Below are 57023 nucleotides of genomic sequence, written 5' to 3' on the forward strand. Positions count from 1 at the left end.
CGCCAGATGCGCCAGCCTGCGCCCCAGCCTACCCCCGCCACCAAGTAATTCCACCAAGTAATTACAGCGTGCGAATGCGCGGCTCGCCCGCGCCTTCCAGCAAAAGCGCGGTCAAGGCCCAGACCAGCGCATCGAGCCGGTCGGGAGACCGGCCATTCGACAGACCATCCGGGCCGAAATCACACATTTGATCTTCCAGATCGGCAAAACGGGCTGCGTGAAAAACGCGGCCCTGTTCATAGAGAGCCGCCACTGGCTCGGCCCGCAGAAACTTGCCACGCGTCGCCCGCACCATGCGCACCGGCAGATTGGCATCGACGCTTTTCAACAGCGCCCCAACCATTTCGCCGCCCTGATTGACCTCCGCCACCACCCGGTCCGCTTCAAACCGGCGAAAGGCCCGCACCACAGCGGTCGCCCAACTGGCCGGGCTTTCCCCCGTCACCGAACAATCAGCCAGCACCACCGCCCGGCCCAGCCGGTCGAGACCGGCAACAACGATGCCGCAGACCGATTGCGCACCCGCCCCGGAGGGCGGATCGACGCCGACGACAATGCGGTGCAGCGGCTCACTGAGCCTGACCGTCAACTGCTCCAGCCGGTCGCGCCGCCACAGCGCATCCTCCCGGTCCTCAATCAGCTCGCCATCCAGTTCCTGACGGCCAAGCCGCGTGCCACCGTAACGGGCCTGCAAGGCCTCGATAAAGCCGGGCGCGAGATTGCCAGCATTCCCGAAGGTGGAAAGCCGGGTCAGCCGCGTGCCGGGGTCCGCCAGCAATCGTTTCAGGATCGGCACCGGGCGCGGCGTGGTGGTAATCACCTGGCGTGGATCATCGCCCAGCCGCAGGGAAAATTGCAGCATATCGAAGGTTTCCTCGCCATGCTTCCACTTGGCAATCTCATCGCACCAGGCATAGTGAAACTGCGGGCCGCGCAGGCTCTCCGGGTCTTCAGCGGAAAACATCTGCGCCATCGCGCCATTCGGCCAGACCAGCCGGCGCCGGGAAATTTCCACCTCCGGCCGCTTGTGGCGGGCAATACGGGCAATGCCGGACAGACCATCCACCATCACCTCGCGAGCATCGCCCAGGGTTTCGCCCACCAGCGCAATCCGCACAGCGGATTTATCGCCAGCCGAAGCAATCTCATGCACCCATTCTGCCCCGGCCCGGGTTTTGCCGGAACCGCGACCGCCCATCAACAACCAATTGCGCCATACCCCCTCGGGCGCTGCTTGAAGGGGATGCCGCAGCAAGGCCCAACTGCGCGCCAACCGCTGCAAGGCTGCAAGCTCCAGCCCCTGCATCATATCAACGCCGTTATTTCCATCCGCCTGACCAGCCAGAACCGGAGAATTATGGCCCTGCCGCGCGATGATCGTCTGCGCCAGCAGCGATCCCTCATCGCCCAGCGCCGAAACCGTGTCGCGCAGGTGTTGCATCTCCCGGCGCAGGGCGGATAAACCATTGTTTTCGGTCTGCGATGCCGCCAGAAGAGCCGCAACTGATATGCCCGCCGACAGCCGATCCAAACGTCTTGTCACCCGCGGCCCTCACGCTGTTGTCTGAATTGGCTGCTCACTTGTCGCGCCCGGGGGGCCAGTTGCAGCAAGACTTTCTGCTTTCCACCGCTCAAACAGCAGCGCCGCCTTGGCCTCCGCCTGGGTTTCCACCAGCGCCAACAGCCGCGCCTGTGCCACATCCAGCGTTTCGGTCTCGCCCGCCCGCTCCTCCTCGGCTTCGCGGTCACGGACCAATTGCCGTTGCAGCGCATCGATTTTTTCCAGCGTGCGGACAATCACCGACATCGCTTCGGTCGCCGCCTTCAGATCGGCACGGGCGAGCTTTGCCGCCGCCTCATCGCCCCCCTCCATCAGCGCCGCCGCCCCTTCGCGCAACAACCGGAACTGCTCGAATTGCGCCGACATTTCCCGCGTCAGCTCATTGAGCAGCCCAGCATAATGATCGCTCAGGGCAGTAAGATCCGCAGCCTTGATTTCCAGCCCGTCATTGAGGGTTAACCCATGCCGGTCGCAGGCAAAGGACAGCGCCGGTAAAGGCCAGCAGCCGTAAAGCGATATATCGAAATCATCCATGATGAATATCCTCCCGGCAGGCGAGGCTCCCATCACAAGGAAGGGAAACCGCAACAACCAGAGTTAAAACGCTGTAAATGTATGAAAGAGAACGTAAAAATCGAACCGGAAGGACCGACGCCGCAGATTTCCGCCCGTAAACAAAACCTAACAGAACACCGTCACGGTGTCAATGCTTATTTTCCTATTTAGGTTTTTTTTCTCATTTCTGATTGTGACGAAGACAGCCGTCTTCCACAATTGGAGGCTCACTTAACGCCCAATCAGCCTATGAGAGAAGAGTGGTGAGACCCCGTCCGGTTCAATTTCACAATTACCGGTTCTAGCGCGGTGCATTTTGTAAAATGCCAAAGGACGCTGTAACTCTTTAGAACTGCTGTTTTTATAGGCTCAGGCTGTTGAACCCGCCCCTCGTGAAGACACCACGAACCGCACAACAGAGACGCACGGGTCTGTCTGGTTAAGCATACAGCCGACTGAGGTCTTGATTGACGGCCGGTCTTGCGACCGGCCGCCCGCCCCATTCCCCCGCCCCCAGGGTTCAGGTGCGTCCGACAACGGGTCTTGTCACCCGTATTTATTCTGCCGCCAGTCAAGCACATTGCGGCAGATATAAAGCAGACAACCACAGCGGATGAGGCTTTCGTCTAACCCGTTATGCCGAGGCTCAGGCCTCTTCCATTTCCACCTTGCGGCTATTGTGCGTGGGAGAACCACCGAGCTTTTCCAGGATCGGGCAATCCGGGCGGTCGCCCTGCTCGCAGTGATCAACCAGGTTTTTCAACGTGTCGACCATGGCCTGCATGGCTTCCATCTTGTCTTCGAGTTCGCGCAGATGGTTCATGGCCACCTGGCGCACATCGTCATTCTTGCGGCCAGAGTCGCTCCACAGCGCCAACAGCCGCTCCGTTTCCTCCAGGGAAAACCCGAGGGTCCGCGCCCGCCGCACAAAGCGCAGACGGTGGACTTCATTTTCGCCATAGACCCGATAATTGCTTGAGGTGCGCCGTGCCGGCAAAACCAGCCCGATTTCCTCATAGTAGCGGATCATCTTCGCAGAAACGCCGGAGGCTGCGGCGGCTTCTCCGATATTCATGAGCTTGTCCTTCCTGGTTGCAAGCAGAAATAGTAAAATATCCAGCTCGCGACGTTTTCAAAATTGCATTCTAGCTTTTAACTATCAATATCGGCAGAAGTAAATAACCAAAAAAAGTTACATCGAACTCACACATTTTTACGTGAATGACAGCAAGAGCCCGGCGTCTGCAGCTCGAATTGCCAAACACTCCTCATGCCTGCAATTTCACCGAAAGCGTATCGCGGTCCGATACATTCGCGTCTTGAAACGATACAGGAAATAGATCAGCAAATATAAGATGACGATAGTACAGCCCGCAGTCTGCGGAACCGCTATATAACCAATCACAACCTAAGGTGCAATCCTCAACCGACGCGATGGTGCAAAAATCCAGCGGGCGTGCCGAAGCTGAAGGGCCAGCAGAAGCAAGGCGTCAATCCGGCAATATTTCAGAGAAGTCAAAATCATCGCGATAGAGATCAAAACTCGCCCTGATCCGATCCTTGACACGCTGAGGCAATTGGCTGCCCCGACCGCTGACACCCTTGTTGAACCGGGCATGACCCGTCTGGATCGTCTCGGAAAACACCTCGGACAGCTTTGCGGAATCGAGGAATTCCGGCCCGACAAAGGCGGCGATCCTCTCGGCCAGACGCTGCTTGTTGCCGAGAAAATCCTCCTCGTAGGAGACCCAGAGCGGCTTGACCAGACCAAGCGCTTCGCAGCGTTTCCAGCTCATGAAGAATTGCAGATACCAGGCACATTGGCGATCCACCAGGATCAGATAGCGCGTCTCGTCGTCCAGCTCACAATAATTGGATGGCAAGCCGTCGCTGAAATAGATCGCGTCCTTGTCACGGGTCGCCGCCCATTCCTGCTGCTGCTTGCGCATCATGTCATCCAGACTGACCAGACTGTCATAGACATTGCGGTAGGTGACGATCGGGCGAATATTGTAAAGCTCAAGCTGCTGGCAAAGATAGGGTGTGCAACGCAAATGGTGCTGCGCCACATAGCCAAGACCATTATTGCCGTATTGGATCAACGCCAACTCGTCCGTTTCCTGCTCACGCAGGGTAATGCCCATGGAAAAAGGCGTTTGCGGCGACAAGGCGGAGGACATCAGCACCGCCATCGGCACATTCAATACTTTCATCAGGCTCTGACCGATGAAGGTGGAAGCCGATTTGGGCAGGCACGCCACCAGAACATTCGGCTGATGCGCTCGCGAGGCCGTCAGCCGTGCCCGCATGAGAGCCTCGCCGAGTTCCGGCACAGAAATCGCCAGACTGTCGGCTGCGGCATCGCTCATCTTTGGCACATAGAAAGGATGCGCCAGCGAGAACACACCCGAAATCGCAAAAGCATCGGCGGGATCGGTCCGCCGGAGGAACTCATCGAATTTCCGCGATACCCATTCCGCGTCGGGCACCGGGGCCGCTTCGCGAACAAAGCTTTTGACAAGGGACCAGTCCAGTCTCGACATAGGCTCTCCATTGCACCGAAACGGTTTCAATCGAGATGAAATTATAGTGTAAAACTTGTACGAGACTTACTCTAAGGATAAACTTGCAGGCAATTGTCAGGGCGTGTCCCCAGCCACCGTCAAAGGCCAGTCGCAGAGATAATCCTCGAAATCCTCGACAGAAACATGCTCTTCGCTGACCGTGCGGCCCCGGGCGGAAATCCCGGCCTGATGGACGGTTTCAGGGTCGCCCGAAACCAGCGGATACCACCAGTAGAGGTCCGGCCCTCGTGGACGAGGTTGTAAGCTCCTGCCTGGCGCAAGCTTCCTCAGTCAGCTTTACGCCATAACGTTTTCGCCCCTTGCGAATAATCCTTTGGTACAGACACACCCCGGTGCACCGACGCATTCACTTCAGTCATGCTCTCATGCACCAAGCTTTTGTTTATGCGTCGATATATCCAATTCGGCCAAAGCCTCCCTTTGGATAGACGCAGCAGGATAAGGACAGGTTGCGGCATGGAACATGCGGTCGGCATCCGGACGAATGACAAGGCAGGTTCGAACCTGGAAGACACGCTGGGCCAGACGCTAGCAGACATCTCCACCCTGGCGCCGCGCGAAGCACTAAGCCTGGGAATGGATTATCTGTCCTCCGTGCCGCCAAACCGGGCTCTGGAAGTCGCCGCGGCCCTTTGCCATGCCAATCCGTTCTTTCTGCCCGCCGTAAGCGATAGCGACGCCCAGGGTTTGAAGCTGTCGACTTCCCAACTTGCCGAATTGACATTTCGGGCGAGATTGACGGCAAGCCGGGCCAGACAGCCGAATGTTCTGGTGGCCTGTGCGCCCAAATCGGCCTCGACTTTCATTTCGATGGCGTTGGTGCAGGCACTGGATATCCCCCTGGCCAACCTGGCACTTCCCAGCTTCACACCCGGTAGCGGCTCTGCACTGGGAGGCAATCTGCGCTCGCAGGAAACCGATGAGCTTGCACTTATGAGGCATGGATTGAACGGTCGTGGCTATGTCGCCCAGCATCACATTCGATGCACGCCCTATCTGGCCCGCCAGATGACACTTTACAACATCCGCCCTATCGTCACTGTCCGTAATTTCTTCGACACGCTGATCAGCCTCGATGATATGTTCCAATCCTGGCGCGCTTCCAACCGTCCGGTCGACACCATTTTTTTTGATGACGGCCTGCCAAGCAATTACCACCAGCTGCCCTTCGAGGAGCGGCTTGAGATGCTGGTTGCGGCTCAAGCGATCTGGTATGCGCAGTTTCTGCTGAGTTGGCAGCGATGCGAAATGCTCAATCTGGTCAAGCCGCTGTGGGTTTCCTATGAAACGGATTTCCTCGGTGACAAGGCGGTTCTGGCTGATCGGATCGCCACCTTCACCGGAGCGGACAGCCAGGCGGCTCAGAAAATCACCGAGGCGCTGGCCGACAAGCGTGACGGTGAACGCAAGCGGATCAATCAGGGCATCGCGGGCCGCGGAGCCGAAGTGCCGGAAAATATTCGTCGGCAGGCCATGGCCATTTTCGACCGCTATGCCGTCAATGGCGACCTGACACTTCTGACCGGACCGGTGGCAGCCTAGTGGAATGAATTTGACATTTGACACCCCCCTTGCCGCACCCTTGAGGATCAAATGTCAAATTTTTAAATTCCAATAGAAACAGTGACTTGCTCGTGGTCCTGAAGATTCCGACATTTGCTCTCGAGGGTGCTGCGAACGGTAGCAAATGTCAAAATCATACCACGAGTGCATCGATCCAAACGAAAGCTTCAGCCGAGTTTGGAAAAAATCCGTCTGCTTCTGTCGTCATTTCATGCCCCTATTGGTCGCCAGATTCTTCGGCCTGCAAGAGCACCGTCATAGGCCAGTCGCAGAGATAATCCTCGAAATCCTCGACAGAAACATGCTCTTCGCTGACCGTGCGGCCCCGGGCGGAAATCCCGGCCTGATGGACGGTTTCAGGGTCGCCCGAAACCAGCGGATGCCACCAGTAAAGGTCGCGCCCCTCGTGCACCAGCCGGTAGCCGCAGCTGGGCGGCAGCCAGGCGATGTCCTCGACCTGATCCGGCGTCAGTTGGATACAATCGGGCACGGTGGCCTGCCGGTTGGGATAGTCCTTGCACCGACAGCTTTCCCCATCCAGCAGACGACAGGCGACGGAGGTGAAGACCACCTCACCGCTTTCCCAGTCCTCCAGCTTGTTGAGACAGCACAGGCCACAGCCATCGCAGAGGGATTCCCACTCCACAGTGTTCATCTCATCAAGGCGCTTGGTCTTCCAATAGGGTTCGCTGGTCATCATGCCCTTGGCCATCGGTCGGATGCGAGCACCCAATCCGCGGCAATCTTATAGATTCGTTAAAAGTTAAGTCGCATATGATCCATTGGCTGGGATATATCGCGATCAACGCAGACATGGGCGCAAGCTTGGCGCCTGTCAAGCGTTGCATGTGAAGCGTTGCATATGCCTACAGCATCCTCGGCACCCTATGCCTGTGATATTGTAGCAGATCATCTTAAGGCTCGGCCCCGGAACCGCCATGCAGAAGAAAAAGCGGCATATCTTTCTCAAACTCGACGCCTGGCTGGATTCCACCTTATGGAATACCGGCTTCCAGGCCGCCGAATTCTGGGAGGAAACCACGATCTTCTTTCGCCGCTTCCGGATGCGCGGTTGGAAAAAATGGCTGTTCGAAGCGTTGGGCGAAGCGATGACACTGGGCACCGCCGGTGCTGTCGTCATGCTGGCGCTGGCCATGCCCGCCTTTCAGGAAACGGTCAAGGATTGGCGCAATCGCGGCGATTTTGCCGTAACCTTTCTGGATCGCTACGGCAATGTCATCGGCCATCGCGGCATTATCCATGAAAATTCCGTGCCGTTCGAAGATCTGCCCGACAATCTGATCAAGGCGGTGCTGGCCACCGAAGACCGGCGGTTTTTCGATCATTTCGGCATTGATTTCATCGGCCTTGGCCGCGCACTCAGCGAAAATGCCAGGGCTGGTGGCGTGGTGCAGGGTGGCTCAACGCTGACCCAGCAGCTCGCCAAAAACCTGTTTCTCACCAATGAGCGCTCCATCGAGCGCAAGATCAAGGAAGCCTTCCTGTCGTTATGGCTGGAGGCCAATCTGTCGAAGCAGGAAATCCTGTCGCTCTATCTCGACCGCGCCTATATGGGCGGCGGCACATTCGGCGCGGCGGCGGCCTCGCAATTCTACTTCGGAAAGAGCGTGCGCGACGTCAATCTGGCCGAGGCCGCCATGCTGGCGGGCCTGTTCAAGGCACCGGCCAAATATGCCCCGCATGTCAACCTGCCTGCCGCCCGTGGCCGCGCCAATGAAGTGTTGAGCAATCTGGTACAAAGCGGCTTCATGAGCGAGGGTCAGGTCATCGCCGCCCGGCGCAATCCGGCCACCGTGGTCGACCGGGCCGAGCGCGAGGCCCCGGACTTCTTTCTCGACTGGGCGTTTGACGAGGTGCAACGCATTGCCTCCCGCTTCCCCGAACATTCGCTGATCGTGCGCACCACCATCGATCCCGGCCTGCAAAAAGTCGCCGAAACCGCTGTCAGCAATACGCTGCGCGAATATGGCGAACAATATAACGTTAAGCAGGCCGCCCTCGTGACGCTGGAAAACGGCGGGGCGGTGCGCGCCATGGTCGGCGGGCGCGATTATGGCGAAAGCCAGTTCAACCGTGCCACACGCGGCCTGCGCCAACCCGGCTCCTCCTTCAAGATCTACACCTATGCGGTGGCGATGGAAGCGGGCCTGACCCCGGAGACCACCATTGTCGATGGCCCCGTCAATTGGGGCAATTGGAGCCCGCATAATTACGGCAACAGCTATGCCGGGCGCATTACGCTAACGACTGCGCTGGCCAAATCGATCAACACCGTGCCGGTCCGCCTCGTCAAGGACCGGCTGGGCGTCGATTCCGTCATCCGCATGGCGAAAGCCATGGGCGTGGAAACCCCGATCCGTAAAGATGTCACCATTCCGCTCGGCACCTCGGAAGTGACCGTCATGGACCAGGCGACGGCCTATGCCGTGCTGCCATCCGGGGGCCTGCAATCACGCCGCCATGGCATTGTCGATGTCAGAGATTACCGCGGCCATGTGCTCTACGATTTCGACCGCGACGAACCGGCCCCGCGCCGGGTGCTGACCGAGCAGGCCGATAACTACATGAACCAGATGCTGACCAAGGTTCCCTATATCGGCACGGGCCGCAAAGCCGCCCTGGACGGCATTCTGACTGCCGGCAAGAGCGGCACGACGCAGGCCTACCGCGATGCCTGGTTCGTCGGCTATACCGGCAATTTCACAACCGCCGTCTGGTTCGGCAATGATGACTATACTTCAACCAACAACATGACCGGCGGCTCACTTCCGGCCATGACCTTCAAGACCATCATGGATTACGCCCACCAGGGCGTCGCCGTCCGGCCAATCCCCGGCGTACTGGAACCGGCAACCGTGGCAGTGAAAGCACCGGCACCGGCCAAGGGCGAACCAAAGGGCGCAGCCCCCGCCCCGCCCGAATTCGTCCGCCCCCGGACACTCTCTGTCGAAACCACCGCCCTGCTGCGCCAGATCGGCACGATGCTGACCGAGGCACAGCCGCTGACACCGGGATTGCGAGCGGCGCTGGATTGATACCACAAACTTTTGACATTGTTGGACAGCCATGAAGATGGTCCATTACAGCATCAATGCCTTCGTCACGCTGTTGCTTGGCCTGCTGCTGGCGCGCTGGATCAGCGTGTTGCCTTACGAATTTTCCCTGCTGCCCGGATTGATCGCCTCCGCCATCCGCTTGTTTGGAATGGATACGATTGAAAATGCCGATGACATTGAAACAATTGGTCTTCTCGTCATCATTGTTGCATCGGTCATGGTCATGGCCATTCCTGTGGCGGCTGCCAATCTCATCTGGCGGCGCTGGCGTAACGTGCGATGACATAGCCGCCATTTCCCTGCCCTGAATTGAGTGCTACCGCTTCTCCAACAATCAACAGGGTTCGAATCATCGCGTGCTCAGGGTTCCGCTTCTTGTCGCCATTGCGCTTGTCCTTGCTTTCGGGCTTGGCATTCAATCCACACTGATGGCGCTGAATGCCACGGTGGGCTTTGGCGAGATCGAGATTGATGGCTGGCGGGCGTTTCCGCAGGCGCAGACCGCCGATGCTGATCCTTACGCGCGCTCGCACCGGGCCAAGTCCGGGCGCTTGCTGCTGGGCAGCGCCGAAGGGCTGAGTTTTATTGCCACGACCGATACGAACGGGCGCAAGCTGAATACACGCTGCCGCTACCGGCTGGCGGGCACGGTGCCGATGGCCCGCTACTGGACGCTCTCAGCCAGCCGCCCGGATGGAACGCTCCTGCCCGTCTCACCCGACCTGCCGGGGGCGCTGAATTCGGTTACGACACTGAAAAATCGTGATGCCAGCATGGAGATCACCATCGGTTCGCAAGCAGCGCCCGGCAATTGGCTGGCCATTCCCGCAGGAAGCGAAGACCTGATGCTGAACCTGACCCTGCTGGACACGCCGGTCGCGGGCAATTCGGGTCTGGTGACACTGGCCATGCCGCATGTCGAACAGATCGGATGCGGCAATGCGTAAGTTGATCTACGCCATTGTTGTCGGCCTGGTCGGGGCCGTGGTTTTGCATATCGTCATCATCCTGGCGCTGCCGCATTTCACCGGCAAGGATGCCTATACCCGCGTGACGATGGAAGGCCCGCTCTTCAAATTCTATAGTCTCGACAGCCGGGCGGACCGGGCGGGGCTTGCCAATGGCGATCCCTTCCTCAAACTCGCCGCCTGCGCTTTCGATGTCAGCGAGGCGCCGGTGCATCTGACAGCAGAGGGCAGCGTTCCCTTTTGGTCGGTGGGTATTTTCGACCGCGATGCCAATGAAGTCTACAGTATGAACGACGCTACATCCGTCGAGGGCAAGCTTGACATTATTGTCGCCACCCCGGCCCAACTCGCCCGGCTACGCGCCACGGCACCCGATGCGCTTGCCCAGACCATACTGGTGGAAATGCCGGAAACCCAGGGTTATGCCGTGTTGCGCACCCTTGTGCCTCAAGCCAGCTTCGCGCCCGATGCACAGGCTTTTCTTACAAACGCCGGTTGCGATCAGACAGCTATAGATCCATAAAGTATTTTCGCAATCGAACAAAGAGCGACAACACTTTGGCGCGCATGTTTTCTTTATAACATTCAATTAAATCTAAAATTTTCTTCTTTCCAAGCGATAAAAAATTAAAATATTCGATTATTTTGTTTTTTCGACTTAAAATCTGATAATGTTATTCAGTAAATTGACTGGCATTGCTTCAGAAAGACATGTTTGCTAAACATAGCAATATTAATATGTGAGATTGCTATGCCGGAAACTATCATAGATTGCATTTACGAAGCGGCCGCTGAACCGGCGGCCTGGGAAAATGCGCTGGACCGCTTGGCGCATCTTGTCGGTGCGGAAGGCGCCCTGCTTGTCAATATCTCCGACGAGCTCATGCCCTTGATCACGACGCCAGGTGTGCGCGAGCTTTATTCTGATTTTTTCAAACAGGGCTGGACCGCCGACAATATTCGCACCAAAGCGCTGCTGAGTGCCAGCAAGTCGAAATTCATCAGCGATGTCGATCAGTTTTCGCATGAGCAGATGCGCGATGAGCCACTTTACCGGGATTTTCTCTGGCCGCGCGGCTTTGGCTTTGCGGCTGGCGTAAGCTTCGATCTTCCGCAGGAGAAAATCATTGCCATCTCGATTGAACGAAAGCGTGATAGCGGTCCCATCGAAGAAAAACATCTTGATCTTCTCAACAGCATTGGCCGGGACCTGCGTCGCAGCCTAATCCTTGCCTCCCAGCTTGAATTCAAGGCGGTCGACAACAGTCTGCGGGCATTGCAGCTGGCGCGGCTGCCCACCGCCGCACTGACCGCCAAAGGCAAGATCCTGGGGTGCAATACGGTGTTTGAAGCGGGCAATCCAAGATACGCCATTTCGGCCTTCGACCAGTTGCGCTTTCTCCATCCCGCAGCACAGGCAAGTTTTGAAGCCAGTCTTGCCGCGGGTATGGCAGCTAGCGCCAGCCGGGACGAGATGCAGGGCGCTCAATTCGCCTGCCCCGGCCAGCCGGGCCTGCCGCCGGCGGTCGTCTATCTCATTCCCGCCGCCCGGTTGAATGTCGGATTGTTCAGCCCGGTCAGCTTTTTCATCATTCTGGTCCCCCTCAGCCGTAGCAATGGCCTGACCTCGGAGATGATCCAATCCCTGATGAATTTAACGCGCGCCGAGGCGCGTTTGACGAAACTGCTTCTTGATGGAGAGCCTCTGCGCGATGCCGCCCAGGCCCTTGGGATTCAGCTGGAAACCGCCAGAAGCCAGATAAAAACCGTGCTGGCCAAAACCGATATGGCCCGGCAAACCGACCTTATTGCCGCTCTGACTTCGCTTCATTCACTGGAAGCGGATTGAGGGTCGTTACACCCCACTTTGTGCGGCTTCGACACTGGAACCCGCTTTAAAAGCACGTCGGCACTTTGTCATTCTGATTCCGCATCACCAATGCCCGGAAAAGCCCCTTCATACATGTCACACCTCACAGGCATAGACCAGTCTCAGGCATTGTCCGCCCTCTCGGCAAGCGTCAGGTCGCGACCTGCGCACTGGTCCTTTTGTGTACGACCATCACGGGAGGCCTGACTGCTTTGAAGCGTGGCCAGGCGCGCCTTCACCCGACGCATGACAAGGTAGACAATCGCGATGAAATAGACGCTTTGAAGAATAATTGCCGCAACAACCGTCCTGATGATTGTGGCCGCGATGAGCCCTGTCGATTGGTAATTATAGATGGCAAAACCCAGCAAAACGACAGCCATTCCTACAAACACCCGTGGTGCATACATCATGCTGTCACGATCGGGCGTGCCCGCCAAATCCTCGTCGTAGGCTTCCCGTCGATTGTTTCGAGACAATTCTGTCTTCTTCTGGTCCAACTGTTCCGCGTGACTATATCCAAGCGCAGACTCTGTATCTTTATGCATCAAATGCCCCCACTTGAAATAATGTTGTTTATTTCCAACAACGTTTATCAACCATTTTTGGGTGCTTTAAACATCCCCCAAATGGGGTAGGCGGAATTATTACTCAAATATCACGATCGTATACAAAACAATCTTTGGTAGAATTGCAAAATAAAATACCTATTTTAAATTTTTGGACCATTCTTAAACAAAGCAGACATAGGCGTCGCTGGGAAACTATGGTTGCACAACTATTGCGTATTCTCTTAAAGCGCGTCTGCTCCAAAAAACAAACTTACCCAACAAAATTGGCGGTATTAGCGCGTCTTCTGCACAGCGGATAACGTGAAGGATGCCATAGAGCGTTCCGGGGAATGCCTGGAAAAACGGCCCGGATTTCCTGATTGCCCTGAGTGCTTCATAGAAAAGCAACCGGGCTCAGCCAATGACATTCAATCCATGTGATTGCCTCACTGGTCGCAATAGCCAACGGCCAATTGATCTCACTCCACGCAGTGGAAGAGCCGCATCACGGTAACACAGGTCTTATACCAAGCTTCGAAGAGGCTCACGCATCCTCGACTTGAAAATATCTCAAATGCATCAGAGGCTTGAGATATTTTCACAGGGAATACGAAGAGTCATTTCCAGCGAATCCTCGTATTACCCCTCGTAAGGATGCATGTCCTGCGCTGGCCGCTTGCCGGTGAGCGAGGCGGCGCCGATCAGCAGAGGTTCGGTGCGGGTATAGCGCACGCCGGTAAACAGCAGGATACGGGCCTGTGTCGGTGCGGGGGTGCGGTTGACGGGCTTCTGATCCAGCCGGTCTTTCAGTTTCACGATGTCAGCCATGCTCGTCTCCATTTGGGGTAGATGAGACGGATGAAGAGATCGATTTCATCCTGCCCCGGCAAAGGGGCCAGCACATCCAGCCTTGCTGTTTTGGGCAGCAAAGACAGGCATTCTGCGCTTTTCTCCAGACATGAGGGGTAAACAGCCATCCTCATGAAAAGTTGCTTTTATACTGAAGAGCGTCCCGTTTTCCGGGAACCCTTGCTGACATTTCCGAGTAAAAGCGATGCCGCTGCAACGCTCACGCAAGGATATGCTGCTTTATCAAAGTTTCCTTATTAAACACTGTCGATGGTTAACAGCTTGCTAACGATTACCGTCTATTTTGACCGAATTGGTATTGCGTTGGGACGGGTAATGTCGTGGATCATCAATTTCGGGCGTTGGAAAATCCGAGGATCGGCCGCAAGAAGGACGTGGTTTTAATGGCCACCGTTTCCAGTTTCGAAAGCCTCGACCATCCCCGCAAGGCCGATCTCCGGCAGTTTGCCCTGCTGTTCCAGCCCCTGTTTCAATACTCGTCCGAAGAGGCCCGGCGCGACGCCGTGGCGGCGCTATCGCAATCGCCCAATGTGCCGGAAGCTGTGGCATTTTTCATCGCCAGTCAGCCGCTCGCCATTGCCGCGCCATTCCTGATCGCATCGCCCTGTCTGTCGGATGAATTGCTGATCACCATCGCCCGCACCCAGGGCATACACCACGCCCGCACCATCGTGCGCCGCGAGGCTTTGTCGCCCGCCGTCATCGATGCATTGGCCGGCCTGCGCTTCATCGACCCCCTACCCGAGCACGCCCAGCACGTGGACAACGAGGATATTGTCCAGGACATGATGGAAGCACCGCCCCGCGCCATTCGCCTGAGGTCCGACGCGGGTGCCGAGCCCGAAAACATGCCCGCTATCGCCCCTGAGAAAGTGCCGGAAGAACAGACGGTGGCGCAGGAGCCAGATCAGCTCTCCTTAGAGAAGCGGGAACAAGTTCTGGCACAAAATCCGACAAGGGCACAACGCGAGGAAGCCTTGCGCCAGACCTTGAAGGCGCTGGATCGTCACCTTCATCGCCAGGACCGTGATCGCCTGGGTCGGCGCACTCTCAGCTCCGTGCAGGCAGCTCTGCTGGTGCGGTTTGCCCGTGAAAACGAAGCAGGCAGCTTCGCCACGGCCTTGGCCGATGCGCTGTCTTCAAGCCGCTGGCTGGCCGAGCGTATCCTGCTCGACACCTCCGGCCAGCAGCTGGCCACGACGCTGACCGGCCTTGCCATGGCCATTCCCGACATGATTTTTATACTGACCCGTCTCTATCCGCATCTCAGCCAATTGCAGCAGGGCGAACCACGCGTCGCCAGACTGATCGCGGCGCTCGACGGCAGAGACTGCGAAAAGCGCATCGATGCCTGGCTGAGGGCCGACCGCTATACCTATCAAAGCAGTCAGAGCGACGTCCAACCAGTGGCGGTGTCGGCTTCTCGTTGAGACTATGTCCGTGAAAAATGGAACCCGATTGTCCTGAAAAGACAGAGGGCAGCGATACGCGTGGCCGCCCTTCAGCTTGCCTCACCGACGAGCGACAAAAGACCATCCAACTGGTCGATCTCGATTTCCACCAGCCATAGATCCGGGTCAAAACGGCGCTCGCGTTCCATCAGGGCCGCAACCTCGCAGGCATCGACCCTGTCGAGGCGGCGCTCGAAACGACGGTCGCCTGACATTTCGGCATCATCGTCTTCAATCAGGCTTTGAGGGGCTGGAGCATAAAGACTTTCCAGGCCATCGCGAAACCGCTGGCGCAGGAAGATGGCGCCGGCTTGGTCCATGCCCTTATGCTCCACAGCGGCAAAGCCGCCGGCGGAAAACACGCGGCGTAGGATGGCGGCGACGAAAATATCGGAGCGAAGGCGCATCCTGCCTATCTATAGGCAGGATTGACGGAAAGAAAGACATTCATCGGGGCAGTCGGGATTATTCGCCCTTGCCGCGCATCAGGGTCCGCATCACCATATCGACATGAGCCTCCATGTACGCCTTTTGCTCAAGCGGCCTGCGTTGCGCAAACAGGATTGACCAGAGATTGAAGTGGATGATCGGTCCAATCAGAACATCGGGAGCCGAAGCGGCAGGGCCAGGCAAAAATTCGCCGGCAGCGACGCCCCCCTCCACCAGCGTGCAGACCGTTTTCAAGAGGGGCGCAACGAATTCGTCGTAATGCCTGTCTACAATATGGGGAAAGCGGGTTCCCTCGCTCACCGTCAAACGCAGGAGTTCGCTACACTTGCAATCGCCGGCGATCATCTCATAGGCCATGCCGATCATTTGCTTCAATCGTTCGGCATGGCTGCCCTCCAATATTTCAGCAGAAGCACGCAACTGAGACAACGGCAGCGACATCTGCCGGATGGTCTCCTCGAACAAGACCTCTTTTGACGGAAAATAAAGATAAACCGTGCCCTTTGTAATGCCGAGCCGCAGAGCTACATCTTCCACACGCGTCGCAGAAAAACCTTTGTCCAGAAATTCTTCAAATGCAGCTTCCAATATTTCCTGCGGGCGCCTCGCTTTCTGCTCGGCCCGGCTGATCGTTTTCAATCGCTTTGCCATGACCATTTTCCTTGAGGTTTGAGCGAGCGGACTTGCGTGAGGCGACGGAGCGAAAGCACCCGCATTACGCTTTCAATTCCTATACCGGCAACTATCGCTCCGGCAACTATATTGACTAACCGTACAGTCATTGATATCTACTCGAAACGACCCGTGAATGCAATGGTGGGGACCTCACAGTGCGGTTACAAACGACTTTATCCGGACTGGCTTGCGTCCTGCTCGCTTTGTGTCTGGCAGGCTGCAATGAAAAGACCGAGAGCCAGTCTTCACCGCGCAGTGTCACGGTGACCAAGGCCCAAACCGCGCAATACCAGCCCTCGGTGGAAATCTCCGGATCGGTGAAAGCGCGGGTGCAGTCCGACCTGTCGTTCCGTACCGCAGGCCGGGTGATCGAGAGGCATGTCGATGTCGGCGACCGGGTCAAGGCGGGCGACGTTCTGGCACTCCTCGACAATACCGAGCAGAAGGCTGATATCGCCGTTGCCCAGGCCGGGCTGGAATCGGCCCAGGCAACGATGCGCCAGAAGAAATTGGCCTTCGACCGCTACAAGGTACTGATCCAGACCAACACCATTGCCCAATCCACCTTCGACCAGGCCCGCGAGGATCTCGCCACGGCTCAAGGCTCGCTGCAAACCGCGCAGGCCAATCTGGCCACCGCCCAGGATGCGATGACCTATACGGAGTTGAAGGCCGATGCCGACGGCATCATTACCTCGCGCAGCATCGAGGTGGGACAGGTGGTTTCGGCGGCGCAGGCGGCCCTGACGCTTGCCCATGACGGACCGCGCGATGCCGTATTCGATATGTTCGAAGCGTTTTTCCTGGAAGGTGCGCCGTCCGATACCGTCGAGGTCTCGCCGATCGGCGGCCGCGCCAATCCCCAGGACGGCAAGATCCGCGAAGTCTCTCCGGCCATCGACACCAGCGCCGGCACCATCCGTATCAAGGTCGCCCTGCCCGCGGACACGCAATGGTCGCTCGGCACGACTGTCGTCGGACGGTTCCGCGCTCAGCCGCAGCAGGGCATCGTGCTCCCCTGGAGCGCCATGGCCTCGGCCAATGGCCAGCCCGCCGTCTGGGCGGTCAACACCGCCGACAGCTCCGTCAAGCTGCGCAAGATCGACATTGCCCGCTACCGCGTCGGCGATTTCGTGGTGGCATCCGGCGTCGCGCCCGGGGACATCATCGTCACCGACGGCGGCAAGTTTCTGACGGACGGCCAGGTCGTGGCCTTTAAGGAAAAGTGACATGCGCCTCTACCGTCCAATCATCACCCTTCCCTTTCTGCTTGCCCTGGCGCTTGCCGCCGGTTGCAGCGAGAAGGACGACCAGCAGGCCACCGGGCCACGTCCTGTCCGCTCGATGACCGTCAAGGCCGAACGCCTGTCGGGGGTCAGCTTTGCCGGTGTCGTCCAGGCGCGAGTCGAAACCGATCTTGCCTTCCGCACGCTCGGCCGAGTGATCCTGCGCAAGGCCGAAGTCGGCGATCTCGTTCACAAGGGCGACGTGGTTGCCGAAATTGATCCGCTTGCGCTGCAATTTGCCGTCAACAGCGCCGAGGCCGACCTGCGCAATGCCCAGGCGGCGTTTGAGAATGCGCAGATCACCGAAAAGCGCCGGCGCACGCTCGCCACCATCAATGCCGGCAGCGTCGCCGATTTCGAAGTGGCCGAACAAGGCCTGAAATCGGCCCAGGCAAGTCTCGACCAGGCAAATGCCAAGCTGGACAAGGCCCGCGAGCAATTGGGTTATGCGCGGCTTCAGGCGGAATTCGACGGCGTCGTCACGTCAGTGTCCGTCGAAGTCGGCCAGACGGTGACCGCCGGGCAGACGGTGATGAAAGTCGCACGGCTGGACCAGCGTGACGTGATCGTCGATGTCCCGGAAGGACGGATCGGCGCGCTGAAGGAAGGCACGAAGTTCAACGTGGCGCTACAGCTCGATCCCACCAAGCTGGCTATCGGAACGCTGCGCGAGATCGGCCCGGAAGCCGATGCGGAAACCCGCACCCACCGGCTGAAGATCGCCATCAACGATGCTCCCGAGGTGTTTCGTCTCGGCGCCGTGGTGACCGCGACTGCAAGCCGTGATGAAGAGGACGGCGTCATCCTGCTGCCGTTGACCGCCATCCTCAGAAAAGACGGCGCAACCGGTGTCTGGGTGATCGATCGGGCCAATGCCACAGTCGCCCTGCGCAAGGTCGTCCTTGATGACGCCACTACCGACGGCAACCGGGTGAAGGTCCTGTCCGGATTGAAGGAGGGCGAGCAGGTTGCCGTCGCCGGCGCCAATCAGCTTGCCGAGGGACAAAAGATCAAGACCGATGAGGAGCCGCGCCCGTGAAGAAATTTAACCTGTCGGACTGGGCGCTCGAACATCGTTCCCTCGTCTGGTATTTCATGATGGTGTTTTCGCTGGCCGGCGTGCTCGCTTATATCGGCCTTGGGCGTGAAGAAGACCCGTCCTTCACCATCAAGACCATGGTGATTCAGGCCCAATGGCCCGGCGCCTCCGCCCAGGAAGTCACCCAGCAGATCACCGACCGGATCGAGAAGAAGCTGCAGGAACTGGAATCGCTCGACTATACCAGGTCGATCACCACAGCGGGCCAGACCATCGTCTTCGTCAACCTGCTGGATACCACCAAGGCCCGTGACGTGCCCGCCACATGGCTGCGCGTGCGCAACATGGTCCAGGATGTCCAGGGCGACTTTCCCTCCGGCGTCGTCGGACCGTTCTATAACGACCGTTTCGGCGACGTTTACGGCAATATCTACGCCTTCACCAGCGACGGCCTGACCCATCGGCAATTGCGCGATCTGGTCGAGAGCGCCCGCACCAAGCTGCTGACCGTTCCCAATATCGGCAAGGTCGACATTGTCGGCACGCAGGACGAGGCGATCTACCTCGAATTCTCCACCCGAAAGATTGCTGCCCTCGGCATCGACCAATCGGCGATCATCGCCACGCTTCAGGCCCAGAATGCCGTCACCCAGTCAGGCTTCATCGATGCCGGGCCGGAGCGGATCGCCCTTCGGGTCGGCGGGCGCTTCATTTCGGAAGACAGCCTGCGGTCGATCAATCTCAAGGTCAACGACCGGTTCTTTCCGCTCACCGATGTCGCCACCATCAGCCGTGGCTATGCCGATCCGCCGACCAGCATGTTCCGGGTCAATGGCAAGCCGGCAATCGGTCTTGCGATCGGTATGAAGGCTGGTGCCAATCTGGTGAATTTCGGCAAGGCGCTGGACAAGACCATGGCCGGCGTCATCCAGGACCTGCCGGTCGGCGTTTCCGTCGATCGGGTCGCCGATCAGCCGGCGGTGGTGGAGGAAGCGGTTTCCAGCTTCACCCATGCGCTGTTCGAGGCAATCGTCATCGTGCTGGCCATCAGCTTCATCAGCCTTGGCCTGCGCGCCGGACTGGTGGTGGCGATCTCGATCCCGCTGGTTTTGGCGATCACCTTCCTGTTCATGCAATATGCCGGCATATCGCTGCAACGCATCTCGCTCGGCGCCTTGATCATCGCGCTCGGGCTTCTGGTCGACGATGCGATGATTGCCGTGGAAATGATGGTGGCACGCCTGGAAGTGGGCGATAGCCTGCGCAAGGCCGCCACCCATGTCTATACCTCGACCGCCTTCCCGATGCTGACCGGAACGCTCGTCACCGTCGCCAGCTTCATCCCGGTCGGGTTGAACAACAGCAATGCGGGCGAATTCACCTTCTCGCTGTTCGTCGTCATCGCCGTGTCGCTGGTGGTGTCCTGGGTGGTGGCTGTGCTGTTCACGCCGCTTCTGGGCGTCACCATGCTGCCGAAGACCATGAAGAAGCATGCCGACCACAAGGGTTGGTTTGCCCGGCTGTTTGCCAGCATGCTCCACTTTTGCCTGCGCTGGCGCTGGCTGACCATCGTTGCAACGATCGGCGCCTTCGCCCTGTCGCTCTATGGCATGACCCATGTGCAGCAGCAATTCTTCCCCAGTTCCGACCGCCCGGAACTGATCGTCGACTGGAACCTGCCGCAAAACAGCTCCATCGACGAGACCAACCGGCAGATGGCCAAGTTCGAACAGGAGCAATTGGCCAACAACCCGGATATCGACCATTGGTCGACCTATGTCGGCCGCGGTGCGCCGCGCTTCATCCTGTCTTTCGATGTGCAGCCTGATGATATCACCTTCGGCCAGATGATCATCGTCACCAAAGGGCTGGACGTGCGCGACAAGCTGCGCCAACAATTCCAGGCCTATCTCAGCCAAACCTTCCCCGGCACCGATGCCTATGTGAAGCTTCTGGATATCGGACCTCCCGTAGGAAAGCCGGTGCAATACCGCGTGTCCGGCCCGGACATCCAAAAAGTGCGCGATTATGCCGGCAAACTGGCCGCCATTGTCGGCACCCACCCGCTGCTCACCAATATCGCCTTCAACTGGTATGAACCGGCCCGGGTGCTGAAGGTGGATGTGCTACAGGACAAGGCCCGCCAACTGGGTGTCACCTCCGAAGACATCGCCCAGACCCTCAACAGAGTGGTCGAGGGATCGACCGTCACCAAGGTTCGTGACGACATCTACCTGATCGATGTCGTCAGCCGTGCCGAAAAGAAGGATCGCGGTTCCGTCGAAACGCTGGTCGATCTGCAATTGCCGAGCAGCAACGGCCAGTCGATCCCGCTGTCATCCGTCGCCACCTTCCATTACGAACTGGAGCAGCCGACCATCTGGCGGCGCGACCGCACGCCGACGATCACCATCGAGGCCGCCGTCAACGGCCCCACCCAGCCCGCGACCATCGTCAACGCGCTGAGCGGCAAAGTCACCGAATTCTCCAAGGCGCTTCCGGCAGGCTATGCCGTCAATATCGGCGGCGCGGTCGAGGAGAGCAACAAGTCGCAGGGGCCGATCATCCAGGTGGCACCCCTGATGCTGTTCATCATGGCAACGCTGCTGATGATCCAGTTGCAGAGCTTCCACCGGCTGTTCCTGGTGTTTTCCGTAGCCCCGCTGGCGCTGGTCGGCGTGGTGATCGCGCTTCTCACCAGCAACGCGCCCCTTGGCTTCGTGGCGCTGCTCGGCGTGCTCGCGCTGATCGGCATCCTGATCCGAAACTCTGTCATCCTGGTGGTGCAGATCGAGGACCTGCGAAAATCGGGCGTCGCGGCCTTTGCGGCCGTGGTCGAGGCCACCGAACACCGGATGCGCCCGATCATGCTAACCGCCGCCGCAGCAACCCTGGCGCTGATCCCGATCTCGCGACAGATCTTCTGGGGACCGATGGCCTTTGCCATGATGGGTGGCATCGTCGTCGGAACCGTGCTGACCCTGCTGTTCCTGCCCGCGCTCTACATCACCTGGTTCCGGATCAAGCCGGAGAAAAACCAGGCGCACGACAGTCACGTCCCCGATACCCATGGCCACGACAACAGTGGCCCAGACAACAATGCTATCGGAGCCGAGAAATAGGATGCCGACTCTCGGCTGGCTCAAGAACAGGAAGCGGGAACACGCCCGCTCTCTCTTGAAGCGTGGATATGCCCCCACGCCTTCCGCTTCCGCATCTGGGTCGGCCGCAAGCGGGCTGGCAGGATCCAGTCCTGCTTTTGCGGGACATGCCGTCATTCCCTTAGTGATCGTCCTCGTGTTGGGTGGCTGCGCGGGCAGGCCAGAAAGTGTATTGAAGCCTGTGCCGGTTGCCAGCGACGCCAGCCAGGTGAACATGCTGGTGTTCACCACCCGCAAACCGGCGGACGATCCCGGCCTGCTTTATTCCGGTGATCGCGGCACAGCCATCTCAGTGAACAATGTGGTCGTTTCCATCCCTCCGGAGCGCAACCGCAAGGTAGGCGAAGTGCAATGGCCGTCCCGTGTGCCCCCCAACCCGGAACATGATTTCGCGGTGCTGAAGGCCGATAAGGTCCCGACAGAATCCGAGGCTTTGCAGTGGTTCAACGCGACCCGGAACAAGAAACGCCAGGCCGTGATCTTCGTGCATGGCTTTAACAATACGTATTCGGATGCGGTTTTCCGCTTTGCCCAGGTCATCCATGATTCCGGCACGGACGCATCCCCGATCCTGTTCACATGGCCGTCGCGCGGCAGTGTGTTCGACTATCTCTACGACAAGGAAAGCACCACCTATTCCCGGCGGGCGCTGGAAGACCTGATCCTGCAAGCCGCGAAGAATCCCAATGTCGGCGATGTGACGATTATTTCCCATTCCATGGGCACCTGGCTGACCATGGAAGCGTTGCGCGGCGTGGCGATGCGGACCGGCACAGTTCCAAGCAAGGTCAACAATGTCATCCTGGCCTCGCCGGATATCGATGTCGATGTATTTCGTCGCCAGTTGATCGAAATGGGGACCAAACGGCCGCATTTCACCATCTTCACCTCCAACAAGGACAAGGCCTTGTCCGTGTCGCGATGGCTGTCGGGCGGCGTCAACCGGGTCGGCGGCATGAGCCAGGCCGACCTGCAGCCGCTGGCTGGTGACCTGAAAGCGCTCGGCATCACCGCCATCGACACCAGCAGCGTCGATAGCCACGATCCGCTCGGCCACACGGCCTTTGCCGACAGTCCGGAGATCATCCGCAATCTGGGCAAGAACATCGCTGGCCAATCCATGGAAGGCGGCCAAACCACCTTGGGCGATCGGGTCGGCCTGGTGGCAATCGGCACAGCCAATCTGGCCGGTTCCGCGGCCCGTACCGTTGTCACGGCTCCCATGGCGGTGATCAGCAGCGATGCACGTCAATCGCTCAAGCAGGAATTTTCGTCGGGGCAGAAACCGCTGATAGACGGAAAAATCGCTTATTAGCGCTTACTTTTGGAAAGATGGAAATCGGTTTTGCGTTAGGACATACGCAAATGCTGGCGAAAGCCGCTTACAAAGCGCCAATGGATTTCAGCTTTTTCAGTACCGCCATATTCGGTTCGCCGGTTTCCGGCAGGCGATAATGGCGCTCGAAATGACGGATGGCGGCCTTGGTCTTGTCGCCAGCCACGCCATCCACGCTGATATCGGTATAAGCGATATTGATCAGGCCGCGCTGGATATCCATGATCAGGCTTGCTTCCCCGCTTGCACCAGTCCCATTGACACCGGCCCCATTGGCACCCGTCGTGACAAGGCTGGCAGAGGCAACAGGTGCTTGCGGCACTGGCGTATTTGCCGACGTAGCAGCCTTGGTCAGCGCACCGGACTGGGTTTTGCCCGAGGAGGCCGAGGCGGTCGACACGGGTGTTGCCGTGGGCAACCGGGAGGGCGCGGGCTGCACAGGCGCGGACCGCGCTGTGGTGACGGTCTTTTCCGCATTGCGAATGGCTGCGGCCACGGGATCAATGGCGTCATCCGCCGTCGTCGTGACTTGAACCGGGCGTTCCATAGGGCGCACTGGGGGCGCACTCCCCTTGGGGGCCGCAACCGCGGGTGATTTCTGATCGACGCTCAAGGCCGCCAGCAGGTCATCGCTGGGCGCACCGGTAACCGGCATGCCGATCCGCCGCTGATAGGCGCTGATCGCTGCATCGGTTCGGGGTCCACGTTTGCCATCGGCGACGCCATCGTAAAGCCCCAGGCGAATGAGCTGCGCCTGGATACCGGCGGTCAACCGATCGGCACCGGTATCAGTCGCCGGCACCACAGCTGTTGCTGGACCACCGGCGCCGGGCGCTGTGCTGGCGGGTGTGTTTTCCGCTGTCTGGCGCTGAATACGGAACGTGGTGACGTCATCAGGGTCGGGTTTCAGGGAATGGTTGCTGTTCAGCCCCAGCATGGCGGTAAAATCATGCGGATCGCGGGTGCGCAGGAAGGGAGACGGATGCCGTCCCGGCTGATACCAGAACGCATTGGCCGCAACGAAACCCATGACCACGACAAAGCCGACCGTGCTGGTGAACCGGGCTGGATTGCGCGCACAGAGGCGCATGGACGCTCGAGCGGCCATCATCAGAAAACCCGGCTCCTTGCGGGCCGGTTTTCTTTTATCAGGCGATTTTCGCTTTCGCGTCGTCATTCACATCCTTTTGCTGGCCCATCCTTTGGCCCGGCTGCCCGCTACCCTGCTGCTCATGCGTTTGTCCCGCACCCTCTTCAAAACAGACCTCATCCATCTGGTGCTGCCGCGACGATTGGGCAAGCCCCGCCCTGTCGCTCCCCAAGATCTCGCTCTTTGAGCCATCGAGCCTCTCGCGACCAGGCTGCCTTTCACTGACGGGCAAGCGTGGCGGAAATTCGATCTGACGGCTTTCGCCTGTGGATTGAACCCGGGCAATGCCCGATCCGTCGATTGGCAGGGTGATGGAAACCACCGTCCCCTCCCCCTCACGGCTCGTCAACAGGAATGTGCCACCATGCAGGGCAACCAGCCCCTTGACCAGCGACAGGCCCAGGCCGACGCCGTCGAATTTCCTGTTATAATCACTGTCGACCTGAACGAAAGGCTGGCCAAGCAGAAGGATGCGATCCTGGGCGATACCGATACCCGTATCGCTGACAGAGATCACCAGATCCTTGCCGAAACGTGCCGCATCCACGGTGACAACACCACCCTGCTCAGTGAATTTAATGGCGTTACCAACAAGATTGATCAGGATCTGGCGCACGGCGCGCGGATCGGCGGTCAGCTCGCTCACATCGCGGCCAATGCGGCTGGTGAGCTTCACGCCCTTTTCCTGCGCCTGCAAGGCCAGCATGTTTTCACAATCGTGAATGGTTTGCGCAAGGCAGAACGGCTCCACCAGCAACTCGTAGCGCCCGGCCTCGATGCGGCACATATCGAGCATGGTATTGACGACCGACAGAAGATGGCCGCCGGATTGGCGGATTAACCGCACATATTCCCGGTGACGTTCATCTTCCATCCGGCCGAAATAATCGCCCATCAGAATATCGGAAAAACCGAGTATGGCATTCAGCGGCGTGCGCAATTCATGGCTGACGGCAGCGAGAAAGCGAGATTTGGCTTCATTGGCCGTCTGTAAATCGGCATCAAGCTTGACCAGCCGCTGCGCCATTTGCTGTTGCTCGCGGCAATCCAGCATCTGCACGAAAATCCCGGCAATGCCACCGCGCTCGTCGCGGCGCACGGCCATGTCGAGCCCAACCGCCATCAGCGTGCCATCGGCAGCCTCGTCGCTCGTGATTTCGCCAAGCAGGTTTTCGCCGTTAGAGCCTTCAGAATGGGCATTGGTGGGGCGGGCAAGCCGCAGCTTCACACGACCGATATCCTCGCCCTGGCGCAGGGCGTCAAAGGCACGCACAAAGGCGATACGGTCGGTAACATGCACCTGATCGATGAAGGGACGGCCGAGCGGATTGCGCAGGAAAGGCAGGAAATCGCGGGCATCGCGCCCACCGACGGTCTCCACCCGCGCCTGGGCATCCAGGGTGAAAACCATGCCGGGAAACAGCGACAGATCGATAGAAGCACTCGTGTCGAGGGAATGGCGGATAGCTGGCTGGCGAGAAGACAGGCGCGCCAGCCACAGGGCGGCGACCACGGCGATCAGAAACAGGCCGGCAACAATGGCAACGCCGAGCGGCAGGGCCACGGCGATACCTTGAAAGAAGGAAAGGGTGAGCGGCACGAGGACCAGAGCGGGCAAGCAGGCCAGGACCACGCAACGTGCCGCCGCAACTTCGGCGCGAGACGGCGAGGCTTCCGCGCCGATGCGCGTCACCACCAGGGTCACGGCTTCGTCGAGAAGGGTCTTTGCCCGATCAGCGATTTTACTCAATACCAACACGCCAAATTTCCGCGACTTGCGGTCCTCTTTACTGACCAAACAATAGAGGTCGCCGCCTTAAGGAAAAGATAAAGGGAAAGCTGCAAAACCCGCCTAAACCGGTGTTTCCGTCTCGGAAAGGGACAGGGGTCAAAAGCTTTCGAAAACATGGTTAACGTGGCGTAAGCAACGGATTTTGCATGTTTTTCCGCATCACGTTAATATCTGTGGCATCAGGTGGAATGAAAAAGCCCGGGAACAGAAGGGTTCTGCCGCAATTATGCTTAACCTCGGTCGTTAAACTTTGACTAGAATGTGGTTCAAATGCGGAAAGAACGCATTTTATGAAAATACGCAGAAAATCCGATGATGTTTTGCAAAGCGATATTTCCGCGCGAATCATAGTCTGTTTCGCAGCAGCCCGGCCATTCGACCGGCGCAACCGACGCGACAGACGAGAAACTGTCGCAGAACGAGACGGATAAGCGGTCATGTGGTTTCTGATCAAGGGAGCATTCTGGTTTACGCTGGTATTGGTCGCCCTGTCCTATCTGGGCGGCGCGCCGCGTGACGGTTCGGCATCTGCACCGCAATTTGAGCTGGCAAATGCCGTTTCGGCCGCATCCGGCGCCTATGATTACGTTTCCGGCCTCTGCGGCGAAAAGCCCGATGTATGCGTAAAGGGCGGCCAGACGCTTCAGGCCATCGGAATCCGGGCGCGTGAAGGTGCGCTGGTCGCTTATCAATTGCTTAACCGTCAGTTCGGCACCGGAGAGGATCATCAGGCCATCAGCGTCGATACCGCGCCAGCCCACGGCAGCGTCACGGAAGCGGCAATCGCCACCCCTGCCGCCGCCAGCGAAGACCATATGGTCACCGGTACGGTCTCTGCGGCTGGCAATGGCGTGCCCCTGACCATCACCGTTCCAAGACCAAGGCCGAAACCCGCAGGTTGAGTGATTTTTACCGGCGCAGCCGGTTCATTTCCGCATGGGAAAGGCCTATATGGCCTCAAGCGGCTTCCAAAGCCCTCACCGGAAGCCACCTGAAACACCCAAAAAACCGCCTGGATGATCCTCCCATGACGCCCATCGACCAGATTATCGACGACTTCGCCTATCTCGACGATTGGGAAGACCGCTACCGCTATGTGATCGAACTGGGCAAGGCGCTGCCGGATCTGCCGGAAGAACAGCGTATCGCTGACAACAAGGTCAAGGGCTGTGCCAGTCAGGTCTGGCTGGTGACGAAGGCGGGCGAAGGGCCAAACCCGATCCTGACGTTCGAAGGCGATTCCGATGCCCATATCGTCAAGGGCCTGGTCGCCATCGTGCTATCAGCCTATTCCGGCAAGACCGCCTCAGAAGTCGCAGGCTTTAACGCCCTCGACCTGTTCGGCAAGCTCGGCCTGATCGAACACCTCTCCGCCCAACGCGCCAACGGCCTGCGTTCCATGGTCGAGCGGATCAGGGGCGAGGCTGTGGCGCGACTCGGGGGCTGATGGGCACGTACTCGCTTTGAAGAGACTTCGAGTATCTCAAATCCATCAAGGGCTTGAGATGTTTGAAACTTCCGTCAGGCGAGGATGCGTCAGCATCTTTGATGCCTTTGTATTCGCTGCACGGCACAAGGCCCAGCATGATGTCTAAGTCAAAGTCAGGCGTTGTCACCGGACTAAGCCATTTTCCATGACTTTTTTCTGCGCGGCACTCTAGGGGCGAACCAATGACGCTTGGTGTCGAGCCGCAAACCGGCAAAATTGATTGATGTCCACGCCAAGGAGGTACACCCAAAAAAGGCCTTTAGATTGTATTGACCGAATTTACAACCTAAAGAATATTCAATCGTTCATCAAATTTGAACGAGAGAGGAATTATTAATGAATATTGAAGTTTCCAGCGTCAAAGCCACCGCGCCCACGACACTGTTTCAGGGATATAACAGTGTCCTCGGGCAAGGCCTTTCCACGGCTGTTCAAGGCAAATCGGCCACAACCGGTGCCAGCAGCGAAGTCATCTGCTCGGTCAGCACCACAATCGAAGAATTGGCAAAATCGCTGTCGATTGATCAGTCACTTTCAGTGGGCTTTGGTCCGGTGGGCGGTGCCGACGAAAAAATGGAGTTCATGGCGTCACTCAAGGTGACCACCTACAGCGTATCGGTCACCGTCTATGCTCGGCACGGAACTGGCGGGACCAGCTTCACCGACGTGTCCTTCGAACAAGGTATCAGCATTCCGACAGACGATGCTTCGGCAAACCAATTTGTCCGCGCGTATGGCGATTCCTTCGTGTCGAGTGTCCAAACCGGCGGTGAATACATGGCGGTTTACACTTTCTACTCTCAAACCCGGGAAGAGCAGGCCTCACTCGTCACCAGCCTGAAGGCAAACGGTATCTTCGATGGCGTTTCGGTTGGCGGCAGCCTGCAAACCGCTATGACCAACTTCCTCAAAGTCACAACGGTTAACTATGCCTTCCGCCAGAAGGTCACTGGGTTGCTCAATCCAGCACTGCCACTGCCCAGCGATTTCGTAGCCTTTGCCGTCAAATTCCCATCCATTCCCATCGATGCGCCGGTGGTGACATCTATTTCCAGTACTGGATATGAAGCCGTGCCCAACGCTGGGAACGCCTTCGATAAGGTGAGCGCCAATCGCAACTACTTTACGGGCGGGAGCATTGATTCAGGCCTGACCGGTAGCCTCACGACGATTACACAAGCTTTGAACCAGATGAACTGGATCTCAAATATTTACAATTTTTACGGCGGCTTTAGCGATCAGACATTGATCACGAATACGAGTACCGCTACCAGCGATATCAATGCCATTAAAACGCAGATGAGCGCTTTCGGGACGGCGGCGGCTGGAAACTTTCCTGCTCTAAACCTCCCCTCACTCAAGAATGGCACACCGACGCTCAAATTCAATGTACAAACCAGCAGCTATTGGGGCGGCGACGGCGGCAGCCCGTTCGATGATATCGACATTAGCACCTATATTTCGCGGAAAACCCGAGTGAGCGCAATCGGCCTGCGCACAGGCAACCGCACGGACCAACTGCGCACGTCCTATATCGACGACACCGGACAATTTTCCACGAAGACCCATGGCGGCGGTGGTGGCAGCGACCGCGGAACCCTTCAGATCCTTGAGGGCCAGTTCATAACGCGGATATCGGGACGATCAGGCAACCGGCTCGACCAAGTTCAGTTCCAGATCAGCGACGGTCGCGGCATTGGCGGCGGCGGCGGCGGCGGCAGCGCATTTGATTGGTCACCCCCGAGCGGCAGTTTTGTCATGGGCTTCTCAGGTCGCTCCGGTAATGAAGTCGACCGCCTTCAGGTTTATTATGGGAAATTCAAACCTGCGAGCTGGATTATCTGAAAAATTGGCTTCAGAGAACTGTATTATTGCGGCAATACCGTCATAGCGGAATTTCTGCGTAATATCTAACAGCAATAGCGAGGCGAAGCTTCAAAAAGATGCTTCGCCTTTTTGTTACTTCGGATGAATTAACTGTATACGATATTTTCAATCACACCAAGTCTCGACGATGCTGACGCATCCTCGAATTAAAAACATCCCAAATGCATCATAGACCTGATATATTCAATGGGAATACGAAGAGTCATTTTCAATGAATCTCCGTATAAGGCAAATAGCCTGTCAATGCTTTGACAGCGCCGCTACCAGGCCCAGCCTTGACGCATTGCGGGCCGGCATGAAGCCGACGACCAGACCGATCAGGCAGGAGCAACTGAAAGCTGCCACCATGGAGGTGGTAGATCAGGGGCGAGGCTATGGCGCGGGCCTGAGGGGCAAACGGCCAGAAAGAGTATTTAAGCCGCCTGCCACCATCAAAATGATTATGCGACTTTGGTGGCCAATGCCATCGCCTGCTCAAATTCCTCCGTCAGCACGCCGACTGCGGAGCGGAGGATCATTGCCAGAATATCCTTCAATGTTTGCTCCCGACGATCTTCTTCCTCCAGAAAAAACGCCATGGCGCCCTGGCCCGCCAGAACGTGCGAAATGGTGATGGAATGGGTGAAAAACAGCAGGGATGCATCCTGCCGGTGGACCAGTCCCAGGTCCATTCCTTCCAAGAGAAGCGGCACCGTCGCATCGTGAAAAGGATCGATCAGCGAGGCTTTCACCTGTTCCTGGCGCGGGCCTTCCTGAACCATCTCCTGGAGAATGAACAGGCCATAATCCGGCAGGTCGGCGTTGAAGCGGATGAAGGTGGCATAGAAATCCGCCATTCTCTGAGAATAGGCCAAAGGGGCCGCCGAAATGGCCTGCAAGGTGCTGATGCAGGGCGCCGCGCGCAGGTTCATGCGTTCGAGGCATGCCTCCCATAGGGCGGCTTTTGAGCCGAAGTGATAATTTGCCAGCGCAATATTGACCCCGACCTGCCTTGCCAGTTCCCGCAAATTCACCCCGTCAAAGCCCTGGCGGCCAAAAGCATGAATGGCTTTCAAGAGAATTGCCTCGCGGCCAACCTCCGCTCCCAACCGGGGCCTGCCGACCCGGGTCGGCTTTATCTTGGCGGGTTGTTCGTCGCTCATGGTCATCTCTGCTTCATCGATGAGGCCGTTGGTTGATCTTTTGCCCCGTAATCGAACAGAGCGTCAATGACGACAGCCAATAAAAAAATTAAACATACGTTGCATTTTTATGCAAATGGCGTAACGTTTGGGTGTTTCATGTCATGAGCAGATGAGCACGATGCAGGACATGACATGGCGGTCACTGGGAGGAGGCCGGACCCTGAATCCATGGCTTTTCATTGCCCGAAAATCGGGCCAGCAATGGGAGCCAGCAGCAGGAAGACCGGCACCATATGGAGGAAAATTATGAATATTATCAGAAAGTTAGACGGTATCGACGTTATCTTCAGAAAAGCGGCGGTCAATGAGAACTCCCCCAATTATCGGGTGGATGAGCGCAGCTTCATTCTCAAAAAGGGCAGTACCCACCGCGAAGGCGGCATGCCGCTGCAATCGGATGTGCTGGTGGAACGGGATGTGGCCGTGACGCTGCGCGACGGCGTGACGATCCGGGCGGATCTATATCGCCCGGTCGAAGAAGGCCAGTATCCGGCCATTATCGGCTGGAGTCCTTATGGCAAACGCGGCGGCGCCCTTAACAACGATCTCTTCGGGCATCCAACACGCATGGATGTGCCCGTTGACTGGGAGGATGGACTCAATAAGTTCGAAGCCCCGACACCCGCCTATTGGGTGGCGCATGGCTATGTGGTGATCGCGCCGGACAGCCGCGGCGCCGGTAACTCCGAGGGCGACATCCATGCCTGGGGCCGCCAGGAGCCGGAGGACGAATACGACCTGATCGAATGGGCTGGGCAGCAATCCTGGTCCAACGGTAAGATTGGCCTGACCGGCAATTCCATGCTGGCGATGTCGCAATGGTTTGTCGCCGCCATGCGCCCCCCGCATCTGGCCGCCATTGCCCCCTGGGAGGGGGCATCCGATATCTACCGCGATACGGCCTGCCGTGGCGGGATTCCGGAATTCATCTTCTCGGAAGGCATATTCGGACGGCTGTGCGGTCACGGTCTGGTGGAAGACATTCCCGCCATGACGGCCACCCATCCGCTCCTCGACGACTATTGGAAAACCAAGATCTCTGGCCTCGAAAACATTGGTGTTCCCGCCTATGTCGTGGCTTCCTGGACCAATCTTCTGCATACGGGCGGCACATTTCGTGGCTGGTCATCCATTTCATCGACGGAAAAATGGCTGCGGGTGAACAATACCCATGAATGGACCGATTATTTCAACCCTGAGAATGTTGATGATCTGCGCCGCTTTTTTGATCGCTACCTGAAAGATATCGATAATGGCTGGGAGGCCACGCCGCGCGTCCGCCTGTCTGTGATGGACCCGGGCAACCGCGATACCGTCAACCGCAGCGAGGTCGCCTTCCCGCTCAAACGCCAAGTGACGAAAGCGCTTCACCTTGGGCTGAAGGACGGCAAACCTGTTTTGACCCACGAAAGCCAGGCTGAGGCCGCCAGCCTTTCCTACGATGTCGCGGACAAGGAAGGCGTGGCCTTCTCCATCACCTTCGACGAACTGACCGAGCTCACCGGTTTCTTCAACCTGAAGCTCTGGGTGGAAGCGGAGGGCAATGACGACATGGACCTGTTTGCCTTCGTCAGGAAGCGCGACAGCAACGGAAAGGTGCAGGAATGCCACGTGGTGACGGACCGCACCCATGTCGGCCCCAATGGCCGCCTGCGCGTCTCGCTACGAGCCACGGACCCCGAACGTTCGACCGAACTTGAGCCGTTCCTGCCTTATGATAGCCCGGTCAAGCTGAAACCGGGGGAGATCGTGCCCGTCGAAATCGGCTTCTGGCCTTACGGCATCCGCTGGCAACCGGGCGAAACACTGGAACTGGTAATTACCGGAACCGATCTGCTAATCAGGCCGGAATTCCCGCAATTGCCGCCTATTCCGACCCTCAACAAGGGCCGCCATATCATCCACTTCGGTGGAGACTACGGCTCGAAACTGCTCGTTCCCTACATTCCCGGAGCGTGAGGCCCAGAGCGTAAGGAGAAGAGTAGCAGGACGGCCCGCCAGCCGGTCCGGCAAGAAGGCGGGGCTTTTCTTTTGCCCCGCCTTCTCAATCCGTTTTCTCAATCCTTTGACAGTGCCGCCACCGGATCGAGTCTTGAGGCATTGCGGGCGGGCATGAAGCCGAAAACGAGGCCGATCAGGCACGAGCAGCTGAAGGCTGCCACCATGGAGGTGGTGGAATAGACCAGTTGGAAATCCTTGACCAGCAGGCTAAAGAGAAAGCCGATCGACAGCGCAAAACCAAGACCGAGGCCGCCGCCGATCAGGCAGACCAATACCGCCTCGATCAGGAATTGCTGGAGAATATCCTGGCGGCGCGCGCCGACCGCCATGCGCACGCCGATCTCGCTAACCCGTTCGGACACCGAAACCAGCATGATATTCATCACCCCGATACCGCCAACGATCAGCGAAATCACCGCAATCGCCGCCACCAGCAACGTCAGGGTCTGAGCAGTGCTGACAATGGTCTTGCGGATGTCGTCGGTGTTGAGGATGAAGAAGTCTTGTTCGCCATGGCGGCCAGCGAGAAAGGTGGTAACGGCGCTTTCGGCCACCGAACTATCGACGCTGTCGTCCAACCTGACGGTGATGCTGCGCAGCGACAGATCGCCAAGGAACCGGGCCTGGACACTGCTATAGGGCAGATAGGCCTGTAGATTGGAGTTCGAACCGAAGCCGCCTTGCTGGGCCTCGATGACGCCAACGATCCGCACCGGCACATCGGTCAGGAACACCGTATGGCCAAGCGCCCTGGCCGGATCGTCGCCAAACAGCGCCTTTGCGGCATTCTGGTCGATCACCGCCTCCTGGGTCATGGCAACGACACTTGCATGGTCGAACAGCCGCCCGGCCAGCAGCTTGGAACCCTTGGCGGTGAAATACTGATCGCCGACGCCGTTGACCAGCACATTGGCGACGGTGGCGCCATAGCGCACCGTGCCTGAGGTAGAAACGGTCGGGGTTACGGCAGAAACATAGGAGAGCCGGGCCAGCGCATCGGCATCTCCGACCTTCAGCGTGGTGATCTTTCCTGAACGGGTATCTCCAAACCCTTTGCCGGGGAAAATCTCCAGCGTATTGGTGCCGAGCCCGTTGATGTTGGAGAGCACTTTCTGCTGGGTGCCAGCCCCAAGCGCCACCACTGACACCACCGAGGCGATGCCGATGATAATCCCCAGCATGGTCAGGAAAGTGCGCAGCCGATGCGAGGCCAACGCCCTGACCGCCATCATGAAGGCTTCGCCCAGCCGGTCGAGACCGGGGAAACGATGCGGCTTGGCCGTGGATGGCAGGGTGTTTTCACGCACCAGCACCGGCTTATCCTGGCGGCGGTCGGCGATGATCTCGCCATCGGCAATCTCGATCACGCGTTCCGCGCGCGCAGCAACGCCCGGATCGTGGGTGACGATGATGATGGTGCGTCCTTCGGCATGCAATTCGTCGAGAATGCGCAGCACTTCCTCGCCGCTATGCTTGTCGAGCGCGCCGGTCGGTTCATCGGCCAGGATCACCTCGCCGCCATTGATCAGGGCGCGGGCGATGGACACACGCTGCTGCTGACCGCCGGACAATTGGCCCGGCCGGTGACGCAGCCGTTCGCCCATGCCCAGCCTTTGCAGGATTTTGGTCGCCCGGCTGCGGCGGTCCGAAGGCGAAATCCCGGCATAGATCGCTGGCACTTCCACATTGCCAAGCGCCGTCAGATCCGAGAGCAGGTTATAGCGCTGGAAGATGAAGCCGAAATGCTCACGCCGAAGCGCCGACAGCGCGTCGCTGTCCAACTGGTCGGTACGCTTGCCATCGATCTCATACGTGCCGCTACTCGGCCGGTCGAGCAGGCCGAGAATATTCATCAGCGTCGATTTTCCCGACCCTGATGGCCCGATGATCGAGACCATTTCGCCGCGATTAATGCTGAGATTAACACTCTTGAGGACGGCGACATCCTCCTCCCCGGAGCGATAGACGCGGGTGAGATTCTTCAGCTCAAGCAGGGCCATGAATCACATCCCCCCGGGCGGCGGCCCAAAGCCCCCAGGTGCCGATCTGGCGGAAGGATCGGCCTGGCCGATGACGATCTTCTCCCCTTCGTTCAAACCCGATTTCACCTCGGCATTGACCCCGTCATTCAGGCCGATTTCCACCGGTCGAGTGACAATCGTATTATCGGCGCCCACGACCCGCAGGCTGGCCTTGCCGGTCTTGACGCCGGAGCCGAGTGCCGAGGCCGGCACCGTCAGCACATTCTTCGCCGCGCCAAGCACGACATGCACTTCCGCCGTCATATAAGTGCGGAACCGCCCATCAGAATTATCGACGTCTAGGATGCCGTTATAATAGATGGCCGAGGACGATGTGCTGGAGGAACTGCTGGACGAGCTGGAACTGGACGAGGTCGAGACGCTGCTATCACTGGTGATCGATTCCGGCGCGGGCTCTATGGATTTCAGCACCGACTCGTTGCGGACGGAAGGCTGGCCGAGAATGTTGAAATAGACTGCCTGCCCCGGCCTGACATTGACCACATCGGCCTCGGAGATTTCCGCCCGCACGATCATCTGGTTCAGATCGCCCAGGATAACGATGGTGGGCGCCGATTGTGTGGCATTGACGGTTTGGCCCTGCTGGTTGACCACGGCCAGAACCGTTCCATCCATGGGCGCGGTGATGCGGGTATAACCGAGATCGGCCTCGGAGGTTTCCACGGCGACTTCAGCCTTGACGATCTGCGCCTGAAGGCTGTCGATCTGCGCCTTGGTCTTGTCGCGGGTGGCAACCGCGCTTTCAAGATCGGCCTGGGTGCCGGAATTGCTGACCCTCAGATTCTGCTGGCGCACCAATGCCAGTTCGGCGCTGACCAAGGTCGCCTCGGCCTCTTCCTTCTGGGCCTTGATATCGGCCAACGAGGCTTTCGAGGTACGCAGGTCGTTGACCTGGGTGACCGAATCGATCTCGGCGACCAGGCTGTCCTTCTTGATGGTGTCGCCAACTTTCACATGCAGGGCCGTGATACGGCCGGACACCTGGGCACCGACAGCAACCAGCCGGGACGGCTTGAAGATGCCCGTGGCAAGCACCGTCTCTTCCACATCTCCCCGTTTGACCGCCGCCAGCAGCAGCCCATCGGTCGGATTGGCCTCGGAACGCTTGAACAGAGTGAAGCCAACGGCGGCAAGCACCAGAACGACGATGACAACGACTGCGAACAGTTTACGCGACACTATGATCCTTCCTTCAGCAGTGTGAACCGCTGGAATTTCTGTCTCCGGCCAAAACGCATCAACCTGATTTTATCCAATTCTTCCAAAACGTTAAAAAATGTAAATCCGGTTCTGGGCGACGGTAAATTTATAAATGCTCTTAAGTACCGATAATCTGAGGGATCGAAGGGTGTCAATCAGCGCAAGGATTAAACTTCGGCAACAAACGGCGAACTCAAACATGTCGGACAGGGCCCGTATCAAGGGTCGGTCGCGCCAGAGCGACGAAGCCCGGAAGGAAAAGGTCGCTCCTAAGCAAAGCGGAGGCAGGGTGAGAGGGTGCCCAACGCGCGACGCTAGAGTCTGTCAGGTTCATATTGAACCAGACAGACTCTAGCTATTCTTGTTTTCGATTGTATGTCATCGAAAATCGGCTTCCGCTCCTTCTAAGAAAAGCTCTAAATCAGGGCAGATTTTCTCAACGCAGAGATGCGAATGATCAGCTTGGCGCAAGGCAACAGGTTATAAGTTATAGCTATTCACTTGCACGGCATGACGCCGTCATGAATGCGACGGGGCTAACGCCCGCTGCGCTGCATTTTGGAATGCCACCGGTCCAGGATACGGCTTTTTGCAGCAGGCGTTCCCAGTCTTTACTGATCATATCTTCACCGATCATGCGCCCAGCGCCGGCAATTATCTCCGGCCAAAGTGAGGCGGTCGCATTTTCAGTGGTTGCGTAACCGGCCATCGACCAGACCCGGTTTCAGGACAGACGCAGAATGGCACGGTCGCACACGGAGAGAGGTCCATGCAAGTTTCTAGCAGCAATGCATCGCAATCTACCTATACATCGAGTTCATCAAAGCAAAAATCCAGCAGCGGCAGCGGTGGTCTGTTCGATTCTCTGTCGGGCGGCAGCAGCGGCAGCAGTAGCGATGATACACTGCTCAACGCGCTCTTCGGTAGCGATAGCACCGAGGAGACGGATGAGAGCGACACAAGCGGCAGCGTGTCGACCGATCCGTCCGCGTCGTTCGAGGCTTGGCTGTCCCAGCTGACCTCGGCAACAGCTGCCAGCAGCACCAGCTCGGACGAGGAAAAAGACGAAGAGGTCACCGCCGGTTCATCGACATCGACAAGCACTGAGTCGCAATCGACCACAGCCAGCGCATCGGGCACGGATGCCGCCACTGTTGAAGACGATCTCCTGTCGCAGGTGTTCGCAGTGCCGTCCGCCGGCGCTTCGACGGGCGCTAGCTCGACGCAGACCTCCACGTCCTCGACAGAGGACACCGATAGCGCCACCGCATCGTCATCCACCGACAGCAGCGATGACAGCGATACCGACATGTCGGATGAAGACCTGCTGGCCCAGTTGAAGAACTATGATGGCAACCTCAGCTACTTTGCCGATCAGTTCATCAATCAACTCGATCTGCCCGGCGGCGGAGCCGCTTAATAAGCCCAGCGGCGGAGCCGCTTAATAAGCCTTGCAGATGTTGAGGCATCCTGGCTTTGAACAAATTCCGGCTATCTCAAGTGTTTAAGGCCTTGAGATAGGCGGACGATAATCGCTTTCCCCCCAATGGCGAAGGCCGGACGTTGTCCTTGCCGGTGGCGGTGTATAGTGACGGGCCAGCGCCAGAAGTGCTGTCCGCAACATCAGTTTGGCCGAGCGGGCCGGCCATTGCCGCTCCCGCTCCACGGCTTCAAGACCCTTGGCAAAACAGCAGATATCCAGAGCGACGCCTGACAACTCCGGCCCTAAAGCCGTCAGTGCCTCACCGACCCGCAGCCGTGCGGCAAGCGCGCTGTCGGTCAGATCCGGCCCGGATGGCCGGGCGCCTTTCTGTTTCTGCGCCAGGCGCGGCTCAAAGGATGCGGTGATGCGTGGCTGTAAATGACCGCGCTCGAAATCCGCTGCCAGCCGCTCCCCGGCGGCAACCGCTTCCGGTGGCAGATAGGGCTTGCCAGTCCGGTCCCGCAGCCGGGCCACCGTCGAAAAAGGCTGGTCATCAAGATTGCGCCGGACGGTGGAGCGGCTGCCATCCGGCTCCACAAGGGTCTCGGTCGCCCTCTCCCCATGCTGGCCTGCAAAGATCTCGTCTTCGCGCTCTGCCATGGCCCGCTTCAGGAAGCTTTCCGCCTCGCCGGTCGCGGCCAGCCTATTGCCTTTGCGCCGGACCAGGCCGTCCGCCAGCGTCTTTTGCAACAGCACGTCGGGTATGCGGCCCAGCAGCACGCCATCTTGGGGTCGCAGCAGCGCGGTTTCGCCGGGCCCGGCTGGCTCCAGCAACACACCCCGGCTTGCCAGCCGCAACAGCCGCAGCAGAGGCTTGATGGCCGATGCCGGATTTTGCGGTGCCCGATTTTGCTGTGCTTGATTTTGCGTTGAATGCGCTGTGGGCTTACGCATCGCGCCCATCCTTGGCCACCGTCGACAGCACCGCGACGACCCGTTCCAAAACGCCGAGAAACTGGTCGAGGGCGGCATTTTCGCGCCGGTCCTCGATGACATGGCAGGCATAGGACACTGTGCTTCGGTCATAGCCGAAAGCGCGGGCGATTTCCTGTTGTGGCAGGCTCAGCACCACATGGCAGAGATACATGGCGATCTGTCGGATATGGCAGCGCTGACGCCGCCGCCCGGCATTTACGAGACCCGGGCTCTGAAAAACCACAAATATTTCCTCCGTAACCCTGGCAACGGAATGGCACAGAACCCGGCTGGAGGCTTTGACCGGGACAGGATGTTCAAGCGGCATTGCTGACATGATAACGTCTCCCTTTATAGGATTTTATTCATATCAATACTCGCAATCCCTGTGAACGTATTTTCACACCTCCAAAATTATATCCTTTGTTTTCATTATTATTTTTATTGAAACCCACAGGCGTGTTCAGGATTATTTTCCACAGAACCGTGAGTTTTACCCAGCTAATTCAGGGGGATTTTATGGAAACAAGTGCAATATACAAACGTGCCGCGCATCCTGTTGATACGCGGCACGATCAAACATCGGTATCTTGCATAGGCGCTTTTGCTCGAACGCAATGCACCTTTGCAACGTGAAATTCATGTCGCAACGGATTGTCTCAGGGCTTTTGCTCGAACACCATGGAATGACCATTGATGCAATAGCGCAGGCCGGTCGGCTTGGGGCCATCAGGAAACACATGGCCGAGATGGCCGCCGCAGGTGGCGCAGCGGATTTCGGTGCGCATCATGCCAAACGCCGTATCGCGATGTTCGGTGACGGCGTCAGGCGTGACTGGCTCGAAATAGCTCGGCCAGCCGCAACCGGCATCGAATTTGGTATCGGAGTAAAACAGCGGCGTGTCGCACCCGGCACAACGGTAAAGGCCTGGCTCGAAATTATCCCAGTAAGGACCGGTAAAGGCCCGTTCCGTGCCGTGTTCGCGCAGGATTCGATACTGATCCGGCGTCAATTGTTCGCGCCATTCGGCCTCGCTGCGCGCTGCTGCGGGCTTTTCACGGCTGTCGATGCTGTCCTCGCTCATGAGACCTCCTCGTTTCGCTATCCTGTTCGGAGTTGACCCTATAGATAGTGTTTTGTCCCGGTGCTGCAAGTCGGACGACCAAGTCAGACAGGCGACGATCAGACAGGCGACAATCAGACAAGGGCGAGCCAAACCACAGTACGTGTCGCCAGCTTTTCCAACGATGGTTCATCCTGTCGTATTTGTGAATATCTCGAGCCTCAATTGAATGGGAACGTTTTGCAAGGTCTTCACGCCAAGAATGCGTGAACACCCTCCAGACCGGGTAGAAGGCTGACGACACCGATTTGGGGTGGTCGTTCCGGCTGAAATCCTTATATTCGCCAAGCAACCGCCAAATCAGGCAGAAACCGGCCAAATCAGGACAGAATCAGCGCCGCACAAACCGGGAGGCTGCTCGTCGGTCGCAGACAACAGGAGACGAAATGATCGCTGATGCCGCCGGTATGACGCTGCTGGCTTTGGTCCTGCCATTTCTGGGTGCCTGTCTGGCGCCCTGGCTGGTACGGCGGCTTGGAAGCCGGGCGGCGTGGGTTCTGGCGCTTCTGCCGCTATTATCCTTCGTGCATTTCCTCGGCTTCCTGCCGGAAATCTCCCGCGGCGAGGAAGTGACGGGCGGCTATGCCTGGGTGCCGAGCTACAATGTCAGCTTTTCCTGGTTTCTCGACGGATTGTCCCTGACCTTTGCGCTGCTGATTACCGGTATCGGCACGCTGATCGTGCTCTATGCCGGCGGCTATATGAAGGGCCATCCGCAGCAGGGCCGGTTTCTGTCCTTCCTGCTGTTGTTCATGGGCGCCATGCTGGGCGTGGTGATGTCAGACAGTTTCCTGATGCTGTTCATCTATTGGGAACTGACCTCGATCACCTCCTTCCTGCTGATCGGTTTCGACCATGAACGCCCGGCTGCGCGCCGTGCCGCGCTGCAAGCGCTGGTGATCACCGGCGGCGGCGGCCTTTTGCTGCTGGCCGGTTTGATCCTGCTGTGGAACGTGTCCGGCGTCACGCAATTGTCGATGCTGATGCATAGCAACAATATGGTCACCGCCAGCCCCTTCTATCTGGCGATCCTGCTGCTGGTTCTGGGTGGGGCTTTTACCAAATCGGCGCAATTTCCCTTCCATGTCTGGCTGCCCAACGCCATGCAAGCGCCGACACCCGTCTCGGCCTATCTGCATTCGGCCACCATGGTCAAAGCCGGGATCTACCTGCTGATGCGCTTGCAGCCGGTACTGGGCTCCACACCCGCCTGGGAAATATTGCTGCCGTTTTTTGGCGGCATCACGCTGCTCGTCGGTTCCGTGATCGCCGTGCGCCAGACCGATCTGAAGCTGATGCTGGCCTATACCACAGTCGCCTCGCTCGGGTTGATGGTGATGCTGACCGGCTTCGGCTCACCGCACGCGCTGTCGGCCGCCGTGCTTTATCTGGTCGCCCATTCGCTATTTAAAGGCGCGCTGTTCATGGTGGCCGGTGTTCTCGACCACGAAGCGGGCAGCCGCGACCTGACCAGACTTGGCGGGCTGGCACGGGCCATGCCGATTACTTTTGCCACAGCGCTGCTGGCCGGGCTGTCCATGGCCGGACTGCCGCCGCTGTTCGGCTTTCTCGCCAAGGAAGAAATCTATGAGGCGCTGGCAGGCGGCAATCTTCGCGCCCTGCTGTTTACCGCCATCGCCGTGATCGGCAATGCGCTGATGATGGTCGTCGGGTTGGCGCTGGCCTTCAAACCGTTTCTGGGGCGCGCTGCGACCAGCCCGAAACCCGCCCATGACGGCCCGGCTCTACTGTGGCTGGGGCCGTTGGTGCTGGCCTTGGTCGGACTGGGTGCCGCGGTATTTTCCGGGCTGTTTCACCAGGCGATTTCATCGCCAATGGTTAGCGCTGTCACCGGCAGGACGGTGACGGTCTCCATCGGCCTTATCCCGCATATCGGCGTGCCGCTTGCCCTGTCGCTTTTGACCATCGCCATCGGCCTGGTGCTGTTCATGCTGCTCGACAGGCTGCGCCGTCTGGTGGCAAAACTCCTGGAGACGCTCGGTCCCGGCCCCGACCAGGGCTTCGACTGCCTGATGGCCGGATTGGTGCGGCTCTGCTTCCGCGTCACCAATATTCTTCATGGCGGGCGGCTGGATGTCTATGTCACGGTGACGCTGATTGCCATTGCCGCAGCTTTCCTTGTGCCGATGATGCTGTTTGGCGAGGCGCCGTCCTGGCCGGTGCTGCCGGAGCGGATCGAGCTGCATGAAGCTGCTTTCCTGCTGATCGCGGTGGCCGGTCTTTACGGCGTATTGCGGGCTGCCAACAGGCTGGACGCCATCGTCGCGCTCGGCATCCAGGGCTTTGCGATCTCGGTGATCTTCCTGCTGTTTGGCGCGCCGGACCTGTCCTTTACCCAGTTCATGATCGAGACGCTATCGGTGGTGATCCTGGCGCTGGTGATGACGCGGCTGAAACTGCATCCCGCCGATCATCGGCCCCTACCCCAGATCCTGCTGGACGGCACGGTGGCGCTTGCCGCCGGGACCGGCCTGACGCTGATGCTGCTGAAGGTGACGCAAATCCCCTTCGACCCGACCCTGACGGAATTCTTCAACAGCTATTCCAAAGTCATCGCCCATGGGGCCAATGTGGTGAACGTTATCATCGTCGACTTCCGCGGCGTCGATACCATGGGCGAAATTGCCGTGGTGATGATCACCGGGCTTGCCATTCTGGCGCTGATCCGGCTGCGCGCGCCCAAGCCAACGGCTTCGCCGTCCGGGGTGGGGCATGAAAGCCATGAGGTGGGAGAGCGCTCATGAACAGTTTGATCTTTCGCACCGTTGCTCCCGTCGTTACTGCGCTGATGCTGCTGTTTTCGGTTTTCGTATTGCTGCGCGGTCATAACGAGCCGGGCGGCGGCTTTATCGGCGGGCTGATTGCCGCCTCCGGCTTTGCCATCTACGCCATGGCCTTCGGCGTGCAGGCGGTGCGCCGCGCCCTTTACGTGCATCCGCTGTCGGTGGCGGGTTTCGGCCTGCTGATGGCCTGCCTGTCCGGCTTCGTCTCGGCCTTTGCCGGTGTGCCGTTCATGACCGGGCTTTGGATCACCCCGCATATCTTCGGCGTCGATGTGCCGGTCGCCACCGTCACCAGCTTCGATATCGGCGTCTATCTGGTGGTGGTCGGGGCGATCACCTCGATTGCGCTGGCGCTGGGCGAAAGGGAGAATGACTGATGGAAGCGATTTTTTCCCTGCTGGTCGGGCTGTTTGCCACGACCGCCTTCTACCTGATCATGTCACGCCATATCGTGCGGGTGCTGCTCGGCATCGTATTGCTCGGCAATGCCGTCAATCTCGGCCTGTTCACCGCCGGGCGGCTGACCCGCGAAGTGCCGCCAATCATGATGAAGGGTGAGGACGTCCTGAGCATGGCCGCCGCCAATCCGCTACCGCAGGCGCTGATCCTGACGGCCATCGTGATTTCCTTCTCGTTCTTCGCTTTCCTGCTGGTGCTGTCCTACCGCGCCTACCAGGACCTCGACACCGACGATACCGACGACATGCGGTTGGCCGAACCGAAAAATCCGCCCTTGCCGCCGCTTGATTACTGAGGATTTTCCGGCAACACCAATGCTCTGAACTGAAAGACCAGAATAACCGCATGGCCGCTTCAACCATCACTGCCGAGGCTCTCGACGCCGCTCTCAAAGCCGCTTATGTGCAGGCGCCGACCACGTTTGCGCAGTGGCTGCCCATCCTGCCGGTGGCCCTGTGTCTGGCCGGTGGGGCCGTGGCCTTGATGCTGCGTGATCGCACCCGCCTTCAGCCGATGATTGCCCTTCCCACCCTGGTCCTGCTGGTGCTGATCGATCTGGCGCTGCTGGTAAAGGTCATCAAGGATGGCCCGCTGACGGTGATGATGGGCCGCTGGATGCCGCCCTTCGGCATTGCCTTCACTGTCGATATCGTCGGGGCGCTGTTTGCCCTGACGTCTGCCATCGTCGCCTTGGCCTGCGGCGTCTATGGGCTGACGGATATCAATACCTCCGGTCGCCGCTATGGTTTCTATCCGTTTCTTCTGGTGCTGATGGCCGGGGTTTCCGGTGCCTTTCTGACCGGCGATATCTTCAACCTCTATGTCTGGTTCGAAGTGCTGCTGATCTCGTCTTTCGGCATGCTGATCCTCGGTTCCGAGCGTGAACAGATCGATGGGGCGCTGAAATATGCGGTGCTCAACCTGATCGCCACCACGCTGTTTCTGATCACCATCGGCTTTCTCTATGCCAGTTTCGGCACGCTCAACATGGCCGATATCGCCCGCAAGGCCGATGGTTTGCGCGATACCGCCCCGCTGATGACGCTGACCACGCTGTTTGCCCTGGCCTTTGCCATGAAAGCCGCTGCCTTTCCGCTGAATTTCTGGTTGCCTGCCTCCTATCACACGCCGCGCATCGTGGTGTCGGCGCTGTTTGCCGCCCTGCTGACCAAGGTCGGCATTTACAGCCTGCTGCGGGTCGTGGTGATGCTGTTTCCGATTGAGCGCGAGGCGCTGAGCCTGGTGCTGGGGGTGATTGCCGCCGCCACCATGATTCTGGGTGCCGTAGGTGCCCTCGGCCAGTCTGACATCCGCCGGCTGATGGGCTTTATCGTCATTTCCGGCATCGGCATCATGCTGGCCGGCATCGCCATTGGCGCGGTGCAAGGCATCAGCGCGACAATATTCTACGCCATGCACTCGATCATGCTGATGGCGGCGTTGTATCTGGTGGTAGGCCAGGCCGGGCGGATGACTGGCAGTTTTGCATTACAGGACATGTCTGGCCTTTACCGGGCAGCACCGGGCTTTTCCTTCCTGGCGCTGGCGCTGTTTTTCGCCGCAAGCGGCCTGCCGCCATTTTCCGGCTTCTGGCCAAAGGTCATGCTGCTGAAGGCTGCACTGGATATCGGCGCCTGGTGGATGGCTGGCGCAATCCTGTTGTCCGGCTTCCTGACCACGATTGCGCTGGCCCGGGTCTTCCTGCTGGCCTTCTGGCGCACCCAGCCAGCCAAGGGCGAATCAGAGGGGAACACCAACCAGGCCGGACCAGAGATCCTTACCGCGCCAACGCTCTCAGCCCTTGCCCCGATCGTGCTGCTGGCCGGTTTCATCGTCTGGTTCGGGCTGTTTCCTGAAAAGCTGATTGCACTCTCGCAGGACGCCGCAGTCGGGCTTGTCGATCCATCGGCCTATATCACCTCGGTCTTTCCCACGGAGGCACGCCCATGAGGCTGTTGATCCTCAACCTGCTGATGGCCATCATCTGGGTGGCGGTCACCGGCAGCGCCAGCCTGCATAATCTTCTGTTTGGTCTCATCCTGTCGCTGGCGGTGGTCGGGTTGCTGCGCGAGCAGATCGGCGGCGTCTCCTATCTCAACAGAACGTGGCGCATCCTGTCCCTGCTGCTGCTGTTTCTCAGCGAGCTGGCCAAATCCGCCTGGAAGGTAACGATCATGGTCCTGTCGCCAGGGCTCGATATCAAGCCCGGCATTTTTGCCTTTCCGCTCAGCGTCGAGCGCGATTTCGAAATCACTCTTCTGGCCAATCTCATCACGCTGACGCCCGGCACCCTATCGGTGGATGTATCTGAGGACCGAAAGATCCTCTATGTCCACGCACTGGATTGCAGCGATCCGGATGCGGCCCGGCGCGACATTGCCGAGGGATTCGAGCGTAAGATCCGCGAGGCGTTCCAATGACCCATCCCGATATGACAGCCGCGCAACTCCTCGTCCATCATGCCTGCAATGGCGGGCTGCTGTTGCTGGCCATCGCCTTTTTCCTGACCGTCTATCGGGTGATGCGTGGCCCGACCCTGCCCGACCGGGTGATCGCGCTGGACATGCTGGTCGGCATCGTCATCGGCTTTATTGCCGTCTTCGCGATCAAGTCGGGCTATGTGCTCTACATGGATATTGCCATTTCACTCGGCCTGGTCGGGTTTCTGACAACCATTGCTTTTGCGCGATTCATCCTTGTGCGCGGCGTGATTGGCGAAACACCGGAAACCGAGCCGGCAATTCGGGCGGCAGCCGAACAATTAGCTGTGGAAAAGTCTCGAATGGAGCGCAGGCGCAAGCGGAGTGGTACAAATAAGCACATGTCCCAAAAGGAAACAGATTAATGGAAATGGCGGCTGCGATTTTAACATCTATATTGATTCTGGGCGGTTCTTTTTTTGCGGTGATTGCTGCAATCGGTCTTAACCGCTTGCCGGACCTGTTCACCCGCATGCATGCAGCCTCCAAGGCCGGAACGGTGGGATCGGGCCTGCTGTTACTGGCAATTGGCGTCAATTCCGCAGATTTGTCGGTTTTTGCACGGGCCTTTTGCGGGTTTTTCTTCTTTGTACTGACAGCGCCGGTCTCTGCCCATCTGCTGGCTAAAGCTGCGCGGCATGTCGGATACCCTCTGGCCCAGGCGACCGTACTCGATGAAATGAGCAACGGTATTGGCAACGGCAAGAAGGACTTAGTTAACAAATTATGAATGAGACCGTTCTAAAAGTATCATAAGAGCAGAGTGCCATTCATATTTGATCTGATCTACATTCTTTCACGCACAAGAATTAGGATAAATAGGAACTGGACATTTTTCCCGATGTTGATAATTCATTAAAAGGACTATTTGGATCACTGAACCGTTTTCAATTTCGATCTAGTTCAAAAGCAGCATGTATTTAGCCGATACAACCGCCCGGGTTGTAGACCAAAGGCGGACAATGAATTTGGAGACTAGTTTTGGGTTAATGGCGTAAATATCTAATATAACACTGCCATCCTGGCTGGCTGGCAGTGGATTTTATGTGGGGGTATCACGCAAACCAGTCGAACTGGTTTGAATTCAGTGTCGGCGGTGGGTGGCAAACGAACCGTCAGGCAGACATATGACAGGAGAAAAAAATGAGTGAAACGGCATTTGGATCGTCAGGAAACGATCTTCTGGTCGAACTGACGGCAGATATCGTTGCAGCGTATGTCAGCAACCATGTTGTACCAATCGGGGACATCAGCCACCTGATTTCGGATGTGCATACTGCATTGTCCAATACATCCTCACCGGTGCCAGTGGTATCCGTGGTCGAAAAGCAGAAGCCTGCCGTTGCCGTTCGCAAGTCGATTCAGGGCGACCAGATCATCTGCCTGGAATGTGGTGGCTCGTTCAAGTCGCTGAAGCGTCACTTGATGACCCATCACACCTTGAGCCCGGAAGAATATCGCGAGAAATGGGACCTTCCCGTCGATTACCCGATGGTTGCGCCCGCCTATGCGGAAGCCCGCTCGCGCCTCGCCAAGGAAATGGGCCTGGGCCAGCGCCGCCGCCGCGCCAAGTAATACCAAGTCTCGAAGATGCGTGAGCATCTTCGAATTGGTATTCATGCCATTCAATAGTCAGACCTCAATTCCGTGGGCCTCATAAGGCTTGCGGAATTTTGCTTATGATTGCTGATGTCAGCCCAATCCCGGCAAATAGCCTTTGGTTGGCTTGCCTAGAGTCTGTCAGGTTCAGATTGAACCAGACAGACACTCGATTCTTTTGTTTTCGTTTGTCTTTTCGAGAAAACCGGTTTCCACTTTTCCCTGACAAACTCTAGCGCGACTATCCACACGCTTATGCAATCGTCTCCTGCCGTCGCCAGGCACTGGGACTTTGTCCCGTGACCCGCAGAAACTCTCGATTGAAATTGGACTTGGTCATAAAACCGGCCTCAAAGACGATGCTGGTAATCGGCTCATCGCTCTGTCGCAGCAGTTGGCAGGCCTCTGTTACGCGGTGATTATTGACATACTGCGAAACACTCATGCCATGCACCCGGTTGACGGCATTCGACACGGATCTGGCGGGAAGGCCCAGGCGACGCGCCAACCGGCCAAGGTTGAGGTCCACATCCTTGTAGAGCTGTTTTTCCACCATCATCGCCGCCAGCGCGCTGGCAATCCGCGCGTCCTCCTCGCTCGCGGGTCTCGGCACCGGCTTGTCGCTAGCGTCGCCTGCTCGCTCCTCTTCGCGCCCATTGTCAACTGAAGGGTCTCCCTCATCTGAAGAAGCGCCACTTTCGGCCAGTGATGCAGCAAAGCCAAGCGCCAGAAGGATCATGGTCATGAAAGCCGAAACAATAGTTGCCGCATGACGGCCACCGCCAAAGGCAAAGTCGAGGCTGATGACGACATCGGCAGCCGCTGAGGCCAGCAGCGACGCTGCCATGCATTGCAGGGCACGGTAGGACCGAAGCGCCCCGTCCAGACGCGAGGCCGTCAGCCCATCCGGCCCCAGCCGCGCCAGCCAGAGCAGCGCCAGTCCATAGGCCAGGAAGGTGAGGATGATGATGGCATCGATTGGCCCACCGCCGACGCCGTTCAGCACCAGCACGATGACAGCCGGCAGGGCATGCAGCCAATCAATATGCGAGAAACCACGATCCTGCCGATCCGCACGGCTCGAGGTCAGGCTGCGAAAGGCCAGAAAGCTCAAAGGCGGGATGACCGTTCCGAGAACCGACATGGCCGGCATGACCAGCATCATGCCATAGCCCCAGCGCAAGCCGACCAGAACCGATTGGACCGCCATCACCGCCAGCAGCAGCAGGAAAGGCCTCGCGGAGGCCGGGGCGTCCTCCTGCCGCAACATACGGATCAACAGGGTCACAAGCAGCAGGGCGACGAAAAAGGAAATCGGCAGGAAGATCATGGGACAAAGATCATGGAACAAGGATTTTTGAGCGGGTGCGTAATGTATTTCAGTGGCACTTATACCCCCGATCATGATCGGCGACGACCCGAAACGTGTTTCAGGTCGCAGCATGACCTCCTTTGGCAAAGATTGGCGCATCGCAACCCATTGGAGTGAACCTCATGAAAAAACGTGTGATTGTGCTTGGCATTGCCGTAGGACTTGTTTGCATCGCCGCCATGGATCGGGCCATGGCGCTATGGCGGCACGATGTGCCGATTGGCGCGCCGCTTGACCTGTCCGCCATCTCCAAACTGCGCGTCGATGGCGCCGCCAGCCTGATTTCCGTAACCACCGATCCAGACACGCCGCTGACGGCCACCCTCACAGGCGAGCGCGACGGCTGGGGTTCGCTCTGGCAATCCGGCTGGCATGCCCGCGACTGCGCGGACAGTGGCCGGATGCATATCGATAACGACACTCTGGTTGTCGATGTCGCCGATCTGTCGCGCTATTTCGACTGGTCGGATTGCACCATAAAGCTCAAGGCCAATCTGCGTCCGCAATCTGCCGTGCTGATCCGCCAGAAGGCCGCCCGCATCGGGCTTGACGGCGATTTTTCCACCGTCAATGTGCGGGCCGATGCTGGGGATTTCACCCTGGACGGCCATGCCAGTACGCTGGATGTTTCAGGCGCGGCGCTGCGGGTGCAGGCGTTCTTCAAGACCATCAGCAAGGACGAAACCATCCTGCTGTCTGGCCGGATGATGGACGCCACCCTGCGCTTCCTCACCCCCACATCGATCAGCTATCTGGTCGAGGCCACCGCCTCCTATGTCGACAGCGCCCTGCCCAATACGCCGGGCGCCCACCCCGCCATTACCATTCGCGGTGAGATGGTGCGGGCCAGGATCGAGTAATCAACGCGCAATCGTCAGTTCCATCGCCGCCAGATCCAGCCAACGTCCAAATTTGGTGCCGACCTCGCGGTGGATGCCGACCAGGCGGAAGCCGAGCTTTTCATGCAGGGCAATCGAGGCCACGTTTCCGGCCTCGATTGCGGCGATCATCACATGCACATTTCCGGCCTTGGCGCACTCGATCAACGCCAGCATCAGCGCCTTGCCAAGCCCTGCGCCACGATGGTCCTTGTCGATATAGACCGAGTGCTCAACCGTATGGCGATAGCCATCGAAGGACCGCCAATCGCCATAGGATGCATAGCCCGCAACACGACCATCCACCTCAGCGACAAGGACCGGAAAGCCTCTGGCCCGGCGCAGTTCCAGCCAGGCACGGCGATTGTCGACATCAATCAGCGCCTCGTTCCAGATGGCGGTCGTATGCTCGACGGCGTGGTTGTAAATCTCGACAATAGCGGCAAGATCCGCTTCGGTGCCGTCGCGGATGACGTGCTGTGTGGTCATGAGAAGCCTTGAAACTTACATAGGATACGCACAGTCCTAACGTAGAAAACCGTGCACGGAAATAGGATTTGTCGTCTTCAATGACCCCTCGTATGGCGCTCCCGACAAGGGCCTTTCCGCAACTGGTCAATACCCCAACTCGAAATGGAAGAACGGATCAAATTCAACTTTTTGGATAGGACAGTCATTTGACTGAACCAAAAACAATATCCCAAGCCTTGATGTCGCTTTTGCGGAGTAAACATCGTCCTTGCGATATGGGCGGACGCTGTTGTAAAGGATCTGAGCTCGGATAAAGGCTGATATCACAGCGCAAGGTCGATCTTGCGTCGAGATTTTCCGCAATGTGTTATCAAATTTTGCAAATTTTCGCTCTTCTTCCGAAAATGTAAAGAAACGTCAAGAAACTACTCGCGTTATTCTCTTTGGAATGGTTTTTTTCGGAAATGGTTAGTGTTGGCTTCCACAATGAATCGTTCGATCATGCAGGGTCGTACCAGCGAAAATTATTCTTTAGACATTCCTAAACAGTGATAAAAATCAGTTCTAATTTTCCTCCTTGCAAGAATGTAACACATGAGCCTTTCTTCGCCCGCTAGCCGACCGCCACTCCAGATCAGAGCAACGCCTGTATGGTCGCCGCAGCGAGATGAGAACGCGGAACATATCGTCCTAAGCCCAGATGAACAGTACGAACTTGGGCGACTGGGAGAAATCATAGAGTATCGCACGGCGAAATTAGAGATATTGTCGCAAAGTGAACCCGCAGATTTCCTCTATTTGCTTATCGAGGGAGTCGTTCAGGCCTGTCACTCGCTGAAGGATGGTCAACGGCAGATCGTGGCGTTTTACTGGCCAGGCGATATCTTTGGTCTGGCGGAAAAGGGACTGTACGTTAACTCCTCAGAGGCGGTAACACCCTGCTCCGTATACCGCTTTCCGTTCCGTAAGCTCGAGAAATTCCTTCTGGAACATCCGAGGATTCAGCAGGGTTTCTTCGTCAAGGCGGTCCACGAAATTCGGACCGCACAACGACACACCATCACAATCGGACAATTAGAGCTGCCACAGCGCTTAGCTGCGTTTCTAGTAGATTGTTCGGATCATGATCGCTATTTTGACCGTGAAAACTCGACCTTATCGCTTCCGATGTTGCGCTACGATATTGCGGACTATCTTGGGACCTCGGTAGAAGCAGTGTCACGTACGTTTGCGCTGCTGGAAAAAAACGGCCTCGTCAAGCGAAAGGGGCCAAGGAAGCTCGAGATAAGCATGAAAAAACTGATCGACTTTTCAGGTATCGGCTGAGGGACTGGCGCATTACCGAAGCGCTACGAAAGTCGCTGATCTCCGAGAGGCCAACATGATATCGCCAACTCTGACTTTCTCGGCTATACAACCGCGCCGCTTCAAGACCCGATGGCGGTAACCACGGCGGAATAATGCACGGCAGCCGCAGCCACCACGAAACCGTGCCAGATGGCATTTTGAAACCGCAGCCGCTCCCAGACGTGAAAGATCACCCCTGCGGAATAAAGAATGCCGCCGATGAAGATCAGCACCATGGTGACAGGTGGCAGCCGTTCGGAAATCGGCTCCAGCGCCAGCACACCGCTCCAGCCCATGGCCAGATACAGCAGGATGGCCAATCGGTCGTAGCGGCCAGGATAGCGGCATTTCAGGAAGATGCCTGTTATCGCCGTCAACCAGATGCCGATCAACAGACAGAGAATGGCCGGTTCATCGGCGCCGCGTTCCAGAAAGGGTGTATAGGTAGCAGCGATCAGCACGAAAATCGCCGAATGATCCAGCCGTCGTAAATAGCTTTTGAAGGTCGAGCGCGGCCACATATTGTAAGTGAAGGAACAGCCAAGCGCCAGCACCAAGCCAAGACCATAGATCCAGCTGGCGGCAATCTCGCCAAAGCTGGTAAACACCGTGGCATAGAAGATCAGTGCGGTTACGCCGACCAACGCAAACACCACGCCGACACCATGCACAATGCCATCGGCCAGCAATTCGTGAAAATCATAGTGTCGCCCGAAGCGGAACTCTTCCATCGTGATGATCAACCCAAGAAATTAAAATATCTGCCGACAGCATAATCGAGAATGATTGCCAGATAATGTCGCCTGTCTCATCGTCTTCATATAAGCCTGATCAGCCTGACGATCCGGTCAATTTTATGTCTATGACGGCCACACACCGCAACCTGGAGTGATCATGATGCGTCAACTCTATCGTGTTGGCAAGACCGCCAATTGCCGCTCTTCGATCGACCATTGCAGTTTCAAGGCCTGGACTATCTGCGCCGAACATCCACGCCGGAGCGGTCATCAACCGGGCTTAAACCGTTTGCGGATAAAGCTGTCGGACCGTTCCCGGCTTCGTCCGTGAAACTGCCGTCCTCCCACCTGACAGGAAGCATCCATGCGCTTTACAGTCCTTGCCACGTTCATGGCGCTGATCGCCTATAACTGGTTCTTCATCAAGGTCGCCCGGGCGCGCCAGCAATTTGGGGTCAAGGCACCGAAGATGACAGGCGATGAGAATTTCGAGCGGATTTACCGGGTTCAACAGAACACCGCCGAGCAATTGGTGTTCTTCCTGCCATCGCTCTGGCTCTTCGGCTTTTACCTGTCTGACCAGTTGGCCGGGTTACTAGGCCTGTGCTGGACAGGCGCACGGGTGCTCTATGCCGCTGAATATTATGCGGATGCCAAAAAGCGCGGTCCCGGCGCGCTGATTTCCTGGGTCATTGCCTTTCTGCTGCTGATGGGCGGCACGGTGGCGGCACTGCTGCAATAGCCGGGCCGCGCCTGTCTGCACGTCTGTTCAGGCCGGGGCGCAATCCTGGCAAAACGGCGTGGCGGGCAAAAGGGCGAGCCGCTCGGGTGCAATTGCCGCATCGCAGGTCACGCAGCGTCCGTAGGAACCGGCCTCCATGCGGGCCAATGCCGCCTCGATGCCGCGCAGCTCGTTTTCGCCCGCCTGCCCCAGGCTTTCCAACACTTCGTCATTTTCCGATTCGATAGCGCGCTCGGCGCTTTCGGCGCTGCGCTGCTCCGAAAGGTCACCGGAAATTTTTCCTAACCGGCTGGAGAGTTCCAGCCGCCGTCCGAGCAGCGTCTGCCTATATCCATCCATGTCCATGATTTATCTCCTCAAAATGTGAAACGCCTCCCGGATACGATTACCGGTCGACAAGTACCGCGCATCGGGCGTGGCGCACGACGCGGTCGGCAGTCGCCCCGATCAGGTAGTTGGAAAAATCCGGGATATGCGAAGCGATAATGATCAAGTCGGCCTTTTGCTCCACTGCTACCGCCAGAATCTCATGGGCGGGCGAGCCGACCCGCAATTGCGTTGTCACGCCAGGCCCAACCGAAGCGGCCAGCGCGGCGAGTTTGGTGCGCCCTTCCTCCACCGCCCCATCGATGATGTCATGCGGAATATCGATGGCGAGATAGGACGGCAGATGCTCGACCACGGTCAGCAGCACGATCTCGCCACCAGCATCCAGCAGGCTCTGCGCCTTTCGCAGGATCTTGTCGCCCTTTTCCCATTGCGCGATGTCCACGGGAACGACGATCTTTCTGTACATGGCCCTCTCCTCTCGGCTGCTGAACGACTTTGCCGACAACAACCTGCGCGCGCCAATCTCCGCCCGCATTGATCCCGATCAAGCCTGGAAATCGCCAGGATTGAACGATGACAAAGACACTGTTCAGCATTATCGAACGATCTTTCGCGTATATGCGCTCTACATGAAACGACCGGCAGGCTGTATCTAGGAAGCAAGACGTTCCAAGCGCCCTCGCGCCAACCTATCGGACCTGCCGTCATGGATGCCCATCATTCCCCAAGCTTTGCCCTGACCCGCCCGATCCATATCGGACGGGCGCATCTGGTGGTTGGCGATCTGGCCATGGTCTCCAGCTTCTACCGGCATATCATTGGCCTCGCCGTGCTGGAAAGCACAGCCAGCGGCATGGTGTTGGGGGTGGGCACGACGCCGCTGCTGACGCTGACCACGAGGAGCGATGCGGCCATGGCGCCACCCACGGCAGCCGGGCTGTTCCACACCGCTTTTCTTTTGCCGAGCCGCAAGGCACTGGCGCAATGGCTGCGCCATGCCGCCCATTCCGGCGTTCAGTTGGACGGCGCTTCGGATCATCTGGTCAGTGAGGCGATCTACCTGTCCGACCCGGAAGGCAATGGCATCGAGATCTACCGCGATCGCGACCCGCAGGAATGGACCTATCAATCCGATGGCATGATCAGCATGGCCACCCTGCCCCTCAGCCTGCAAGCGCTTTACGACAGCGCCACGGATGAGGCATGGACCGGCCTGCCCGAGGGCTCAAGCATTGGCCATATGCATTTGCAGGTCGGCAATGTGCCGGAAGCAGACCGGTTTTATGAGGGTGTGCTGGGTTTGAAGAAAATGGCCTCCTATCCCGGCGCCAGCTTCTTTGGCTCCGGCCAGTACCACCACCATGTCGCCGCCAATATCTGGAACAGCCGGGGTGCTGGCCCTCGCCTCGCGGCAATGACCGGGCTTGCCGATTATTCTTTGACGTTTAACGACAAGGACGCGCTGCAAAAGGCACTGGCGACGCTGGAGGCGATGGAGATTCCGGTGACCCTGGGCGCGGAAGGCCACCGACTGACCGATCCCTGGGGAATTGGTCTGACTTTGAATTCGGTGCCGCCCATATCTGGATAAATGTCAGTTGACCGGCGGGCCTTTGACCGCCTCAACCGGACCCGCCTCGCTCAGATGCACAAACACCACGCCCCTTGCCTTCAGGGCCTTTAAACCGGCCACCACGCCTTCACCAGCGGCGTGGGTGGGCTGGTTGATATGGGCGATCAGCACGTCACCGTTTTTGGCGCGGGCAAATTGCTGCTCGGTCTGTTTGGCACCCAGCAGTGAGCCGGAATCGCCATTGATGGAAAAGCCGCCAATCTGATAGCCCATCGCCTTGATCTCGGCGATAGCGGAGGGGGAATACTTGGCCGTAGCATCCCGGTACCAGCGTGGCGGAGAAAATCCCGCGGCCCGCATGGCGTCCGCGCCGCCGGTCACTTCCCTGGCAACGGCTTCCGGCGATCCGGCGGCAGCGATGCCATAGACGGTGGTCGGATAATCCACCGCCGGGATGTGGTTTTCTCCGTGGTTTTCCACTTCGAACAGGTCCGGCCTGGACTTCAGCACGGCAACGGCCTGCGGATTGGAGCGGATCCAGCGACCGGTGACGAAAATCGTCGCCTTGATATTGTCATCCAACAGGGTGGAGAGAATACGCATATCGGTCTTGCCCATGCAGGCATCCAGCGTCACCGCCACCTGCACCAACCCTTTCGGGGCGGCATGAATATGCAGTTTCGGCTCGATCAAACCATCCGCAGCGGCAAAAGCAGGCTGTGCTGCCCCATTGAGCAGCATCGACCCCAGTAGCAGTGATGATAGGTAAATACCGATCCGGCGGACATCCAAAACAACCATGACACTCTTCTCGCGCCTGCCAGCCAGATGGCCGTGATACCAAGGCCCTCATACCAAGGTCTGGGATGCTGCATCCTGCCTTGAAGAAAGCGTTTCGGGAAAAACGCTTCTATCGTGCTGCCGTCAAGAGAATTTTATCGATGGAGCGGCTCGCTGGCCTTCCTCACGACCTCTGAAGGTTGAAAGCCAGCGCCTGGCTGTTGGGATCGCGCGGCAGAACCGAGGGCTTGGCGCCCGGTGGGACGTAGAGGCTGGAAATCAGCTCATCATAGGACACGTCCTGAATATCGGCCCGGCTGACAGCGACGAGCGCGGCAGCGGCACCTGCCGACTGTCCTGTTTGCATCAGGCTCATTTCCATGCGGATCGCCCCGAAGGCCTCATGGGTAGCGCTGAGCGCGAAGATCGACATCAGATTGGTGCATTCCGCCCGGCGCGGCACAATGGCCGACAGCGGAATGGTGAAGATCCGGTCAGCGCCGCCAGCTTCAGCCTCGAAATTGCCCTCGTTCCAGACACTGAGCGTCGGCGTACCCAGCATGTTGACCGTGGTACGGACGATGCGCTGGGTATGGTGGCTATCACGCTTGTAGGAACCAGTGGAAATCGTGTTGTTGTCGCGCAATTCTTGGTCGTCGGCGGCGGTGACGTCATGGCCGGTCATCTGATGGTCGGACACCATGCGCCGGGCTTCCCGCACATAGAGCTGATAGGGCCAATGCGCCTCGTCGTTTTCGTGCGGGTCCTGATAATGTTCGCCGTCCAGTCCATAATCAAGGAACACATCGCGCAGATGGCCCGGCATACGAGCGTCCTTGTGGTGTTGGAGCGCGTAGAACAGGCCCCGTGTCCAGCGCTCATGGGCCTTCCAGATCTTTTCACGCATGCCGTAATCGGCCTGCGGATAGCCCCAGGAGCCGCCGATATAATCGGTGGAGACCGCACCGCGATTGTTGATGTCGAAAATGCCGTTGCCAAGATCGTTATGCAGAAGAAACTGCATCTTGACGGCGTTTTCCGCGTCCGCGAGCTGGCCGCGCTCACCCAGCGCCTTGATCCAGCGAAACAGCAATTCGTAGCGGGTCGGATCAAAGCCCGGCGGCGGTGTCGAGGGCAGATCCACCCTGCGGGCCGGATCGCGCGTCATGGTCATGCGGAAATTATAGGCCTGCACAGCCCGGTCGCCCGCGCCAACTTCCGGAGAAGGATAATTGCGGATGCCCGGCAAAAGACCGCTGGCGGCCACGCCCTCGGTGACGAAAGGATCGACGCCAACCTGACCGATCACCCGCTCGAAACGGCGATGCAGCTGGAAATTATGATTATCGCCCCAGGAATCCGTCCGGGTGCCGCGAAAGCCGTTCAGCACATTGTCGCCATCCTGCGGCTCGCGGCCAATGGTCCAGGAAACACCTGAGGCGGCCATCAAGTCGCCTTCATAGCTGGCGTCGATGAACACACGGCCATTGAACACCTGGCGGTCAACCGTTTCCATCGCATCGATCCGGGGTCCGGTCTTGGCGACCCGCAGCACACCACGGCTTTGAAACACCGGAATATCATATTCGCGCAGCAGTTTTTCAAACACGGTCTGGGCAAAGCGGGGCTCGAAGGCGAACCGGTCGTCGGCCACCTGGGCCTCTTGATTGATCCTGGAAATCACATGGCGCGCCAGACCGCCGAAGGCGCTGCCGGCCTCGACATCGGTGCCGCCAAGCCCGCCCGACATCATCCCACCGGGATGACGTTCACGCCAGCCGCCAACAATTGCCACGGTTCTTCCCATGACTTTTGCCTGTATGGCAGCGGTAATCCCGCCACTGGTCATTCCATAGACAATAACATCATAGGTCGCTTGCTGTGCAAAACTTGGTCTCAACGCGAAAAGACTAGCCGCTCCAGCAACAAACACTCGACGACCCATAATGAAACGCATAGTCATCCGCCTTGTACATATTATTTACTCTATCAATGTATTGGAAACCGCGCCAAAAAACACATATTTTCAGTTGCATTTTTTGTTTTTCCAACCCTAATACAAATCTTGGTTTTTACACTTTTCAGACACTTTTATTGGGTGCATCTCTATTTTTTTGGAGCAGTTACCTGCCAGTGTCAGGGTTTTTTTGTTTCGGATAGTTACAAAAACCTCCATATCTCCATGG

Annotated in this window: 55 protein-coding genes and 1 pseudogene (1 of these 56 running past the window's edge); 30 read left to right on the forward strand and 26 right to left on the reverse strand. The window is 58.1% G+C overall.

Annotation, left to right across the window (positions count from 1 at the left end; translation table 11 throughout):
* On the forward strand, positions 1–48 hold the 3' end of the coding sequence (locus tag IEI95_RS21190; protein ID WP_174082350.1) for a hypothetical protein. Its footprint begins 96 nt before the window's first position; 48 of the gene's 144 nt are visible here — the last part of the coding sequence; the start codon falls outside the window, past its left edge; its stop codon occupies positions 46–48.
* A gap of 13 nt (positions 49–61) precedes the next feature.
* Here the strand turns inward: IEI95_RS21190 and IEI95_RS21195 are convergent, their stop codons facing one another.
* The 5 genes and pseudogenes from IEI95_RS21195 to IEI95_RS29870 form a co-directional block, all read right to left on the reverse strand.
* On the reverse strand, positions 62–1309 hold the full coding sequence (locus tag IEI95_RS21195) for a DNA-packaging protein (RefSeq protein WP_420481805.1): 1248 nt from the start codon (positions 1307–1309) through the stop codon (positions 62–64).
* Positions 1310–1552: 243 nt separating this feature from the next.
* Positions 1553–2095, reverse strand: a complete 543-nt coding sequence (locus IEI95_RS21200; RefSeq protein WP_194416963.1) for a hypothetical protein — start codon at positions 2093–2095, stop codon at positions 1553–1555.
* Positions 2096–2762: 667 nt separating this feature from the next.
* Entirely contained in the window at positions 2763–3191 is a 429-nt protein-coding gene (cueR, locus tag IEI95_RS21205; RefSeq protein ID WP_071205405.1) for a Cu(I)-responsive transcriptional regulator, read from the reverse strand.
* Between the two features lie 415 nt (positions 3192–3606).
* Positions 3607–4659, reverse strand: a complete 1053-nt coding sequence (locus tag IEI95_RS21210; RefSeq protein ID WP_194416964.1) for a hypothetical protein — start codon at positions 4657–4659, stop codon at positions 3607–3609.
* Positions 4660–4755: 96 nt separating this feature from the next.
* A pseudogene (locus IEI95_RS29870) lies at positions 4756–4926 on the reverse strand (YcgN family cysteine cluster protein); the annotation flags it as partial.
* Between the two features lie 231 nt (positions 4927–5157).
* Between IEI95_RS29870 and IEI95_RS21215 the strand changes: the two are divergent.
* Positions 5158–6243: a hypothetical protein gene (locus tag IEI95_RS21215; RefSeq protein WP_156536628.1), complete on the forward strand. Its 1086-nt coding sequence runs from the start codon at positions 5158–5160 to the stop codon at positions 6241–6243.
* A 238-nt stretch (positions 6244–6481) separates the two neighbouring features.
* Here IEI95_RS21215 and IEI95_RS21220 read toward each other — a convergent pair whose 3' ends face one another.
* Positions 6482–6961 (reverse strand): YcgN family cysteine cluster protein, encoded by a 480-nt coding sequence (locus IEI95_RS21220; RefSeq protein ID WP_156536629.1) that lies wholly within the window; start codon positions 6959–6961, stop codon positions 6482–6484.
* A gap of 241 nt (positions 6962–7202) precedes the next feature.
* Between IEI95_RS21220 and IEI95_RS21225 the strand changes: the two genes are divergently transcribed.
* The 5 genes from IEI95_RS21225 (at position 7203) to IEI95_RS21245 (ending at position 12158) form a co-directional block, all read left to right on the forward strand.
* Complete coding sequence (locus IEI95_RS21225; protein WP_194416965.1) at positions 7203–9320, forward strand: PBP1A family penicillin-binding protein; 2118 nt, start codon at positions 7203–7205, stop codon at positions 9318–9320.
* 37 nt (positions 9321–9357) lie between these two features.
* Positions 9358–9624 (forward strand): hypothetical protein, encoded by a 267-nt coding sequence (locus tag IEI95_RS21230; RefSeq protein WP_156533829.1) that lies wholly within the window; start codon positions 9358–9360, stop codon positions 9622–9624.
* Positions 9625–9697: 73 nt separating this feature from the next.
* Positions 9698–10288, forward strand: coding sequence for a DUF1214 domain-containing protein (locus tag IEI95_RS21235; protein ID WP_194416966.1), 591 nt, complete (start codon positions 9698–9700; stop codon positions 10286–10288).
* Entirely contained in the window at positions 10281–10832 is a 552-nt protein-coding gene (locus tag IEI95_RS21240; RefSeq protein WP_156533831.1) for a DUF1254 domain-containing protein, read from the forward strand. Before IEI95_RS21235 ends, IEI95_RS21240 begins: the two co-directional genes overlap by 8 nt.
* Before the next feature lie 228 nt (positions 10833–11060).
* Positions 11061–12158 (forward strand): helix-turn-helix transcriptional regulator, encoded by a 1098-nt coding sequence (locus tag IEI95_RS21245; protein ID WP_156537750.1) that lies wholly within the window; start codon positions 11061–11063, stop codon positions 12156–12158.
* Positions 12159–12301: 143 nt separating this feature from the next.
* Here the strand turns inward: IEI95_RS21245 and IEI95_RS21250 are convergent, their stop codons facing one another.
* Both IEI95_RS21250 and IEI95_RS21255 read right to left on the reverse strand, forming a co-directional pair.
* Positions 12302–12727, reverse strand: a complete 426-nt coding sequence (locus tag IEI95_RS21250; protein ID WP_194416967.1) for an exopolysaccharide production repressor protein — start codon at positions 12725–12727, stop codon at positions 12302–12304.
* A gap of 642 nt (positions 12728–13369) precedes the next feature.
* A complete protein-coding gene (locus IEI95_RS21255) occupies positions 13370–13558 on the reverse strand; it encodes a hypothetical protein (RefSeq protein WP_071202899.1) in 189 nt (62 codons plus the stop codon).
* A gap of 362 nt (positions 13559–13920) precedes the next feature.
* Between IEI95_RS21255 and IEI95_RS21260 the strand changes: the two genes are divergently transcribed.
* Positions 13921–15030 carry a DUF2336 domain-containing protein gene (locus IEI95_RS21260; RefSeq protein ID WP_234934244.1) on the forward strand — a complete coding sequence of 370 codons (1110 nt, stop codon included), beginning with the start codon at positions 13921–13923 and terminating at the stop codon, positions 15028–15030.
* A gap of 71 nt (positions 15031–15101) precedes the next feature.
* Here IEI95_RS21260 and IEI95_RS21265 read toward each other — a convergent pair whose 3' ends face one another.
* Positions 15102–15458 (reverse strand): DUF1491 family protein, encoded by a 357-nt coding sequence (locus tag IEI95_RS21265; RefSeq protein ID WP_156533837.1) that lies wholly within the window; start codon positions 15456–15458, stop codon positions 15102–15104.
* A 58-nt stretch (positions 15459–15516) separates the two neighbouring features.
* Positions 15517–16140 (reverse strand): TetR/AcrR family transcriptional regulator, encoded by a 624-nt coding sequence (locus tag IEI95_RS21270; RefSeq protein ID WP_234934245.1) that lies wholly within the window; start codon positions 16138–16140, stop codon positions 15517–15519.
* A 191-nt stretch (positions 16141–16331) separates the two neighbouring features.
* On the opposite strand from IEI95_RS21270, the gene IEI95_RS21275 reads away from it, so the two are divergent.
* The 4 genes from IEI95_RS21275 to IEI95_RS21290 are packed head-to-tail and all read left to right on the forward strand — an operon-like array spanning position 16332 to position 22977.
* Positions 16332–17405, forward strand: a complete 1074-nt coding sequence (locus IEI95_RS21275; RefSeq protein WP_087727559.1) for an efflux RND transporter periplasmic adaptor subunit — start codon at positions 16332–16334, stop codon at positions 17403–17405.
* A 1-nt stretch (position 17406) separates the two neighbouring features.
* Positions 17407–18501, forward strand: coding sequence for an efflux RND transporter periplasmic adaptor subunit (locus IEI95_RS21280; RefSeq protein ID WP_156537748.1), 1095 nt, complete (start codon positions 17407–17409; stop codon positions 18499–18501).
* Positions 18498–21623 carry an efflux RND transporter permease subunit gene (locus tag IEI95_RS21285; protein WP_194416968.1) on the forward strand — a complete coding sequence of 1042 codons (3126 nt, stop codon included), beginning with the start codon at positions 18498–18500 and terminating at the stop codon, positions 21621–21623. Before IEI95_RS21280 ends, IEI95_RS21285 begins: the two co-directional genes overlap by 4 nt.
* Position 21624: 1 nt before the next feature.
* Complete coding sequence (locus IEI95_RS21290; protein ID WP_156537747.1) at positions 21625–22977, forward strand: alpha/beta hydrolase; 1353 nt, start codon at positions 21625–21627, stop codon at positions 22975–22977.
* Positions 22978–23044: 67 nt separating this feature from the next.
* On the opposite strand, the gene IEI95_RS29490 is transcribed toward IEI95_RS21290, so the two are convergent.
* Together IEI95_RS29490 and IEI95_RS21300 are read right to left on the reverse strand one after the other, a co-directional pair.
* Positions 23045–24109, reverse strand: coding sequence for a peptidoglycan-binding domain-containing protein (locus tag IEI95_RS29490; protein ID WP_234894771.1), 1065 nt, complete (start codon positions 24107–24109; stop codon positions 23045–23047).
* Between the two features lie 37 nt (positions 24110–24146).
* On the reverse strand, positions 24147–25907 hold the full coding sequence (locus IEI95_RS21300) for an ATP-binding protein (RefSeq protein ID WP_234934246.1): 1761 nt from the start codon (positions 25905–25907) through the stop codon (positions 24147–24149).
* Between the two features lie 470 nt (positions 25908–26377).
* On the opposite strand from IEI95_RS21300, the gene IEI95_RS21305 reads away from it, so the two are divergent.
* The 3 genes from IEI95_RS21305 to IEI95_RS21315 all read left to right on the forward strand — a co-directional run bounded on the left by IEI95_RS21305 (position 26378) and on the right by IEI95_RS21315 (position 29274).
* A complete protein-coding gene (locus IEI95_RS21305) occupies positions 26378–26842 on the forward strand; it encodes a DUF5330 domain-containing protein (protein WP_156533847.1) in 465 nt (154 codons plus the stop codon).
* Between the two features lie 125 nt (positions 26843–26967).
* Positions 26968–27387, forward strand: a complete 420-nt coding sequence (locus IEI95_RS21310) for a SufE family protein (RefSeq protein ID WP_156537744.1) — start codon at positions 26968–26970, stop codon at positions 27385–27387.
* 378 nt (positions 27388–27765) lie between these two features.
* Positions 27766–29274 (forward strand): jacalin-like lectin, encoded by a 1509-nt coding sequence (locus IEI95_RS21315; RefSeq protein WP_015915350.1) that lies wholly within the window; start codon positions 27766–27768, stop codon positions 29272–29274.
* Between the two features lie 482 nt (positions 29275–29756).
* On the opposite strand, the gene IEI95_RS21320 is transcribed toward IEI95_RS21315, so the two are convergent.
* Entirely contained in the window at positions 29757–30458 is a 702-nt protein-coding gene (locus IEI95_RS21320) for a TetR/AcrR family transcriptional regulator (protein ID WP_194416969.1), read from the reverse strand.
* Positions 30459–30746: 288 nt separating this feature from the next.
* Between IEI95_RS21320 and IEI95_RS21325 the strand changes: the two genes are divergently transcribed.
* Positions 30747–32459 (forward strand): CocE/NonD family hydrolase, encoded by a 1713-nt coding sequence (locus IEI95_RS21325; RefSeq protein WP_194416970.1) that lies wholly within the window; start codon positions 30747–30749, stop codon positions 32457–32459.
* A 98-nt stretch (positions 32460–32557) separates the two neighbouring features.
* On the opposite strand, the gene IEI95_RS21330 is transcribed toward IEI95_RS21325, so the two are convergent.
* The 3 genes from IEI95_RS21330 to IEI95_RS21340 all read right to left on the reverse strand — a co-directional run bounded on the left by IEI95_RS21330 (position 32558) and on the right by IEI95_RS21340 (position 36452).
* Positions 32558–34501, reverse strand: a complete 1944-nt coding sequence (locus IEI95_RS21330) for a MacB family efflux pump subunit (protein WP_194416971.1) — start codon at positions 34499–34501, stop codon at positions 32558–32560.
* 3 nt (positions 34502–34504) lie between these two features.
* Complete coding sequence (locus IEI95_RS21335) at positions 34505–35722, reverse strand: efflux RND transporter periplasmic adaptor subunit (RefSeq protein WP_194416972.1); 1218 nt, start codon at positions 35720–35722, stop codon at positions 34505–34507.
* A 514-nt stretch (positions 35723–36236) separates the two neighbouring features.
* Complete coding sequence (locus tag IEI95_RS21340) at positions 36237–36452, reverse strand: hypothetical protein (RefSeq protein ID WP_156533859.1); 216 nt, start codon at positions 36450–36452, stop codon at positions 36237–36239.
* 60 nt (positions 36453–36512) lie between these two features.
* Between IEI95_RS21340 and IEI95_RS21345 the strand changes: the two genes are divergently transcribed.
* Positions 36513–37163 (forward strand): hypothetical protein, encoded by a 651-nt coding sequence (locus IEI95_RS21345; protein ID WP_194416973.1) that lies wholly within the window; start codon positions 36513–36515, stop codon positions 37161–37163.
* A gap of 84 nt (positions 37164–37247) precedes the next feature.
* Here the strand turns inward: IEI95_RS21345 and IEI95_RS21350 are convergent, their stop codons facing one another.
* From IEI95_RS21350 to msrB, 3 genes are all read right to left on the reverse strand, one after another.
* The gene (locus tag IEI95_RS21350; RefSeq protein ID WP_234934247.1) at positions 37248–38120 is read right to left on the reverse strand and encodes a DUF6456 domain-containing protein; all 873 of its coding nucleotides are present in this window, start codon (positions 38118–38120) and stop codon (positions 37248–37250) included.
* Positions 38113–38478, reverse strand: coding sequence for a helix-turn-helix domain-containing protein (locus IEI95_RS21355; RefSeq protein WP_071202865.1), 366 nt, complete (start codon positions 38476–38478; stop codon positions 38113–38115). The genes IEI95_RS21350 and IEI95_RS21355 overlap by 8 nt, the downstream gene beginning before the upstream one ends.
* Before the next feature lie 322 nt (positions 38479–38800).
* On the reverse strand, positions 38801–39226 hold the full coding sequence (gene msrB, locus IEI95_RS21360; RefSeq protein ID WP_194416974.1) for a peptide-methionine (R)-S-oxide reductase MsrB: 426 nt from the start codon (positions 39224–39226) through the stop codon (positions 38801–38803).
* Positions 39227–39651: 425 nt separating this feature from the next.
* Here msrB and IEI95_RS21365 point away from each other — a divergent pair, with 425 nt between their 5' ends.
* The 8 genes from IEI95_RS21365 (at position 39652) to IEI95_RS21400 (ending at position 46583) form a co-directional block, all read left to right on the forward strand.
* Entirely contained in the window at positions 39652–42030 is a 2379-nt protein-coding gene (locus IEI95_RS21365; protein WP_194416975.1) for a putative monovalent cation/H+ antiporter subunit A, read from the forward strand.
* A complete protein-coding gene (locus IEI95_RS21370) occupies positions 42027–42446 on the forward strand; it encodes a Na+/H+ antiporter subunit B (protein ID WP_071202861.1) in 420 nt (139 codons plus the stop codon). Before IEI95_RS21365 ends, IEI95_RS21370 begins: the two co-directional genes overlap by 4 nt.
* Complete coding sequence (locus IEI95_RS21375) at positions 42446–42823, forward strand: Na+/H+ antiporter subunit C (protein WP_070167786.1); 378 nt, start codon at positions 42446–42448, stop codon at positions 42821–42823. The genes IEI95_RS21370 and IEI95_RS21375 overlap by 1 nt, the downstream gene beginning before the upstream one ends.
* Before the next feature lie 50 nt (positions 42824–42873).
* Positions 42874–44478, forward strand: coding sequence for a Na+/H+ antiporter subunit D (locus tag IEI95_RS21380; RefSeq protein WP_156533870.1), 1605 nt, complete (start codon positions 42874–42876; stop codon positions 44476–44478).
* A complete protein-coding gene (locus IEI95_RS21385) occupies positions 44475–44948 on the forward strand; it encodes a Na+/H+ antiporter subunit E (protein ID WP_156533872.1) in 474 nt (157 codons plus the stop codon). The genes IEI95_RS21380 and IEI95_RS21385 overlap by 4 nt, the downstream gene beginning before the upstream one ends.
* An 11-nt stretch (positions 44949–44959) precedes the next feature.
* Positions 44960–45373, forward strand: a complete 414-nt coding sequence (locus tag IEI95_RS21390) for a cation:proton antiporter (RefSeq protein ID WP_071202855.1) — start codon at positions 44960–44962, stop codon at positions 45371–45373.
* The gene (gene mnhG, locus IEI95_RS21395) at positions 45373–45738 is read left to right on the forward strand and encodes a monovalent cation/H(+) antiporter subunit G (RefSeq protein ID WP_194416976.1); all 366 of its coding nucleotides are present in this window, start codon (positions 45373–45375) and stop codon (positions 45736–45738) included. Before IEI95_RS21390 ends, mnhG begins: the two co-directional genes overlap by 1 nt.
* Before the next feature lie 413 nt (positions 45739–46151).
* Positions 46152–46583, forward strand: coding sequence for a Ros/MucR family transcriptional regulator (locus IEI95_RS21400; protein WP_015915334.1), 432 nt, complete (start codon positions 46152–46154; stop codon positions 46581–46583).
* A 277-nt stretch (positions 46584–46860) separates the two neighbouring features.
* On the opposite strand, the gene IEI95_RS21405 is transcribed toward IEI95_RS21400, so the two are convergent.
* Entirely contained in the window at positions 46861–47937 is a 1077-nt protein-coding gene (locus tag IEI95_RS21405; RefSeq protein WP_234891045.1) for a helix-turn-helix domain-containing protein, read from the reverse strand.
* A 164-nt stretch (positions 47938–48101) separates the two neighbouring features.
* Between IEI95_RS21405 and IEI95_RS21410 the strand changes: the two genes are divergently transcribed.
* Positions 48102–48839 carry a hypothetical protein gene (locus IEI95_RS21410; protein ID WP_156533874.1) on the forward strand — a complete coding sequence of 246 codons (738 nt, stop codon included), beginning with the start codon at positions 48102–48104 and terminating at the stop codon, positions 48837–48839.
* Here the strand turns inward: IEI95_RS21410 and IEI95_RS21415 are convergent, their stop codons facing one another.
* Positions 48840–49346, reverse strand: a complete 507-nt coding sequence (locus IEI95_RS21415) for a GNAT family N-acetyltransferase (protein WP_156533876.1) — start codon at positions 49344–49346, stop codon at positions 48840–48842.
* Positions 49347–49922: 576 nt separating this feature from the next.
* Here IEI95_RS21415 and IEI95_RS21420 point away from each other — a divergent pair.
* On the forward strand, positions 49923–50654 hold the full coding sequence (locus IEI95_RS21420) for a Crp/Fnr family transcriptional regulator (RefSeq protein ID WP_156533878.1): 732 nt from the start codon (positions 49923–49925) through the stop codon (positions 50652–50654).
* A gap of 101 nt (positions 50655–50755) precedes the next feature.
* On the opposite strand, the gene trhA is transcribed toward IEI95_RS21420, so the two are convergent.
* Positions 50756–51406 (reverse strand): PAQR family membrane homeostasis protein TrhA, encoded by a 651-nt coding sequence (gene trhA / locus IEI95_RS21425; RefSeq protein WP_156533879.1) that lies wholly within the window; start codon positions 51404–51406, stop codon positions 50756–50758.
* Between the two features lie 370 nt (positions 51407–51776).
* Between trhA and IEI95_RS21430 the strand changes: the two genes are divergently transcribed.
* On the forward strand, positions 51777–52154 hold the full coding sequence (locus tag IEI95_RS21430; protein ID WP_015915328.1) for an MAPEG family protein: 378 nt from the start codon (positions 51777–51779) through the stop codon (positions 52152–52154).
* A gap of 27 nt (positions 52155–52181) precedes the next feature.
* On the opposite strand, the gene IEI95_RS21435 is transcribed toward IEI95_RS21430, so the two are convergent.
* The gene (locus IEI95_RS21435; protein ID WP_015915327.1) at positions 52182–52499 is read right to left on the reverse strand and encodes a TraR/DksA family transcriptional regulator; all 318 of its coding nucleotides are present in this window, start codon (positions 52497–52499) and stop codon (positions 52182–52184) included.
* A gap of 40 nt (positions 52500–52539) precedes the next feature.
* Positions 52540–52950 (reverse strand): universal stress protein, encoded by a 411-nt coding sequence (locus IEI95_RS21440; RefSeq protein ID WP_156533881.1) that lies wholly within the window; start codon positions 52948–52950, stop codon positions 52540–52542.
* On the opposite strand from IEI95_RS21440, the gene IEI95_RS21445 reads away from it, so the two are divergent.
* Positions 52949–53140 (forward strand): hypothetical protein, encoded by a 192-nt coding sequence (locus IEI95_RS21445; RefSeq protein WP_194416977.1) that lies wholly within the window; start codon positions 52949–52951, stop codon positions 53138–53140. The two genes, IEI95_RS21440 and IEI95_RS21445, sit on opposite strands and share 2 nt — an antisense overlap.
* A gap of 50 nt (positions 53141–53190) precedes the next feature.
* The gene (locus IEI95_RS21450) at positions 53191–54075 is read left to right on the forward strand and encodes a VOC family protein (protein ID WP_194416978.1); all 885 of its coding nucleotides are present in this window, start codon (positions 53191–53193) and stop codon (positions 54073–54075) included.
* Between the two features lie 3 nt (positions 54076–54078).
* On the opposite strand, the gene IEI95_RS21455 is transcribed toward IEI95_RS21450, so the two are convergent.
* A complete protein-coding gene (locus IEI95_RS21455) occupies positions 54079–54858 on the reverse strand; it encodes a polysaccharide deacetylase family protein (RefSeq protein ID WP_156556854.1) in 780 nt (259 codons plus the stop codon).
* A 163-nt stretch (positions 54859–55021) separates the two neighbouring features.
* Positions 55022–56794, reverse strand: coding sequence for an FAD-dependent oxidoreductase (locus IEI95_RS21460; protein ID WP_194416979.1), 1773 nt, complete (start codon positions 56792–56794; stop codon positions 55022–55024).
* Positions 56795–57023: the final 229 nt, after the last annotated feature.

The sequence above is a fragment of the Agrobacterium vitis genome (assembly GCF_014926405.1).
Lineage (GTDB): Bacteria > Pseudomonadota > Alphaproteobacteria > Rhizobiales > Rhizobiaceae > Allorhizobium > Allorhizobium vitis_H.

Coding starts and splice junctions, on each gene's coding strand:
- IEI95_RS21255 (WP_071202899.1), bottom strand. CDS start 13,558: ATGGCTGACATCGTGAAACTGAAAGACCGGCTGGATCAGAAGCCCGTC.
- IEI95_RS21370 (WP_071202861.1), top strand. CDS start 42,027: ATGAACAGTTTGATCTTTCGCACCGTTGCTCCCGTCGTTACTGCGCTG.
- IEI95_RS21305 (WP_156533847.1), top strand. CDS start 26,378: ATGTGGTTTCTGATCAAGGGAGCATTCTGGTTTACGCTGGTATTGGTC.
- IEI95_RS21440 (WP_156533881.1), bottom strand. CDS start 52,950: ATGTACAGAAAGATCGTCGTTCCCGTGGACATCGCGCAATGGGAAAAG.
- IEI95_RS21315 (WP_015915350.1), top strand. CDS start 27,766: ATGAATATTGAAGTTTCCAGCGTCAAAGCCACCGCGCCCACGACACTG.
- IEI95_RS21230 (WP_156533829.1), top strand. CDS start 9,358: ATGGTCCATTACAGCATCAATGCCTTCGTCACGCTGTTGCTTGGCCTG.
- trhA (WP_156533879.1), bottom strand. CDS start 51,406: ATGGAAGAGTTCCGCTTCGGGCGACACTATGATTTTCACGAATTGCTG.
- IEI95_RS21345 (WP_194416973.1), top strand. CDS start 36,513: ATGCAAGTTTCTAGCAGCAATGCATCGCAATCTACCTATACATCGAGT.
- IEI95_RS21195 (WP_420481805.1), bottom strand. CDS start 1,309: ATGATGCAGGGGCTGGAGCTTGCAGCCTTGCAGCGGTTGGCGCGCAGT.
- IEI95_RS21330 (WP_194416971.1), bottom strand. CDS start 34,501: ATGGCCCTGCTTGAGCTGAAGAATCTCACCCGCGTCTATCGCTCCGGG.
- IEI95_RS21365 (WP_194416975.1), top strand. CDS start 39,652: ATGATCGCTGATGCCGCCGGTATGACGCTGCTGGCTTTGGTCCTGCCA.
- IEI95_RS21415 (WP_156533876.1), bottom strand. CDS start 49,346: ATGACCACACAGCACGTCATCCGCGACGGCACCGAAGCGGATCTTGCC.
- IEI95_RS21420 (WP_156533878.1), top strand. CDS start 49,923: ATGAGCCTTTCTTCGCCCGCTAGCCGACCGCCACTCCAGATCAGAGCA.
- IEI95_RS21350 (WP_234934247.1), bottom strand. CDS start 38,120: ATGCGTAAGCCCACAGCGCATTCAACGCAAAATCAAGCACAGCAAAAT.
- IEI95_RS21435 (WP_015915327.1), bottom strand. CDS start 52,499: ATGGACATGGATGGATATAGGCAGACGCTGCTCGGACGGCGGCTGGAA.
- IEI95_RS21340 (WP_156533859.1), bottom strand. CDS start 36,452: ATGGCCGGTTACGCAACCACTGAAAATGCGACCGCCTCACTTTGGCCG.
- IEI95_RS21240 (WP_156533831.1), top strand. CDS start 10,281: ATGCGTAAGTTGATCTACGCCATTGTTGTCGGCCTGGTCGGGGCCGTG.
- IEI95_RS21325 (WP_194416970.1), top strand. CDS start 30,747: ATGAATATTATCAGAAAGTTAGACGGTATCGACGTTATCTTCAGAAAA.
- IEI95_RS21430 (WP_015915328.1), top strand. CDS start 51,777: ATGCGCTTTACAGTCCTTGCCACGTTCATGGCGCTGATCGCCTATAAC.
- IEI95_RS21390 (WP_071202855.1), top strand. CDS start 44,960: ATGACAGCCGCGCAACTCCTCGTCCATCATGCCTGCAATGGCGGGCTG.
- IEI95_RS21220 (WP_156536629.1), bottom strand. CDS start 6,961: ATGACCAGCGAACCCTATTGGAAGACCAAGCGCCTTGATGAGATGAAC.
- IEI95_RS29490 (WP_234894771.1), bottom strand. CDS start 24,109: ATGATGGCCGCTCGAGCGTCCATGCGCCTCTGTGCGCGCAATCCAGCC.
- IEI95_RS21250 (WP_194416967.1), bottom strand. CDS start 12,727: ATGCATAAAGATACAGAGTCTGCGCTTGGATATAGTCACGCGGAACAG.
- IEI95_RS21460 (WP_194416979.1), bottom strand. CDS start 56,794: ATGCGTTTCATTATGGGTCGTCGAGTGTTTGTTGCTGGAGCGGCTAGT.
- IEI95_RS21245 (WP_156537750.1), top strand. CDS start 11,061: ATGCCGGAAACTATCATAGATTGCATTTACGAAGCGGCCGCTGAACCG.
- IEI95_RS21280 (WP_156537748.1), top strand. CDS start 17,407: ATGCGCCTCTACCGTCCAATCATCACCCTTCCCTTTCTGCTTGCCCTG.
- IEI95_RS21445 (WP_194416977.1), top strand. CDS start 52,949: ATGGCCCTCTCCTCTCGGCTGCTGAACGACTTTGCCGACAACAACCTG.
- IEI95_RS21320 (WP_194416969.1), bottom strand. CDS start 30,458: ATGAGCGACGAACAACCCGCCAAGATAAAGCCGACCCGGGTCGGCAGG.
- IEI95_RS21355 (WP_071202865.1), bottom strand. CDS start 38,478: ATGTCAGCAATGCCGCTTGAACATCCTGTCCCGGTCAAAGCCTCCAGC.
- IEI95_RS21405 (WP_234891045.1), bottom strand. CDS start 47,937: ATGATCTTCCTGCCGATTTCCTTTTTCGTCGCCCTGCTGCTTGTGACC.
- IEI95_RS21455 (WP_156556854.1), bottom strand. CDS start 54,858: ATGGTTGTTTTGGATGTCCGCCGGATCGGTATTTACCTATCATCACTG.
- IEI95_RS21450 (WP_194416978.1), top strand. CDS start 53,191: ATGGATGCCCATCATTCCCCAAGCTTTGCCCTGACCCGCCCGATCCAT.
- IEI95_RS21375 (WP_070167786.1), top strand. CDS start 42,446: ATGGAAGCGATTTTTTCCCTGCTGGTCGGGCTGTTTGCCACGACCGCC.
- IEI95_RS21310 (WP_156537744.1), top strand. CDS start 26,968: ATGACGCCCATCGACCAGATTATCGACGACTTCGCCTATCTCGACGAT.
- IEI95_RS21215 (WP_156536628.1), top strand. CDS start 5,158: ATGGAACATGCGGTCGGCATCCGGACGAATGACAAGGCAGGTTCGAAC.
- IEI95_RS21385 (WP_156533872.1), top strand. CDS start 44,475: ATGAGGCTGTTGATCCTCAACCTGCTGATGGCCATCATCTGGGTGGCG.
- mnhG (WP_194416976.1), top strand. CDS start 45,373: ATGGAAATGGCGGCTGCGATTTTAACATCTATATTGATTCTGGGCGGT.
- msrB (WP_194416974.1), bottom strand. CDS start 39,226: ATGAGCGAGGACAGCATCGACAGCCGTGAAAAGCCCGCAGCAGCGCGC.
- IEI95_RS21400 (WP_015915334.1), top strand. CDS start 46,152: ATGAGTGAAACGGCATTTGGATCGTCAGGAAACGATCTTCTGGTCGAA.
- IEI95_RS21200 (WP_194416963.1), bottom strand. CDS start 2,095: ATGGATGATTTCGATATATCGCTTTACGGCTGCTGGCCTTTACCGGCG.
- cueR (WP_071205405.1), bottom strand. CDS start 3,191: ATGAATATCGGAGAAGCCGCCGCAGCCTCCGGCGTTTCTGCGAAGATG.
- IEI95_RS21210 (WP_194416964.1), bottom strand. CDS start 4,659: ATGTCGAGACTGGACTGGTCCCTTGTCAAAAGCTTTGTTCGCGAAGCG.
- IEI95_RS21225 (WP_194416965.1), top strand. CDS start 7,203: ATGCAGAAGAAAAAGCGGCATATCTTTCTCAAACTCGACGCCTGGCTG.
- IEI95_RS21265 (WP_156533837.1), bottom strand. CDS start 15,458: ATGCGCCTTCGCTCCGATATTTTCGTCGCCGCCATCCTACGCCGCGTG.
- IEI95_RS21290 (WP_156537747.1), top strand. CDS start 21,625: ATGCCGACTCTCGGCTGGCTCAAGAACAGGAAGCGGGAACACGCCCGC.
- IEI95_RS21380 (WP_156533870.1), top strand. CDS start 42,874: ATGGCCGCTTCAACCATCACTGCCGAGGCTCTCGACGCCGCTCTCAAA.
- IEI95_RS21410 (WP_156533874.1), top strand. CDS start 48,102: ATGAAAAAACGTGTGATTGTGCTTGGCATTGCCGTAGGACTTGTTTGC.